The organism is Pseudomonas sp. 31-12 (genome assembly GCF_003151075.1).
GTDB lineage: Bacteria > Pseudomonadota > Gammaproteobacteria > Pseudomonadales > Pseudomonadaceae > Aquipseudomonas.
Genome location: NZ_CP029482.1, coordinates 4515346 through 4571132 on the forward strand (window position 1 = coordinate 4515346; position 55787 = coordinate 4571132).

Annotated in this window: 60 protein-coding genes, 2 tRNA genes and 1 pseudogene (2 of these 63 only partly in view); 20 read left to right on the forward strand and 43 right to left on the reverse strand. The window is 58.8% G+C overall.

Annotation, left to right across the window (positions count from 1 at the left end):
* From DJ564_RS21340 to DJ564_RS21400, 13 genes are all read right to left on the reverse strand, one after another.
* A protein-coding gene (locus tag DJ564_RS21340; protein ID WP_109633096.1) for a 3-hydroxybutyryl-CoA dehydrogenase crosses the window boundary here: on the reverse strand, positions 1-757 show its 5' portion. It extends 242 nt beyond the left edge of the window; only the first 757 of its 999 coding nucleotides appear in the window; its start codon is at positions 755-757; its stop codon lies beyond the left edge, outside the window.
* Positions 754-1860: an NAD/NADP-dependent octopine/nopaline dehydrogenase family protein gene (locus DJ564_RS21345; RefSeq protein WP_109633098.1), complete on the reverse strand. Its 1107-nt coding sequence runs from the start codon at positions 1858-1860 to the stop codon at positions 754-756. Before DJ564_RS21345 ends, DJ564_RS21340 begins: the two co-directional genes overlap by 4 nt.
* A 122-nt stretch (positions 1861-1982) precedes the next feature.
* Complete coding sequence (locus DJ564_RS21350; protein WP_109633100.1) at positions 1983-3164, reverse strand: alpha-hydroxy acid oxidase; 1182 nt, start codon at positions 3162-3164, stop codon at positions 1983-1985.
* Positions 3165-3303: 139 nt separating this feature from the next.
* Complete coding sequence (locus DJ564_RS21355) at positions 3304-4581, reverse strand: OprD family porin (protein WP_109633102.1); 1278 nt, start codon at positions 4579-4581, stop codon at positions 3304-3306.
* A 227-nt stretch (positions 4582-4808) separates the two neighbouring features.
* Positions 4809-5309, reverse strand: a complete 501-nt coding sequence (locus tag DJ564_RS21360) for a flavin reductase (protein WP_109633104.1) — start codon at positions 5307-5309, stop codon at positions 4809-4811.
* 19 nt (positions 5310-5328) lie between these two features.
* A complete protein-coding gene (locus tag DJ564_RS21365) occupies positions 5329-6288 on the reverse strand; it encodes a PDR/VanB family oxidoreductase (RefSeq protein WP_109633106.1) in 960 nt (319 codons plus the stop codon).
* Between the two features lie 79 nt (positions 6289-6367).
* Positions 6368-7108, reverse strand: a complete 741-nt coding sequence (locus tag DJ564_RS21370) for an SDR family NAD(P)-dependent oxidoreductase (RefSeq protein ID WP_109633107.1) — start codon at positions 7106-7108, stop codon at positions 6368-6370.
* A gap of 10 nt (positions 7109-7118) precedes the next feature.
* On the reverse strand, positions 7119-7598 hold the full coding sequence (locus DJ564_RS21375) for an aromatic-ring-hydroxylating dioxygenase subunit beta (RefSeq protein WP_109633109.1): 480 nt from the start codon (positions 7596-7598) through the stop codon (positions 7119-7121).
* Between the two features lie 15 nt (positions 7599-7613).
* Positions 7614-8888 (reverse strand): Rieske 2Fe-2S domain-containing protein, encoded by a 1275-nt coding sequence (locus tag DJ564_RS21380; RefSeq protein ID WP_109633111.1) that lies wholly within the window; start codon positions 8886-8888, stop codon positions 7614-7616.
* A gap of 53 nt (positions 8889-8941) precedes the next feature.
* Positions 8942-9475, reverse strand: a complete 534-nt coding sequence (locus DJ564_RS21385; RefSeq protein WP_109633112.1) for a nuclear transport factor 2 family protein — start codon at positions 9473-9475, stop codon at positions 8942-8944.
* A 16-nt stretch (positions 9476-9491) separates the two neighbouring features.
* Positions 9492-9851 carry an IacB protein gene (locus DJ564_RS21390; RefSeq protein ID WP_084317862.1) on the reverse strand — a complete coding sequence of 120 codons (360 nt, stop codon included), beginning with the start codon at positions 9849-9851 and terminating at the stop codon, positions 9492-9494.
* 26 nt (positions 9852-9877) lie between these two features.
* Positions 9878-11050 (reverse strand): acyl-CoA dehydrogenase family protein, encoded by a 1173-nt coding sequence (locus DJ564_RS21395; protein ID WP_109633114.1) that lies wholly within the window; start codon positions 11048-11050, stop codon positions 9878-9880.
* 26 nt (positions 11051-11076) lie between these two features.
* On the reverse strand, positions 11077-12189 hold the full coding sequence (locus tag DJ564_RS21400) for an amidase (protein ID WP_109633116.1): 1113 nt from the start codon (positions 12187-12189) through the stop codon (positions 11077-11079).
* Between the two features lie 790 nt (positions 12190-12979).
* Between DJ564_RS21400 and DJ564_RS21405 the strand changes: the two genes are divergently transcribed.
* The 7 genes from DJ564_RS21405 to DJ564_RS21435 all read left to right on the forward strand — a co-directional run bounded on the left by DJ564_RS21405 (position 12980) and on the right by DJ564_RS21435 (position 21303).
* Complete coding sequence (locus DJ564_RS21405) at positions 12980-14131, forward strand: ABC transporter substrate-binding protein (protein WP_109633118.1); 1152 nt, start codon at positions 12980-12982, stop codon at positions 14129-14131.
* 107 nt (positions 14132-14238) lie between these two features.
* Positions 14239-15276 carry a branched-chain amino acid ABC transporter permease gene (locus DJ564_RS21410; RefSeq protein WP_109633119.1) on the forward strand — a complete coding sequence of 346 codons (1038 nt, stop codon included), beginning with the start codon at positions 14239-14241 and terminating at the stop codon, positions 15274-15276.
* Entirely contained in the window at positions 15273-17075 is a 1803-nt protein-coding gene (locus tag DJ564_RS21415; RefSeq protein ID WP_109633121.1) for an ATP-binding cassette domain-containing protein, read from the forward strand. Before DJ564_RS21410 ends, DJ564_RS21415 begins: the two co-directional genes overlap by 4 nt.
* Positions 17072-17866, forward strand: coding sequence for an ABC transporter ATP-binding protein (locus DJ564_RS21420; protein ID WP_178082315.1), 795 nt, complete (start codon positions 17072-17074; stop codon positions 17864-17866). Before DJ564_RS21415 ends, DJ564_RS21420 begins: the two co-directional genes overlap by 4 nt.
* A 75-nt stretch (positions 17867-17941) precedes the next feature.
* Entirely contained in the window at positions 17942-18928 is a 987-nt protein-coding gene (locus DJ564_RS21425) for a ketopantoate reductase family protein (protein ID WP_109633125.1), read from the forward strand.
* 23 nt (positions 18929-18951) lie between these two features.
* Complete coding sequence (locus DJ564_RS21430) at positions 18952-19716, forward strand: class II aldolase/adducin family protein (RefSeq protein WP_178082316.1); 765 nt, start codon at positions 18952-18954, stop codon at positions 19714-19716.
* Positions 19717-19731: 15 nt separating this feature from the next.
* Complete coding sequence (locus tag DJ564_RS21435; protein ID WP_256597445.1) at positions 19732-21303, forward strand: methyl-accepting chemotaxis protein; 1572 nt, start codon at positions 19732-19734, stop codon at positions 21301-21303.
* A gap of 18 nt (positions 21304-21321) precedes the next feature.
* Here DJ564_RS21435 and DJ564_RS21440 read toward each other — a convergent pair whose 3' ends face one another.
* Positions 21322-22302: an AraC family transcriptional regulator gene (locus DJ564_RS21440; protein ID WP_109633127.1), complete on the reverse strand. Its 981-nt coding sequence runs from the start codon at positions 22300-22302 to the stop codon at positions 21322-21324.
* Between DJ564_RS21440 and DJ564_RS32085 the strand changes: the two genes are divergently transcribed.
* The 4 genes and pseudogenes from DJ564_RS32085 to DJ564_RS21455 all read left to right on the forward strand — a co-directional run.
* Positions 22288-22521 (forward strand): hypothetical protein, encoded by a 234-nt coding sequence (locus DJ564_RS32085; protein WP_162556230.1) that lies wholly within the window; start codon positions 22288-22290, stop codon positions 22519-22521. The genes DJ564_RS21440 and DJ564_RS32085 overlap by 15 nt on opposite strands.
* A gap of 106 nt (positions 22522-22627) precedes the next feature.
* Positions 22628-23971, forward strand: coding sequence for an MFS transporter (locus DJ564_RS21445; RefSeq protein WP_218277763.1), 1344 nt, complete (start codon positions 22628-22630; stop codon positions 23969-23971).
* Positions 23972-24081: 110 nt separating this feature from the next.
* Entirely contained in the window at positions 24082-24558 is a 477-nt protein-coding gene (locus DJ564_RS21450; RefSeq protein ID WP_109633129.1) for a MarR family winged helix-turn-helix transcriptional regulator, read from the forward strand.
* Positions 24559-24668: 110 nt separating this feature from the next.
* Positions 24669-25152: pseudogene (locus tag DJ564_RS21455) on the forward strand (OprD family outer membrane porin); the annotation flags it as partial.
* A gap of 166 nt (positions 25153-25318) precedes the next feature.
* Here DJ564_RS21455 and DJ564_RS21460 read toward each other — a convergent pair.
* The 9 genes from DJ564_RS21460 to thrS form a co-directional block, all read right to left on the reverse strand.
* A tRNA-Pro gene (locus DJ564_RS21460) sits at positions 25319-25395 on the reverse strand.
* Between the two features lie 89 nt (positions 25396-25484).
* Positions 25485-25841: a MerR family transcriptional regulator gene (locus DJ564_RS21465; RefSeq protein WP_003179985.1), complete on the reverse strand. Its 357-nt coding sequence runs from the start codon at positions 25839-25841 to the stop codon at positions 25485-25487.
* Positions 25822-26124 (reverse strand): integration host factor subunit alpha, encoded by a 303-nt coding sequence (gene ihfA / locus DJ564_RS21470; RefSeq protein WP_002553164.1) that lies wholly within the window; start codon positions 26122-26124, stop codon positions 25822-25824. The genes DJ564_RS21465 and ihfA overlap by 20 nt, the downstream gene beginning before the upstream one ends.
* Positions 26125-26127: 3 nt before the next feature.
* On the reverse strand, positions 26128-28509 hold the full coding sequence (pheT, locus tag DJ564_RS21475; protein WP_109633130.1) for a phenylalanine--tRNA ligase subunit beta: 2382 nt from the start codon (positions 28507-28509) through the stop codon (positions 26128-26130).
* A 26-nt stretch (positions 28510-28535) separates the two neighbouring features.
* Positions 28536-29552, reverse strand: coding sequence for a phenylalanine--tRNA ligase subunit alpha (pheS, locus tag DJ564_RS21480; RefSeq protein ID WP_109633133.1), 1017 nt, complete (start codon positions 29550-29552; stop codon positions 28536-28538).
* 109 nt (positions 29553-29661) lie between these two features.
* On the reverse strand, positions 29662-30018 hold the full coding sequence (rplT, locus tag DJ564_RS21485; protein WP_007905879.1) for a 50S ribosomal protein L20: 357 nt from the start codon (positions 30016-30018) through the stop codon (positions 29662-29664).
* 28 nt (positions 30019-30046) lie between these two features.
* Positions 30047-30241 (reverse strand): 50S ribosomal protein L35, encoded by a 195-nt coding sequence (rpmI, locus tag DJ564_RS21490; protein ID WP_002553160.1) that lies wholly within the window; start codon positions 30239-30241, stop codon positions 30047-30049.
* Between the two features lie 60 nt (positions 30242-30301).
* A complete protein-coding gene (gene infC, locus DJ564_RS21495) occupies positions 30302-30853 on the reverse strand; it encodes a translation initiation factor IF-3 (protein ID WP_169857083.1) in 552 nt (183 codons plus the stop codon).
* Positions 30853-32775 carry a threonine--tRNA ligase gene (gene thrS, locus DJ564_RS21500; protein WP_010455934.1) on the reverse strand — a complete coding sequence of 641 codons (1923 nt, stop codon included), beginning with the start codon at positions 32773-32775 and terminating at the stop codon, positions 30853-30855. Before thrS ends, infC begins: the two co-directional genes overlap by 1 nt.
* Before the next feature lie 373 nt (positions 32776-33148).
* Here thrS and DJ564_RS21505 point away from each other — a divergent pair, with 373 nt between their 5' ends.
* Together DJ564_RS21505 and DJ564_RS21510 are read left to right on the forward strand one after the other, a co-directional pair.
* Complete coding sequence (locus tag DJ564_RS21505) at positions 33149-33451, forward strand: hypothetical protein (protein WP_109633134.1); 303 nt, start codon at positions 33149-33151, stop codon at positions 33449-33451.
* 290 nt (positions 33452-33741) lie between these two features.
* A complete protein-coding gene (locus DJ564_RS21510; protein ID WP_007905882.1) occupies positions 33742-33954 on the forward strand; it encodes a cold-shock protein in 213 nt (70 codons plus the stop codon).
* Between the two features lie 72 nt (positions 33955-34026).
* Here the strand turns inward: DJ564_RS21510 and DJ564_RS21515 are convergent, their stop codons facing one another.
* Both DJ564_RS21515 and DJ564_RS21520 read right to left on the reverse strand, forming a co-directional pair.
* The gene (locus DJ564_RS21515) at positions 34027-34347 is read right to left on the reverse strand and encodes an I78 family peptidase inhibitor (protein ID WP_109633136.1); all 321 of its coding nucleotides are present in this window, start codon (positions 34345-34347) and stop codon (positions 34027-34029) included.
* A gap of 167 nt (positions 34348-34514) precedes the next feature.
* Positions 34515-34820, reverse strand: a complete 306-nt coding sequence (locus DJ564_RS21520) for a hypothetical protein (protein WP_109633137.1) — start codon at positions 34818-34820, stop codon at positions 34515-34517.
* A gap of 132 nt (positions 34821-34952) precedes the next feature.
* Here DJ564_RS21520 and DJ564_RS21525 point away from each other — a divergent pair, with 132 nt between their 5' ends.
* The gene (locus DJ564_RS21525) at positions 34953-35165 is read left to right on the forward strand and encodes a hypothetical protein (RefSeq protein WP_109633139.1); all 213 of its coding nucleotides are present in this window, start codon (positions 34953-34955) and stop codon (positions 35163-35165) included.
* 32 nt (positions 35166-35197) lie between these two features.
* On the opposite strand, the gene DJ564_RS21530 is transcribed toward DJ564_RS21525, so the two are convergent.
* The 8 genes from DJ564_RS21530 to DJ564_RS21565 form a co-directional block, all read right to left on the reverse strand.
* Positions 35198-36226 (reverse strand): nucleoside hydrolase, encoded by a 1029-nt coding sequence (locus DJ564_RS21530; RefSeq protein ID WP_109633141.1) that lies wholly within the window; start codon positions 36224-36226, stop codon positions 35198-35200.
* 44 nt (positions 36227-36270) lie between these two features.
* Positions 36271-36675 carry a D-ribose pyranase gene (gene rbsD, locus DJ564_RS21535; RefSeq protein ID WP_109633142.1) on the reverse strand — a complete coding sequence of 135 codons (405 nt, stop codon included), beginning with the start codon at positions 36673-36675 and terminating at the stop codon, positions 36271-36273.
* On the reverse strand, positions 36672-37589 hold the full coding sequence (rbsK, locus tag DJ564_RS21540; RefSeq protein WP_109633144.1) for a ribokinase: 918 nt from the start codon (positions 37587-37589) through the stop codon (positions 36672-36674). The genes rbsD and rbsK overlap by 4 nt, the downstream gene beginning before the upstream one ends.
* 21 nt (positions 37590-37610) lie before the next feature.
* Positions 37611-38630, reverse strand: a complete 1020-nt coding sequence (locus DJ564_RS21545) for a LacI family DNA-binding transcriptional regulator (protein WP_109633146.1) — start codon at positions 38628-38630, stop codon at positions 37611-37613.
* Between the two features lie 3 nt (positions 38631-38633).
* Positions 38634-39611: an ABC transporter permease gene (locus DJ564_RS21550; protein WP_109633148.1), complete on the reverse strand. Its 978-nt coding sequence runs from the start codon at positions 39609-39611 to the stop codon at positions 38634-38636.
* Positions 39608-41161 (reverse strand): sugar ABC transporter ATP-binding protein, encoded by a 1554-nt coding sequence (locus DJ564_RS21555; protein ID WP_109633150.1) that lies wholly within the window; start codon positions 41159-41161, stop codon positions 39608-39610. Before DJ564_RS21555 ends, DJ564_RS21550 begins: the two co-directional genes overlap by 4 nt.
* 55 nt (positions 41162-41216) lie before the next feature.
* Positions 41217-42173 carry a sugar ABC transporter substrate-binding protein gene (locus DJ564_RS21560; protein WP_109633152.1) on the reverse strand — a complete coding sequence of 319 codons (957 nt, stop codon included), beginning with the start codon at positions 42171-42173 and terminating at the stop codon, positions 41217-41219.
* Positions 42174-42361: 188 nt separating this feature from the next.
* Entirely contained in the window at positions 42362-42799 is a 438-nt protein-coding gene (locus DJ564_RS21565) for a hypothetical protein (RefSeq protein ID WP_109633154.1), read from the reverse strand.
* A 344-nt stretch (positions 42800-43143) separates the two neighbouring features.
* Between DJ564_RS21565 and DJ564_RS21570 the strand changes: the two genes are divergently transcribed.
* The 3 genes from DJ564_RS21570 (at position 43144) to DJ564_RS21580 (ending at position 45385) form a co-directional block, all read left to right on the forward strand.
* Complete coding sequence (locus tag DJ564_RS21570) at positions 43144-44232, forward strand: asparaginase (RefSeq protein WP_109633156.1); 1089 nt, start codon at positions 43144-43146, stop codon at positions 44230-44232.
* Positions 44233-44400: 168 nt separating this feature from the next.
* On the forward strand, positions 44401-44691 hold the full coding sequence (locus DJ564_RS21575; RefSeq protein WP_109633158.1) for a DUF1654 domain-containing protein: 291 nt from the start codon (positions 44401-44403) through the stop codon (positions 44689-44691).
* A 4-nt stretch (positions 44692-44695) separates the two neighbouring features.
* The gene (locus tag DJ564_RS21580; protein ID WP_109633159.1) at positions 44696-45385 is read left to right on the forward strand and encodes an endonuclease; all 690 of its coding nucleotides are present in this window, start codon (positions 44696-44698) and stop codon (positions 45383-45385) included.
* Positions 45386-45442: 57 nt separating this feature from the next.
* Here the strand turns inward: DJ564_RS21580 and DJ564_RS21585 are convergent, their stop codons facing one another.
* Both DJ564_RS21585 and DJ564_RS21590 read right to left on the reverse strand, forming a co-directional pair.
* Positions 45443-46354 (reverse strand): siderophore-interacting protein, encoded by a 912-nt coding sequence (locus DJ564_RS21585; protein ID WP_109633161.1) that lies wholly within the window; start codon positions 46352-46354, stop codon positions 45443-45445.
* A 101-nt stretch (positions 46355-46455) separates the two neighbouring features.
* Positions 46456-46821, reverse strand: coding sequence for a penicillin-binding protein activator LpoB (locus tag DJ564_RS21590; protein ID WP_109633163.1), 366 nt, complete (start codon positions 46819-46821; stop codon positions 46456-46458).
* A gap of 250 nt (positions 46822-47071) precedes the next feature.
* Between DJ564_RS21590 and csrA the strand changes: the two genes are divergently transcribed.
* Positions 47072-47266 carry a carbon storage regulator CsrA gene (gene csrA, locus DJ564_RS21595; protein WP_007938114.1) on the forward strand — a complete coding sequence of 65 codons (195 nt, stop codon included), beginning with the start codon at positions 47072-47074 and terminating at the stop codon, positions 47264-47266.
* Between the two features lie 192 nt (positions 47267-47458).
* Here the strand turns inward: csrA and DJ564_RS21600 are convergent, their stop codons facing one another.
* Positions 47459-47914: a DUF2214 family protein gene (locus DJ564_RS21600; protein WP_109633165.1), complete on the reverse strand. Its 456-nt coding sequence runs from the start codon at positions 47912-47914 to the stop codon at positions 47459-47461.
* Positions 47915-48328: 414 nt separating this feature from the next.
* Positions 48329-48523, reverse strand: a complete 195-nt coding sequence (locus DJ564_RS21605) for a hypothetical protein (protein ID WP_010455982.1) — start codon at positions 48521-48523, stop codon at positions 48329-48331.
* 251 nt (positions 48524-48774) lie between these two features.
* Between DJ564_RS21605 and DJ564_RS21610 the strand changes: the two genes are divergently transcribed.
* Positions 48775-50280, forward strand: a complete 1506-nt coding sequence (locus DJ564_RS21610; RefSeq protein WP_371922086.1) for a methyl-accepting chemotaxis protein — start codon at positions 48775-48777, stop codon at positions 50278-50280.
* Between the two features lie 134 nt (positions 50281-50414).
* On the opposite strand, the gene DJ564_RS32205 is transcribed toward DJ564_RS21610, so the two are convergent.
* Both DJ564_RS32205 and DJ564_RS21615 read right to left on the reverse strand, forming a co-directional pair.
* The gene (locus DJ564_RS32205) at positions 50415-50591 is read right to left on the reverse strand and encodes a hypothetical protein (protein ID WP_178082317.1); all 177 of its coding nucleotides are present in this window, start codon (positions 50589-50591) and stop codon (positions 50415-50417) included.
* Positions 50592-50731: 140 nt separating this feature from the next.
* A tRNA-Val gene (locus DJ564_RS21615) sits at positions 50732-50808 on the reverse strand.
* A gap of 183 nt (positions 50809-50991) precedes the next feature.
* On the opposite strand from DJ564_RS21615, the gene DJ564_RS21620 reads away from it, so the two are divergent.
* Positions 50992-52275, forward strand: a complete 1284-nt coding sequence (locus tag DJ564_RS21620) for an FAD-binding oxidoreductase (protein ID WP_109633169.1) — start codon at positions 50992-50994, stop codon at positions 52273-52275.
* A 134-nt stretch (positions 52276-52409) separates the two neighbouring features.
* Here the strand turns inward: DJ564_RS21620 and DJ564_RS21625 are convergent, their stop codons facing one another.
* The 4 genes in view from DJ564_RS21625 to DJ564_RS21640 are tightly spaced (at most 2 nt apart) and all read right to left on the reverse strand, a layout consistent with a single transcriptional unit that may run on beyond the window.
* A complete protein-coding gene (locus tag DJ564_RS21625) occupies positions 52410-53381 on the reverse strand; it encodes an XdhC family protein (protein WP_109633171.1) in 972 nt (323 codons plus the stop codon).
* A 1-nt stretch (position 53382) separates the two neighbouring features.
* Positions 53383-54618 (reverse strand): cytochrome c, encoded by a 1236-nt coding sequence (locus DJ564_RS21630; RefSeq protein ID WP_109633172.1) that lies wholly within the window; start codon positions 54616-54618, stop codon positions 53383-53385.
* A gap of 2 nt (positions 54619-54620) precedes the next feature.
* Positions 54621-55160 carry a (2Fe-2S)-binding protein gene (locus DJ564_RS21635; protein ID WP_010455997.1) on the reverse strand — a complete coding sequence of 180 codons (540 nt, stop codon included), beginning with the start codon at positions 55158-55160 and terminating at the stop codon, positions 54621-54623.
* Positions 55153-55787: the end of a xanthine dehydrogenase family protein molybdopterin-binding subunit gene (locus tag DJ564_RS21640; protein WP_109633174.1), read on the reverse strand. Its footprint extends 2197 nt past the window's final position; 635 of the gene's 2832 nt are visible here — the last part of the coding sequence; the start codon falls outside the window, past its right edge; the stop codon is at positions 55153-55155. Before DJ564_RS21640 ends, DJ564_RS21635 begins: the two co-directional genes overlap by 8 nt.

A 55787-nucleotide genomic window follows, 5' to 3' on the forward strand; every position in this document is an offset into this window, starting at 1 on the left:
CGCCGCCGCCCCAGTCGATAAACTCAAGCATCCCCAGCACAGAGAAACGCAGACCGAAACCGACGCGAATCGCGGTATCGATATCCTCGGCGCTGGCCACTCCCTCCTCGACCATTCGCGCCGCTTCATTCATCGCCAGTGCCTGGATTCTCGGCACGATGTAACCGGCTGCAGGGGAGCTTTGCACGGGAACTTTGCCAATTCGCTTGAGCAATGCCATCAGGCGTTGCACCACCTGCGGGCAGGTGTCCTCGCTGCGGCTGACTTCGACTAGCGGCATCAGGAACGCCGGGTTCAGCCAATGGGCATTGACGAAGCGTTGCGGGTGCGTAACCAGTGCCGCCAACTGCGTCACCAGAAAGGTCGACGTTGTCGATGCAATCACTGTTTCATCGCCACATGCCGCACTCAGCCAAGCGAACGTCAGGGCCTTGAGTTCAAGCACTTCAGGCACTGCTTCGAACACGACAGCGGCACTGTGCAAATCGTCGCCACTGCCCTCGCGATCGCTCAAGCGTAAATGGCTCATCGCCTGTTCGACTTGCGCCGGATCGAGTGATCCCAGACGTGCAAGCGTTGCCAGTTCGCCGCGCAAGTGGCCCTCGATCTGGCGGAAGTAGCGGTCCTGCGCCACGGGCTCGCGTTGCTTGATATCGATCAGTGTCACCGGCAGTCCGGCGAACATGAACGCCAAGGCAATGCCCTCGCCCATGCGCCCTGCGCCGACGATACAGATGCGTTGCGGATCGGCGCTCATGCCTGCAATCCCTGGCTCAGACACTGCGCCATTTCGCTGCGGCTCAGTTGATCCAGCCCGAGGTTTTCCAGGGTTCGACCCTCGGCGTACAGGTCAATCCCACTAACCACCGTGGCCAGGCTCAACAGGCCCTGGGCGACCGGCGTCGGCACGCCGGCCCAGCGCCCAACCGACACCAGAAACGACAAGCCCAGTCGTGTGTCTTCAAGCATGTAGCGGTGCTTTTGCAGGTCGATGTCTTCACGCCAATCGCCGCTATCGGTCAGTTTGCCGTGAGCGCCGCGACCGTACATCCACTCATCGCCGTCAGTGGCGTAATGATCGGCCAGCGGGAAATGCGGTGCGCTATAGCCCAGTGCTTCACGAACGGCGATACGCTCGGCGTCGAGGGCATTGGTCACGCGACGAATCGAAGGCACAGTGCCCTCGTTGTGAATGTCCCAGGTCTCGAAATGCTCAAGTGGACCAGCGTTCATCAGGATCAACGGCGGATGAATGATCGGCCCGGCGTTCATCAGCGCGCCGCTGAGTGCATCCTCGATCGGTTCGACGCAGGGGTAAGCCTCGCGCAATACGGCGAACGCCGACTCGCATAAACGACTCGGAAAAACCCCGGTCGGCAGACGGGTCGCGTAGCCGCTGATCACTACCTGGTTGTCGCCATGCTTGCGCGCCAGATAGGGCAAGGTGCCGGTCTCGGCAAGCGCCACTTCGCTGTGATTCCCCACCTTCGCCATTGCCTGGGCGAACACCATGCTGCCGAACGTCCCCGGCGGCAGGAACACCACTTGCCCGTCGCGCAACAAGGTAGCCAGTTCGCTGGCAAGGGCTTGGTGGGAGGTCGACGGCAAGGCAATGACCAACAACTGAGCATCGGCCACGGCCTGTGCCAGATCGGCCGTCAAGGTCAGGGCATCCCCGACCTGCCCCAGGCTCAAGCGGCGTTCGCCACGAAAGTCGCGCACGAGCAGATGACCGAGGCCTTGCAGTTTTTCCAGCGCGGCACTGTCCCGGCGCCACAACTGCACCGCATGACCTTTTTCCGCCAACTCTATCGCTGCTGCGTAGCAACCGTGACCACCGCCGATAACACTGATATTCATGAGTGCACTCCTTTAGAAGAGCTTCGATCCTAGCAACGGCCCCGGTGAGCCACTGCCTGAAACGCGCAAGCGTCATTCCGATTCTGCAACGCAATATCCTGGTCGAGTGCGACCACAAATGCTCAAGCGCGTCGTCGCTCGAACACGCTGTCGCCGTCAAGGTGGTTGAGGTGGGTGCAGCCCATCAGGTTCATGGTCCGCGCCAGTTCTTCCGTCAATACGTCCACCGCCCGGCCAGCACCGTCTTCACCTGCCACCGCCACGCCGTAAAGGGTGGAGCGCCCCAGCAGCACGGCATCGGCCCCAAACGCGAGCGCTTTGACGATGTCGCTGCCACGCCGGATCCCGCCATCCAGCAGCAGGCTGAGCTTGCCTTTTGCCTGAGGCGCGATGGCCGCCAGTGCATCGAGGCTGCCGAGGGCACCGTCCAGTTGGCGGCCGCCGTGATTGGACACCACCACACCGTCGAGCCCCAGGGCGATGGCTCGTTCCACATCGGCCGGATGCAACACACCCTTGAGCAACAGTCGCTCGCCCCATTGATCACGCAAGCGCGCCAGCATGTCCCAGTCAAGCAAGGTGTCCATTTGCTTGCCGATAAATGCCATCGATCCCAAGGGATCGCGCTCGCTCGGCGGCAAGTAAGGTTCAAGATTGCCCATGCCAGGCAGCCCCGATGGCCACATCACCTGCTTGAGCCAACGCGGGTGACGGACCACGTCAAACTTGTTGCGCCATGTCAGCTGTCGCGGCCTGGCAAAACTGCGTCGGTCCCACTCGCGATTGCCTAGCACCATTGCATCACAGGTCAACACCAGGGTCCGGCAACCGACAGCGGCGGCTCGCCGCAACAGGCTTTTTTGTACCGCCGGATCGCGCATGGCGTACAGCTGGAACCACAGGTCGACGCCGGGCGCCGCCGCGACGAGGTCTTCAAGTGAAGTGTTGGACGCGGTACTCAGGCTGAACGGCAAACCACGTGCCGTTGCAGCCCTGGCCAAGTGAACATCGGCATTGCGATGCAGCAGGCCGTTGTAGCCCGTCGGCCCGATCAGCATCGGCACTGGCAGCACCTTGCCGAACAACGCGCGTGACGTGTCGGGAGCATGGCAGGGCACCATGGCTCTGGCGTGCAGGCCATAAGCACTGAACGCGTCGAGATTATCCTTGAGCGTCAGTTCGGCTTCCGCGCCGCCGCTAAGGTATTCCCAGACGAAGTAAGGCACGCGTCGCCGGGCCATGTCGGCCAGTTCGGCAATGCTGTGCACACGATTCAGGTCGGAACCGGTATAGAAACGACGCATAGGTCATCCTCGTAGGGCGGATAAAACCGCTGCGAAAAAAAGCCCGGAAGGAGCAATCCGGGCGAAGGAAAACCAGTGTTGAAAACCTTTGCCCGATGCGCGGGCAAACCCGGAAGCCGCGAACAGTTCCCGGGGGATTTCAGAACTTCCAGGTGTAGGTGGTGATCAGGCGGTTTTCCTGATAGTCCGCACCCGACGCACTGCCATTGCCATAGCGCGTCTTGACGTCAATGCGGCGCCATTCGAAACCCACATCTTTGAGCGGACCGCTTTGCACCACATAGCCGAGCACGATGTTGCGTTCGCTTTCGACGTTTTGGTCGAGGGCATTGTTGCCTCGATCGATGCCGGTACCGCGCATGTACCGCGTCATCAATTTCAACCCCGGTAAACCGATGCCCGCGAAGTTGTAGTCATAACGCAGTTGCCAGGAGCTTTCGTTCGGCTTGACGAACGCCACTGTCGACCAGTTCACCAGGTAAGGCTGCGGCGCATAGCCGTTGAGCGTCGGGAATGTCGACTCGCCAAGCATGCGCTGATAGCCGACACCGAACGCATGGGCACCCTTTTTCAGGGTCGTCATGACCCCGTAGGACTTGTTGTCAATGTCGCCGTATAACGCCTTGCCGTCTTCGCTGTTATTGAAGTAACGGAGGTCGGTCTTTAGGCCGTAACCGGCGCCCAGATCATGGTTATAGGTCAAGCCGAGGTAGTGTTGTTTGTAGATATCTTCCAACTGACCGAAGAAGTAAGTACCGGACAAGTTCGGCGTAAACGCATACGTGGCGCCACCAAAATTCAAGCCGTCACTGCGACGTTTAACGTTAGGCCCATTGAACAAGTACATTTTCTCGGTATTGGAAGACTCCCGGGAACTGATTTCGGTAAAACGGCCACCGGTCAGTGTCAGGTTGTCCACTTCTTTCGATTCAAGCTGTACACCGTGATAGGTGGTGATTAACTGCCGCGAGTCGTCGATGTAAGCCACCGGTAACGTTGGGCGAAGTTCACCTATCTTGAGTTCGGTTTTGTTGTAACGAACCTTCCCGGTCAGCGCCGCACGGCCATAGTCCCGGACTTGTTCGCCCTTGCTGGTGTCGTACGGAATGATGCTGTCCGGACCACGGCCACCGCCGCCATCCAGGCGATAGGCGTACTGCGCCGAAAGGTCCAGGCCAAACTGCAGCGTGCCTTCGGTGTAACCCGAGATCGCGCGAAAATCGAAGCCTTGGGTCCAACTGCCGATCCGCGATTGTGGCGCGTCATGCTGTTTGAAATCGCGGTCGATATAAAAGTTGCGCATTCCCAGACTGACTTGACTGTCGTCTACGAAGTCAGCCTGCGCAACCACAGGTGTGAAGATCCCCATCACGGCCGTAATGGTGACGCCACGGCTTACCCAGCTCTTCTGGAACATCAAGCTTTCCTTCTTTTTTACATGCACGAAGGCACGACTAGTGGGAGCAGATCAATTCAGCAAAAGTGCAACTTTGGCAGTCAATCCGCAGTATTGTTTTTATAACCACTTACTGCAAAAAAGTCGTAACGCAGCCGCTCGCCAGAACAGCGAAAACCGCTTTATAGTTATTTTAAATACTCAACGATTATGGAAAGTCTTATCGTAATCCTTGGGATGAACCCCTATCAGGAAGTTGCTTTAGAGGCATCTCCCAAGCGGTGGTAGGCGCGATTGAAATACACCAAACCCTCCTGGCTTTCGCCATTACGAATCCCCAGGACTTCACAATAGAAAATCGTGTGCGACCCGACTTCATGAGCCTGGGCGATTCGGCAGTCGAAACTGACCAGTGACTCATCGAGCAGCGGCGCACCGCTTTCCAGCGTGCTCCAGGATGCGCAGGAAAAACGCTGCTCGGTATCGAGGTTGCGGTTGGAAAACGCCCCCGACACCTCTTGATGCCCGGGGGTTAGCACGTTGACGCTCAGCACACCGTTGCTCTTGAAATGCACGTTGGAAAACGACGAGCGATTCATGCACACCAAAAGCGTCGGTGGCTGGTCGGTCACGCTGCACACCGCCGAAGCAGTAAAACCGAAACGACCCGCAGGACCATCGGTGGTGATGACCGAAACCGCGCCACCAAGCATTGCCATTGAGTTACGAAATCCAGTTGTATCGACCATGGTCTTATCCTCCGGTCTATCAGATATCCAGCACCAGTTTCTTGGACTTGGCCCGGGAACAGCACACAAGAATCTGGTCATTGGCAGATTTTTCGTCATCCGTGAGATAGACGTCGCGGTGATCCGGTTCGCCCTCGATAACGTCGCACAAGCAGGTGCCGCAAACGCCCTGCTCACAGGACACTTCAATCTTGATGCCCACGGCAGTCAGTGCATCGACGATGCTCTGACCCTCGGCAACCTGTACGGTCTTGCCGCTGCGCTGGGCGACCACTTCGAAACCGGCGCCCGAAGCGTCGACTTCGACCTGGAAATATTCACGGTGCACATGATCGTCGGCGTACCCGGCCGCCAGGGCCTGGGCGATGACCCAATCCATGAAACCGGCCGGTCCACAGACATACACGTGTACGCCGGCTTGTGGAGTGCTCAGCACTTTTGGCAGGTCGAGTTTCTGTTCGGCGGCTTCGTCGTCAAAGTGGGTGTTCAACCGCGACGCAAACGCAGCGTTACCCAGCTCCTCGAGAAAGGCGCTGCGGCTACGCGAACGACCGCAATAATGCAGTTCGAAATCGCTGTCGCGGGCGTTCAGCGCGTAGGCCATGGCCACCATCGGGGTGATGCCGATACCGCCGCCGATCAGGATCGAACGCCTGGCATCGCTGGCCAGCGGAAAGTGATTGCGCGGGAGGCTGATCTCGATTTCGCGACCTTCCTGCAGCAGTTCATGCACCGCCACCGAACCGCCACGCGAGTCGGGATCCTTGAGTACGCCCAAGCGATAGGCGCCAGCGTTTGCCGGATCACCGCACAGCGAATACTGGCGAACCAGACCGGTCTTGAGGTGGATATCGACATGCGCACCCGCCTCGAAGGCGGGCAAAGGCTGTCCCGTCGGATCACTCAGATCCAGTACGACAACACCTTCGCCCTGCTCTTCGCGTTTGCGCACGACGACTTTCAATAATTGATCGCTCATACAGGACCATCCCGATTTCGTTGTAAGGGGGCACATCTGGGCACCCCCGACTGCTATTTCAAACCGTGTAACCGTGGACTCAGCGCATGAAGATCCCGCCGTTCACGTCCCAGGTCGCCCCAGTGGTGAAGTAGGCGTCTTCGCTGGCCAGTTGCACGATCAGCTTGCCGATGAACGCGGCGTTGCCCAATTGCTTGACCGGGATCGCCTCGATCAGTTTTTCCAGGCGCTCGGGCGGCACGGCGGCGCGCACCGCCGGCGACTCGATAGGGCCCGGGGCGATGGCGTTGACCGTGACACCGGACGCCGCCAGCTCCTTGGCGAAGATCTTGGTCAAGGTAATGATGGCGCCCTTAGACGCGGCGTAATGCGCGCCGGTCGCGGTGCCGCCGTTCTGCCCGGCCAGGGAGGCCATGTTGATGATCCTCCCGTACCCCCGGGCCGCCAGATAGCTGCCGAACACTTGGCAGCCGACAAAAGTGCCGCGCTGATTGACGCTCACAACACGGTCGAACTCTTCCGGGCTGATTTGCATCACCGGTGTGGTCATGGTCATCGCGGCGTTGTTCACCACCACCTGCAATTCACCCCAATGCGCCACGACGGCCGCCAGGGCGTCTTCGAAATCGGCCTTGCTCGATACATCGAGCTTGAGCGCCAGGACCCGCTCGCCCGTGGCATCGAGTTCAGTGGCGGTGACCTGTGCCGACTCCAGTGAACGGTCGCTGATCACGACCCGATAGCCGGCGCTCAGCAGTTGCTCGGCAATGCTTTTGCCCAGCCCCTGGGCCGCGCCGGTGACCAATGCAACCTGTGTCATGGCAACGTCCTCAAAGGATGTAGCCGATACCGGCGAGGGTATCGGTGGAGTTGATCAGCTGAATCAACTTGCGCTGAATCTTGAAACTGTCACCGCTGCGCACCAGTTCAAACGTGACATCGGCGGTGTACTGCTTGAGCACATCCTTGCGGAACTCGCGCAGGTTCTGCGCACAGCGCACGGTGACAATTCCGTCTTCATCCGCCAGCACGCGAAAGCGCGACTGACTGCGCACGGTGCGCGCCCGCGGGGTGGTCGAGATCGACTCGCCGCTGGTCAAACGGGTGACACGCAACTGACGCATGTGGTGGTCGTCGTAGGCGTAGTTCAGGGTGTTCTCGAAGTCGGTTTCCAGTGGATCGATCGGGATGATATAGGTCGCGTTCTCGGTCCACAGATCGAGCCATTCGACGAAATCGCCGTGGTCGAGCATGTCCGCTTCCTGCCAGATGAAAGCGCTGACTTGGTTGAGCAATTGCAGATTGTTCATGGGGTTCTCCGTCACTCAGGCCGACATCATCTTTTTCCACTGCTGGTAGCCAGCGCGCATGCCGGTCTCGGCGCTCACATCGCTCACCAGCCCGTCTTCGGATTCCTTTTCACCCGGCAAGCCGCGGTTGAGCATGATCCACAGATCGGTGCCGGCACTGGCGCCGCGCTGTACGCGCTCCCAGGCTTCGGAATCGTCCGGAGTGCCAAAACCCATCGGGCCCTGGAAGTGTTCGTGCAGGCGCAGGCGATAACGGTTGGCCACGGCCGGGCCACCGTCCATGGTGATGACGGCGTGATGGATTTCGGTTTCGTTCACCGCGATCGGTTGCAGCACCCGAAAGAACGCCATGGAACAGGCGATGTTCGGGAACAGGTTGAGGTTGAAGCCCGAACCGCCGACCGCACGCACGATGCGGCGTACCGATGCTTCGTCCTGGCCTTCGGCGCGCAACTGCGCGGCCAGATCCTCGAAACGCTCGGGGATCGGCAAGTCGAGGTTGGCTTCCAGGTCGACCAGGTCAGGAATCATCACCATCACGCTGTGGCCGTTGCCGAGGTCTTCGACATAACCCGGCCCTTCGACGAAGTCGAACAGCTCCAGAGTCTGCTCATCCACGGACGACAGGAACGACTTGTGCACCAGCGGGAAGTGATAGGCGTCGGTGGTGTTTTCCAGCTGGATCTTCCAGTTACCGGGGAAGCGGAAGCGGTGCTCGCCCCCCACTTTGACCGGGTAGCCGGCGCCCTGCTTCATGAACAGGTCGATCCACTTTTTGGCCGGGCCGAGGAAATCGGCGAGGGGCTCGATGTCATCCTTGAAGGTGGCGAAGATCATGCCGTTGTATTGCTCGACACGCAGGCTGACCAAAGGCAGTTCGCCCTTGTCCAGGCAATCGGCGTAGCTTTCCGGGTGCGGCACACCACGCAGGCTGCCATCCAGGGCGTAGCTCCAGCCGTGATAAGGGCAGACAAAACTGTTGGTCTTGCCTTTCTTGTGTTCGCACACCGTTGCGCCACGATGGCGGCAGCGGTTGAGCAACACATGCACTTCTTTCTTGCGGTCGCGCACGACGATCACCGGCTGCTTGCCGATATAGGTGCTCTTGTAGCTGCCGGACTCCGGGATCTCGCTGGCGTGAGCGACCCAGATCCAGGTGCTGTAGAAAATCTTGTCCAGCTCCTGATCGAAGATCTTGTCGTCGGTGTACAGCGACGTGTGAACACGGTCATGCAGGACCAGGTCGGAAGGACTGGCGTCGAGCGTTACGGTGTTTATCAGGTTACTCACGATCACTCCTCGTCGGCATTGCTCGCCGACTCTAAGAATTCTGGGTGTTACTTTCAGGACTGGCCGGACTTACCGGGTACGGGCAGGTGCGCGGTACTGTTCCAGGTGTCTACCGGTCGACTGAACAGGTTCTCGGTCTGAAAATGCGCCATGCGCCACTGCCCCTGTTCCTGGGCGAACCGCACGGTCAGGCGGGCGCTATTGAGGTGCGAGGCACCCGAGGCAAAGGTCGAGGTCTGCAACATCACCCAACTGGCATCTGCGGTCTCACCGCTGACCCGGATCAGTTCCGAGGTCAGGAAGTGCACGTTCAGTGAAAAGTGCGCCGGTTCGACCATGTAGGTTGCGAACATCGCTTTGATCGCCTCACGCCCGTGGTAACCGCCGAAGCTGTTCTGGTACTTGGCACCCTTGCCTTCCCAGACCGCCTGCTCGGAGAACAACCCGGCCAGTTCCTCGAGCGGGGAACCCACGCCCAGCTCGTCACACAAAAACATGTAGCGATTCATGCAGGCGCGGATCGCGTTCTCGCTTTCCAGCTGCTCGAGCCGCTGTTCCAGTGCGCGCAAATGCTCTTGTGGTGACATGGCGACTTCTCTCGACTCAGCGCTGGATGATCAGTTCGCGACCGGTTCGGGCCTCGACCTTGCAATACTTCCAGAGTTTGTACGGGCCATTGCCGACATCCGTGGTGCGAAACAGATTGCAGGCGGCGTGGACGGTTTCGATGTCAGGTACATCGGCCAGCAGGTAAGTCGTCCAGGGCCAGCCGGCGGACGGGCCGACCATGCTCTGATCGTCGTCCATGTTGCCTAGCACGGTGACGCCTGGCAGGTCGGCGATGCCGTTCCACATGGCGCCGAACGCGGCCCAGACTTCCAGCGCTTCAGGACGCGGAGCATCGAAAAAATTTTGGTTGATGCCGATGCAGAACAGAACTCGCAGGGCTTTTTTATCGGTCATGGGGTTCACCAATCAGTAGGAAAAAATTACAGGTAGCCAGGCAGCGGCTTATTGCCGAAGAAGATCGCGCCGGCGTTCTGGTAGGTCATATCGCCCATGAAGGCGTGCTGGGTAATGACTTGGGTGTCGTTGACGAAACGCGACAGAGGACTGGTGCGGTACACCCCGCTCATGCCCGACAGCATTTGCGCGGTGCGCGCGACATCGGCCGCGACGCGCGTGGCGTGGGTCGAGGACAAGCGCAGCATATTGGTCTGATCGACGCTCACCGGGTCGCCGGCCAGAACGCTGGCCCAGGCATCGTCGATGGACTGGTAGAACCACGAACGTGCAGCGCGCAGCGACGCCTCGGCCTTGGCCATCTCGACCTGGGCCAACGGCCGGTCGGACAACGATGGAGCACCGGTCACGGAGATTCGGCCACTGGCCATGCCGCTCAACTCATCGAGTGCCGCGCGGGCAACGCCCAGGCCGACCACCGACAACACCTGCGTGGCGAACGACAGTGACGGGTAGCGGAAGAACGGCTCGTCAAGATTCGATGGACCGCCGCGTACAAAGGTCCACTCCTCCGGCACCACCACGCCTTCGACGACCACATCATGGCTGCCGGTGCCGACCAGGCCGACGACGTTCCAGGTTTCCTCGATTCGGACCTTTTCCCGAGGCATCACCGCCAGTCGTGGCAGGCCGAGCATCTCGCCGTTTTTCGGGCTGATGCCCACGCCTATGAGCGACGCGCCCATGCAACCGCTGGAAAATTTCCAGCGCCCGTTGACCTCCAGGCCACCTTCAACAAAGGACGCAGGCTGCGGCGGGAAGATCCCGCCGGCGAACACCACGTCAGGCGAGTCGGCATAGATTTTCTCAATGGTTTCCAGCGGCAGCGCCGCCAGGTAAACCGGGCTCATGCCAAAGCTGGCGACCCACCCGGCGGAGCCATCAGCGATCGAGATATCTTCCACCATCTGGCAAAACTCGGCCGGCGAACGCTCGTCGCCGCCGAAGCGTTTTGGCACCAGAGCCCGATAGACACCGAGCTTGCGGAACTGCTCGATAACGTCCTGCGAGATGAATTTTTGTTGGTCGAATTCTTCGTTTCGAGCACGCGCTCGAATCTCGACCAGCAGTTTCTGAAACGCTTCATTCGCCGTGATCGGCATGCGGCGCTGGTGATTCAGCTCGCTTGGCGCAGTCATGGGTTTCTCCATAGTAAGCATGACGATTACTCTTCCAGGCGCCGGACCAGTTCGCGGGCGACTGCACACAGCAGTTCGTCCGCGCCATGGGCGGCAATGAGTTGAAGGCCGACCGGCAGTCCCGAAGCGCTTTCCAGAGGAATGCTCAGAGCCGGATGACCGGAAAGGTTGAAAGCGCGTACCAGGGAGGTCATGCCCAGGGCGGCGTGAGTGTCGGCCGCATCGGCGACCGGCAACGGGAAGTCGGGCATGGTCGGCATGGCCAGAATCGGGGTGATGGTCAGGGCTGCGTCCACTTCTGCGATAAACGCGCGACGGATGATTTCAGCCTCTTCAACGGTCTCGGCCGAGGTCAGACTGGCGGCACGCAGACGGTCGGCGACATCGCTGCCAACCCGACCGGTTTGCAGAAGATGACCACATGCTGCCCAGGTTTCGGCGTTGATGATCACCATCCCGGCACCATACGCGGCGGCCATGCCAGGCAGCGTTTGCTCAAGCAACTTGAAGCGCGAACGGCCCAGCGCCTGGTTCACCACCAAGTGGATCTGTTCGTTGGCCTCTACCGCGACTACACCGATAGCAAGATGCTCAGGCACCGGAACGGAAGTGAACGTGGGATCAATGATGTGCATCGCTTCAATCAAGTGATCGATATCCAGTGCCAGAGGGCCTACGCAATCGAGGGTACTGCGCGCAGGCATCACACCCTGACGGCTGATACGACCGAAGGTTGGCTTGAGACCGAATACACCACAGCACGCTGCTGGAATCCGTACCGAACCGCCGGTATCGGTACCCAGCGCGAAGTCGCAAAGGCCTGCCGCCACCGCAGCTGCCGAACCACTGGAAGAGCCACCCGGTATATAGCCCGGATAGCGCGGATTGGACGCCGTGCCGGTCCATGCGTTGAGGCCGGTGGTGCCGAATGCCAATTCATGCAGGCTGGTTTTACCGGTGATCCGGCAGCCCGCATCCAGAACAGACTGAACCACGTGTGCATGTTCGCCGGCCGCCGGCGCATCGGCCAGTGCGCTGCTTGAAGCGCGGGTCGGATAGCCGGCGATATCAATGGTGTCTTTCACCATGACCGAAAGGCCATTCCCTCCCAAGGCTAAATCCTCAACAACGATCGACATGCTCTTTACCTGCTCGTTATGTGTCACCAGAACGGATGACCTCGGCACACGGGCCGGGGAAAACGCTTAAATCTAAAATCGTAATATTTACGTGAAATGTCAATTGAATTTTACCAAATAAAACAGTGTGTATTTTCGGTGCATATTTTCCCTTTTCGCACCAGCAGCGTGCAGTTTGGTAACACTGCCGCAAAAACATCAAATCCTGAATATTTTGAATTTTTATCTTATAAATCAGTTAATTACTTATTTTTTACGAGCAGAAGCCATCGAACCATTTAGAAAAATGTTGAGCATGGACCTCTCTGAAAAACCAAACAGGAAAAAATAAATCAGCCCAAAAATGGCAGCATAAAACGTCGTAACAAATCGCTATTTTTTAGTTTTTTTATAAGCTTATTTTTTGGTCGTTTGAGGGATTCCTTGACACAGATCAAAGCCTTGTTGGGCATGGCGTGCATCGGGTTTTTCCCGCCCTTCACATCCCCTACCTCGAGTCCTTCGGATCACCTCGACTGAACCGCCTCGAAGCGTTCGCATCAGGCATCGCAGTAACGGCTTTCTGCCATGCACCGAAAAAATTCTGGCATGCAATCTGCTTTTGCTCTCTTCGCCTTCGACCGATCACTCATGGTCGACCGACACCCTGATGGCTCGGTAACAGAGCATGGGTGTCGCCGCAGTTCGATAACTAAAACAGGGCCGTACCTTGGGCCGTACTCACACCACGTCGTGGTCGGGGCGGCTGGCCATTAGCCTTTTGCAGCGTTGCAACTCTTCGGAGAAAGTCATGCTTTTCAGAAAAGCCGTGTCCACGTTGTTGTTGAGTGCCGCCTGCGCCGCCGCTGCGCAGGCGGATGTGAAAATCGGTGTCATTACCTCCTCCACCGGACCGATCGCACTGGTCGGGCTACCACAGAAAAACACCGTACCGTTGCTGCCGACCCAGGCCGGCGACCAGGTGGTGAAATACATTTCTCTGGATGATGCGAGCGACCCGACCGCTACGGTGAAGGCGCTGAAAAAACTGATCGACGAAGAAAATGTCGATGCCATCATTGGCCCGAGCGGTTCGCCCAACGCCATGGGCGTGATCCAGTTCGTCGCCGAGGCAGGCGTGCCATTGCTGGCACCGGTCGGCACCGCCGCCGTGGTGTTGCCAATGACCGAGCAGAAGAAATGGGTATTCAAGACCACGCAGAACGATGACCTGATCGCCAAGGCGCTGTTCGAACACATGGCCAAAAAAGGCGTGAAGACCCTCGGCTTCATCGGCACCGGCGACCCTTATGGCGAAAACTGGGCCAAGGTCATGGCTGGCCTGGCAGCGCAGCAGAACATCAAGGTCGTGGCCAATGAGCGCTTCCAGCGCCAGGACACTTCGGTCACCGGGCAGAGCCTGAAAATTCTCGCCACCCGCCCCGATGCGGTGCTGGTCGCAGCGCCTGGCAGCTCGGCGGTGATGCCGCAGACCACCCTGTTCGATCAGGGCTATCGCGGCCAGGTCTACCAGACCCACGGAGCGGCGCTGCAAGACTTCCTCAAGCTGGGCGGCAAGAAGGTCGAAGGCACCATTCTGGCGGCCAGCCTGATGCTGGTACTCGATGAAATCCCGGACAGCCATCCTTCGAAGAAAATCGCCAGCGACTACACCACGGCTTACGAAAAGCTCAACGGCAGCAAACCGGCGACTTTCGGTGGGAACACCTTCGATGCCGGTCTGCTGCTACAGCAGGCGATCCCGATTGCAGCCAAAAAAGCAGCACCGGGCACTCCTGAATTTCGTGCTGCCCTGCGTGATGCGCTTGAGCAAAGCCACGAACTGGCCGGCACCCAAGGCGTTTACAACATGACGCCACAGGATCACAGCGGTTTCGACGAGCGCGGGCGCGAATTGATCGTGGTGAAAAACGGCAACTGGATGCTGTTGCACGACAACTGATCGAAACCCGGGCGCACAGCCCGTTGCGCGCCCTGCCCGCTTGACGGCGAGTCGACCCGCGCCGGCAAGCGGGCCTGATATTCAATCTGTAGAAAAGAGCTCTCATTATGAATTTCCAGATAGCCATGCTGCTGGGCCAGGACGGTATGACCAACGGCGCGATCTATGCGCTGTTGGCCCTGTCGATCCTCCTGGTGTTCACCGTGACCCGGATCCTGCTGATTCCCCAGGGTGAATTCGTGACCTACGGCGCCTTGACCATGGCCACTTTGCAAAGTGGTCACCCGACTGCACTGGTCTGGCTGCTGCTCGGCCTGACGCTGATCGATTGTGCGCTCGATGTAGGGGGCGCGGCGCGCTCAAGCCAGGCCTTTCGGTTCCCCGTGCGCATTCTCTTCAAGCTTGGCTATGCAGGTCTGCTGGCGGTGTTGATCAACACCTTGCCGTTGGCCGAATTGCCGATGGCGGTCCAGGCCTTGCTGACGCTGGCGTTGGTGGTTCCGCTGGGGCCGCAAATCTACCGCCTGGTGTTCCAGCCGATCGCCTCGGCCAGCTCACTGGTCTTGCTGATTGTGTCGATCGCCGTGCACGTCAGCATGGTCGGCATCGCCCTCTTGCTGTTCGGTCCCGAAGGTGCCCGCACCCGACCGTTCTCCGAAGCCGGCCTGGAGCTGGGCCCGGTCACCTTCAACAGCCAGACGCTCTGGGTGCTGGCCGTGTCCCTGGGGCTGATCGTCGGACTGTATCTGTTCTTCGAGCGCACGCTCTATGGCAAAGCCCTGCGTGCCACCGCGGTTAACCGCATGGGTGCCAGGCTGATGGGGATCTCGCCGACCCTCGCGGGCAAGTCGACCTTCCTGCTTGCGGCGCTGATTGGCACGCTGTCGGGGATCCTGATCGCCCCGATCACCACGCTGTATTTCGATTCTGGTTTTGTAATCAGCCTCAAAGGCTTTGTCGGCGCGATCATCGGCGGGCTGGTGAGCTATCCGGTCGCCGCGCTCGGTGCCCTGGCGGTGGGCCTGATCGAAGCATTCTCGATGTTCTGGGCCAGTACCTACAAAGAGATCATCGTGTTCACGCTGATTATTCCGTTCCTGCTTTGGCGTTCGTTCACCAGTCGTCATGTGGAGGAAGAAGAATGAATTCGCGCTATCTGTTGCTTGCCCTGTTGCTGGTGGTGGGCGTTGCGCCGCTGCTGTTGCCGCCGTACTACGTCACCCTGCTCAATTACATCGGCATGTACGCCATGGTCGTATTGGGGTTGGTACTGCTCACGGGTGTCGGCGGCATGACCAGTTTCGGTCAGGCCGCGTTCGTCGGGCTGGGCGCCTACACCTCAGCCTACCTGACCACCACTGAACAACTGCCGGCATGGCTGGCCTGGGCCGGGACGTCACCGTGGCTGACGCTGCTGGTGGGCGTGGTGCTCACCGCCTCAGTGGCACTGATTCTCGGCGCCCTGACACTCAAGTTGTCAGGGCATTACCTGCCGCTGGGAACGATTGCCTGGGGCCTTTCGTTGTACTACCTGTTCGGCACCCTGGAATCCCTGGGCGGCCATACCGGTGTCGGCGGCTTGCCATCGATTTCCTTGTTCGGCCTGAAGCTGGATAAGGGAGAGAATATTTTCTACCTGATCTGGGCCCTGCTGTTGCTGGCGATCGTCATCACGCAGAACCTCCTGAATTCTCGCGAAGGCCGCGCCATTCGCGCACTCAAGGGAGGTCAGGTAATGGCCGAGTCGATGGGGGTCAACACCTTCCGCTCAAAGATGGTGATCTTCGTCATCTCTGCAGTGTTCGCGGCCATTTCCGGCTGGCTCTATGCGCACACCCAACGCTTCGTCAACCCGACGCCGTTCGGCCTGAACATGGGCATTGATTACCTGTTCATGGCACTGATCGGTGGTGTCGGCAGCGTGTGGGGCGCCCTGCTCGGCGCGGGCATCCTGACCCTGCTCAAGCAATGGCTGCAGGACTGGTTGCCACACTTGATGGGTAACACCGGCAACTACGAAATCATCGTGTTCGGCATCTTGATCGTGGTGCTTATGCAGCGCGCACCGGGGGGGCTGTGGCCCTTGCTGACGCGCCTGATACCGGCCCGGTTCAGGGTCCGCGCCAAGGTCCGGAATGTCGACGCCCAAGCTGCACCCCTGCCCCGCCGGCAACTGCCCAAACATGGCGAACTGATCCTTGAAGCGCGCAATGTGACCAAGCGCTTTGGCGGACTGGTGGCCAACAACGACATGAGCCTGGAAATCCGTTCAGGTGAAATCCTCGCGCTGATCGGTCCTAACGGTGCCGGCAAAAGCACCATGTTCAACCAGCTCTCCGGCGTCGATACACCGAGCAGCGGCGAAGTGCTGTTCATGGGGCAAAAAATCAACGGCCTGAACTCGCGGCAAGTGGCGCGCATGGGCATGAGTCGCACCTTTCAGCACGTGAAACTGCTGGGCAACATGAGCGTGCTGGAGAACGTCGCCATTGGCGCGCATTTGCGTGGCCAGCAAGGCGTGCTGTCGGCGGCTCTGCACTTGGATCGTCGCGAGGAAGCCGAACTGCTCGGCGAAGCCAGACGTCAGCTGGAGCGCGTAGGCCTGGGCGATTACTTGTATGAAGAGGCCGGGAGCCTGGCACTCGGCCAACAGCGGATTCTGGAAATCGCCCGCGCCTTGTGCGCCGATCCGTGCCTGCTGCTGCTCGACGAACCCGCCGCCGGTTTGCGCCTGAAAGAAAAGGAAGCCCTTGGCATCCTGCTCAGCCGCCTGCGCAGCGAAGGCATGGCGATTCTGCTGGTCGAGCACGACATGGACTTCGTCATGGGCCTGGTCGATCGCGTGGTGGTCATGGAGTTCGGTCAGCGGATCGCCCAGGGCCTGCCCGAAGACGTACAGAAGGATCCAGCCGTGCTGGAAGCCTATCTGGGAGGAGTTGAATGATGAACATGCAAGTGGAACCGCACCTCGCACCGCGCAACCAGGTCGACGACGCCGTGCTGGAGATCAAAGGCTTGAGCGTGGCTTACGGCAAGGTCGAAGCGCTGAGCGACGCCAGCCTGACCGTCGGCAAGGGTCAGATTGTGACGGTGATCGGCCCCAACGGCGCCGGCAAAACCACCCTGCTCTCGGCCATCATGGGCGTGCTTGGCTCCCGGGGTCAGGTGCATTTCGACGGCAGCCTGGAAACCTTGCCGGAAGTGGAAGTGATGGTCTCGCGGGGCCTGGGCCTGGTGCCGGAAAAACGCGAATTGTTCACCAGCATGAGCGTGGCCGACAACTTGCTGCTCGGCGCTTTTCAACGCCATCGCCGGGGCGACCGTCGCTACAGCGAAACGCTTGGCGAAATCTACGAACTGTTCCCACGCCTGTGGGAACGCCGCGAGCAATTGGCGGCGACGTTGTCCGGCGGTGAACGGCAGATGCTCGCCGTGGGCCGGGCGCTGATGGCCAAGCCCAAGCTGCTGATGCTCGACGAGCCAAGCCTGGGTCTGGCGCCGCTGATTACCCGGGAGATCTTCCGCATCATTACGGCGCTGCGGGAGCAAGGGGTATCGATCCTGCTGGTCGAGCAGAACGCGCGTGCCGCCCTGCGGGTGGCCGATTACGCCTATGTGCTGGAAACCGGCCAGATCGCCATGCAGGGCCCGGCGCAGCAACTGGCTGATGACCCCCGCGTGATCGAAGCCTATCTCGGGCTGGCCAGCAAGCATCAGGAAATGCTCGCCAACTGACCACCGCCCTGCCCCGGCGCCCGTAACGGCGCCGGGTCCGGCCTTCCCAGGCTTTTCTGAACATCCGGAGTCACGATGAACGCTTCCCCCTTGCGCATCGGCATCGCCGGCGCCGGTGCCATCGGCTGCACCCTGGCGGCCCGTCTTGCGGGTAACGGCCATACGGTCAACGTACTGGCCCGAGGTGAAACCCTGACCGCCATCCGCCGCGACGGCATCCACTTGTCCGATCTGGACGGTCAACATCATGTACGAGTTGAGGCCAGCGACGATGCTGGCAGCCTAGGCGAGCAAGACCTGATATTCCTCTGCACCAAGGCACAAGCCCTGGCCAGCCTGCTGCCGCAACTGCAACCGATGATCGGCGCCGAGACGGTGGTGATCCCGGTGATCAACGGCGTGCCATGGTGGTACTTCCACGGTGAAGGTGGACGCTACGACGGGCAACGGGTGAACGCGGTTGATCCGCAGTCGACGCTCAACCAGGCCCTGGACCTGCGCCACGTGATCGGCTGCGTGGTGTTCATCACCGCGCACTGCCCGGCCAATGCCGTGGCTGAATCGAACACCCCGCACCTGATGATTTTCGGTGAGCCTGACAACCGCCTCAGCCCCCGCCTGGAGCGTGTGCGCGCATTGATCGAAAGTGTCGGTATCGAAGCACGAGCCACCGACCACATCCGCGACAATCTGTGGACCAAGATCATCGCCAACCTCACCTCCAACCCGCTCTCAGTGATTACCGGCGCGACGCTTGATCAGCTTTACAGCCTTCCGGAGTTACGCGACCTGGTCAGCAGTTGCCTGCACGAAGCCTTGCTGACGGCCGCCGCGTACGGCGCGCGCGTGAGCATCGATCCACGGACCTTTCTCGAACTCGGCGCCGGCATGGGCGCCGTGCGCACCTCAATGCTGCAGGACTATGAGAAAGGCCGCCCTCTGGAGTTGGCCGCCATCGGCGACGCTGTGCTGGAGTTGGCCGATGGCATGGCGATCCCAATGCCCGTTACTCGACACCTCATTGCCCTGGCACGCTTTCGTGGCGAACAGGCCCGCCACTGAATCACTACGACAAGGACTCAGACATGGACCATACCCCAATGACAAACCCGCACGCGTACAGCGACGAAGAATGGGCACTGCGCGTGCAACTTGCGCACTGCTACCACCTGGTGGATTTCTTCGGCTGGAGCGAGACGATCTTCAACCATATTTCCGCACGCCTTCCCGGCCCGGCACACCATTATCTGGTCAACCCGTTCGGCCTCAATTACACCGAAGTGACGCCGCAGAACCTGCTCAAGGTCGACCTGCACGGCAAGAAGCTCGAGGACTCACTCTACGACGGCAACCCCGCCGGTTTCGCCCTGCACAGCGCGGTGCACGGTGCCCGTTCGGACATTCAGTGCCTGATCCATACGCACACCACGCCGATTTCGGCCATCGTCATGAAGAAGGCCGGTTTTGCCCATAACGACTTTTACGGTGCACAACTCTTCGGACGGATCGGCTACCACACCTTCGAAGGCATCACGCTGTTCGATGACGAAAAAGCGCGGATGATCGACAGCCTTGGCGACAAGCACATCCTGGTGCTGCGCAACCACGGCATTGCCGTCGGCGAAAGCAGCATTGCCAAGGCGTTCTTCCTGCTGTGGACGGTGCAGCGCGCCGCTGAAATTCAGTGCCAGGCCGGCGCTCTGGGCGGTGAGGACAATCCGCTGCCTGAAGCGATCAGCCAGAAATGTGCCGAACTCACGGCCATGCTCATTCGGGACAGCGGCTTCGCTGTGAAATTTTTCGACGCCATGGTTCGCAAAATGCGCGCCGAACGCGGCCAATGCTGGTAATCGCGGGAGCGTTCAGTGGCTAAGTCAAAGGAATACACGCCGCCGCCCATCGTTGCGGCGCAGCCGGAAATACCGATCTCGCGCCTGGATACTCGCGGCCATCTGATGGCCTGCAACGATGCCTATGTGGCGCTCAGCGGTTACGCCCGTGAGGAGCTGCTCAACCAGCCGCACGAACTGATCAATCATCCGCTGATGCCCAAGCGAGTCATTGATCGCATGTGGGAGACCTTGCGCAGCGGTGTGCCCTGGACAGCGCCCATGATGGGACGCGATAAACAGGGCACGACGTTCTGGTGCAATCTCTATGTGGTGCCACTGCTTGAGGGCGGTCAGCTGAATGCACTGGGTACTGCGTATCACCCGATGGACGCCGCTCAAAGCCTGAGAGCGGAAAAACTCTATCGACGCTTGAATGACGGCCACGGTCCGCTGACTTTTGCCCGGCGCGTGCAGGAACATTCCAGCACTCAGGGCATCGCCTGGCTGCTGGGGCTTGGTGTCACGGGCGCGATGGTCGTCGGACGGATCGACCTGGCACCGGGCCTGCTGGTGCTCGGCGGAGTACTCGCCGCGGGCTGGCAATGGCGAGCCAGACAACATGCGGACGTCCGCCGGATCATGGCCCGGCACGAGCAGGTCTACAGCGACGCGTTGCTGGCCCCGCTCCAGGAAGGCATCGCCAGCGTCGCCAGCCGTTTTGACATGGCCCTCTACAGCCAGAACACGCGAATGCGCACCGTCATGGCGCGTATCCGGATCAACGGCGAGACCGTGCGTCAACGCGCGCAAGAATCGTCGACACTGGTGCAGACCCAATCCGGGCACCTGCAACGGCAACTTGAAGAAGCCGAGCAGTCCGCCGCGGCCATCCATCAAATGAGTGCCACGATCCAGGAGCTGTCGCGAAACCTGCAACACGCGGCAGAGGCCACCCAAGCCGTCGACCGCTTGGCTCGCGATGGTGACCGGATGTCCGGGCAAAGCCAGCGTTCGATGACCGGACTGTGCACCTTGGTCGAGGAAATTGGCCAGGCAGTCAGCCGCCTCGCGGAATCGATCGAATCAATCAGCGGTGTCGCGCATGTGATTCGCAGCATCGCCGAACAGACCAATTTGCTGGCACTGAACGCGGCCATCGAAGCGGCCCGCGCCGGCGAGACCGGACGCGGTTTCGCGGTGGTCGCCGATGAGGTACGCAGCCTCGCGACCCGCACCCGTGAATCCACGGAGCAAATCCAGCGCTCGATCGAGCAGTTGCGTGACGGCAGCGCCCTCGCCCTCGCCACCGCGCAACGCGGCGAATCGGCCGCGCGGGAATCACGCGAAGACGTATCGCAGGTCCAAACCGCATTGCGGCGCATCTGCGAGGAAGTCGGACAGATCTCCGGCATGAGTTTGCAAATGGCCTCGGCCATCGAACAGCAAGGTCAAGTCGCCCAAGAGATCAATGGGCAGATTTCCCAGATCGTAAACCTGGCGCAAACCAGCAGCGACCAGTCCCGACGCAATACCCAGATCGGCGAGGAGCTGCATCAACTGGCCAACTCCCAACTCGATCTGGCCCAGCGTTTTCTACAGGGCTGAGCAATTCATTCTCATGCATCAGGCCTGACGTCGCAGGGTCTCGGAAGGCAGGCAGCCGTACTGCTTGCGGTACTGCATGGCGAAATGACCGAAGCTGGCGACCCCGTGACGCAACAAGATATCCGTCACGCTGTCGGCCGGTCCGGCCTGCTGCAGGGCTACGTGAACCAAGGCCAGCCGACGAGTGCGGACATAGTCGCTGGGGGTTTGCTGGAGAAACCGCGTGAAGCCATTTTGCAAGGTGCGGATCGACACGTCGCAGAACTGCGCCAGGCTCGCCAGCGCAATCGGTTCGCCCAAGTGCTGCTCGATGTAGTCACGGGCATTCTTGACGTGGTGAGGCATTGGTTGGCGCTGATTTTGCAGCAGATCGACCGAATAATTGTGCGGCAACTGGGTCAGCAGCACCGACAGCAAATAGTCCGACAGGCTCCCGCCCATGGTCGAGGTCAGCAACGTCTGGCTGGCATCGCCATAGAGCTGGCAGATGTAATCCAGGGTAGTCCGTACCATCGCCATGCCCTGATGCTCGGCGTCGACCTGAATGTCGAACACCAACGGCTGACGCAAACGCCGATTGAGCAAGACTTGCAGCTGACGCTCGAGGGCCAGTCGATCGACGCGCAAAATCAGGTTGCGGCAGTCCTTGTCGATACGGATAAAACTACGCTCCGAAGGCGAAGAAATGGTTAGCCCGTCCTTGCGCAAAATCGCGTTCTGTTTACCCAGGCTGACCATGCCGCTGCCTTCCAGGGTGACCCGAATCAGGTAGTAGTCACTGATATCGCCGGCGTCGATTTCCACCGGTGCACCGTAGTGCAAATCGAACAACGCCGAGCTGCCGAAAAACACGCCGTACAGCTGCGATTGCAGGGCGCCGCCCTGCTGCATTTTCATCTGGTGGGGCCACAGGTAATGACTGACCCGATCCTTGACCTCGCCAAACCCGCCGGAACTCAGAAGGCAATGATGACGGAGCGAAGAGTGTTGATCGAACATGCTGAAGCACCTCCAGAAAATGACACCGTTGCCCGCAGGCACATCGATAATTTAGTGGAAATGGAAAGCAATTTTCACGCCACGCAAACGCTTTCTGCGCGCCCGGAACAGCCTCTGCGTCTGGTGCATAGAGTCAAGGCAAACAAGGGCTTAAAAAGGTCCTGCAGCACACACATGTCAAGCCATTGGCAACCTGGAACCGCACAACAAAACCAATAAACGCACCAGGGCAAGGCGCTCGGGTAACGACGGCGTCACCAATACACCCAACTGCGAACCGCTGCCGCCGACTGACTGATTGCCAACCCTGAAGGGGCCAAACAGCATGACCAGCAAAACACCGACCGAGGTCACCCGCAAAAGCTATGCCTACGAATGGTATGTCGTTGCCGTTTGCATGCTGGCCTATATTTTTTCGTTCATCGATCGTCAGATCCTGGCGTTGATGATCGAACCGATCAAACACGACATGCAGTTATCCGACACCCAGTTCAGCCTGCTGCACGGCCTGGCTTTCTCCCTGTTCTATGCCTTCATGGGCATGCCCATCGCGCTGCTGGCGGACAAATTTTCCCGCCCGAAAATCATCGCCATCGGCATTGCGTTCTGGAGCCTGGCGACGGCCCTGTGCGGGGTGAGCAAAAGCTTCCTTCAGATGTTTATGGCCCGCATCGGTGTCGGGATTGGTGAGGCGGCCCTGTCGCCGGCCACCTACTCGATGCTCAGCGATATGTTCCCCCGGGAAAAACTCGGGCGCGCCGTGGCGATCTACTCGATCGGCTCGTTCATCGGTGGCGGCGTGGCCTTTCTGATTGGCGGCTACGTCATCGATTTGCTGAAGAACCTCGACAGTGTCGCCGTACCACTGCTAGGCGAAATGCGGCCATGGCAGGTGACGTTTTTTCTGGTGGGACTGCCGGGCATTCTCGTTGCCCTGCTGATTGCCCTGACCATTCGCGACCCGGCTCGCAAGGGCTTGAAACTGGACGCCGAGGGCAAGGTCCATGCGCCCAGTATGAAACAGGCGTTCAAGTTCCTTGCAGTGCACCGCAAGACCTTTTTCTGCCATTACCTGGGGTTTTCGTTTTACGCGATGACGCTGTTCTGCATGCTTAGCTGGACCCCGGCCTTCTATATGCGCAAATTCGGCCTAGCCCCCAGCGATACCGGCTACATGCTTGGGATCGTGGTGCTGCTAGCCAATACCAGCGGCGTATTTTGTGGAGGTTGGCTGATCGACTGGCTAGCGAAAAAAGGCTACAGCGATGCGCCGATCCGCGCTGGAGTCATCGGGGCAATTGGCATGGCCTTGCCCGCCATCGCGTTCACCCAGGTCAGCGAACTGTGGATGTCCGTGGCGTTGCTGGCACCGGCGATGTTCTTTGCTTCGTTCCCAATGCCGGCGTCAACCGCAGCCATGCAGATCCTGCCACCCAATCAGATGCGAGCGCAGATCAGCGCGCTGTTCCTGCTGATTTCCAATCTGATCGGCCTGGGTCTTGGTACCACGCTGGTCGCGCTGCTCACCGACAGGCTATTCCAAAATCCGGCCATGGTCGGCTCATCGATTTCCCTACTCAATGCCTTCGCAGTCGCACTCACTCTGCTCTTGCTGATCAAGGGTTGCCGACACTTCCGTGAGAGCCTCAAACACGAAGGCCTGGCCTGACGTCCTTACCTGAGGCACGCTATGGCGTGTCTGCTGGTTTTTTGCCGCGGGTGGCGCGACAATGGCGCCCGCTATCAAACCCGCTCACCTGAAAGACTACGCCAACCTTTATGACCACCCCGAAAAAGCGCCTGAGCCGATACAACCCCGCCAGCGAAGACTTCAAGAAGGAAGAGTTCCCCTTCTACTGGCTGGCTCGCCTGCACGGCCGCTACTCCATGGCCATGGAGAAAGCGCTGAAAAAAATCGATATGGACATACCGCGCTGGCGGATTCTGTTCATCCTCAAGGAAAATGGCGAGTCGAGCATTTCGGAAATCTCCATCCATGCCATCGCGAAGCTCTCGACCATCACCAAAATTGTCTATCGCATGAAAGCCGACGGCCTGATAGAGACCAACACCAGCGCCAGCGACGGGCGCGTGACTCAGGTCTCACTCACCGATGTCGGCCGCCATACCATTGAAGAAATCCAGCACGGCACCAGCGATATCTTCCGCACCAGTTTCAAAGGCCTGACCGAGGCCCAGATCACCAAACTGAACGGAACACTTGAAAAAATATTCAATAACCTGCCGGAAGACTGAGCTGTAAAAACCCACGCGGTGGGCACTGGCGACAGTTTGCATGCCTTGAATAGCAGCCGTGTACAGCAGAAATCCGATAGCTGACCCCTTTACATGCAATCGCGCAGTGCGTGGATTACAGAGCGACCAAAGACCTGACCTTGTAGCACTACTACGGCAACCTGCAGGACTTTTACAAACAGAGCTTTCAGGGTCTCAAATACGATTGGCAGGTCGGCCCCGGCACACTGCGTACCGGCCTGCGACACTTCGACAACTGCTCCGATGGCGCCAACGGTCATGACCCGGATTTCTACACCTTCCACTACTACGGCGACGGCGTCACCAAAGGCAAGGTCGACAGTCGCCTGAGCAGCGCGCAATTTCACCTACCTGCTGAACGGCCACACCTTCGCCGCCGGCCTGCAGCAGGTCAGTGGCGACAGCGATGCGGTCTGGTTGAACCAGGGTGACGGTCCGGCGGCCTATTTCATGACGGAGTCGATGATCGGCAAGTTCCAGCGCGCCGGGGAAACCATTTGGCAGGTTCGCCATGGCTATGACTTTGCGAAAGTCGGGATTCCCCGCCTGAGTTTCCTGGGCATGTACGAAAGCTTCGATCCAGCTCACTTATCAAGCCGGACCAAAGCCCTGCCCGGAACAAACACCGACCTTGGAATCAGCTGAGGCGCCCACCAAGAGCCAGTCGTTTTGTAGGGGTAAAAACGACCAAAAATAAAAAAGGGTCGCGAGATAAAATCTCGCAACCCTTTGAATTATATGGTCGGGACGGAGTGATTCGAACACTCGACCCCTAGCACCCCATGCTAGTGCGCTACCGGACTGCGCTACGCCCCGACTAGGCGTGAAACTCATCCTTCATCTCGAAGAACGCTCAAGAATATATCGCAAGCTTTTGAAAACTGGAAGTATTCAAACGCAGGAAATTATTTCTTGAGGACAACCAGCACATCTTCCAACTCGGCAATCATCTGCCGAATCATCTGTTTGTATTGGGTGGTGTCGTCTTTGGCTTCGTCACCGGACAAACGCAGACGCGCGCCGCCGATGGTGAACCCTTGATCGTAAAGAAGCGCGCGAATCTGCCGGATCATCAGCACGTCTTGTCGCTGATAATACCGGCGGTTTCCGCGGCGTTTGACGGGGTTGAGTTGAGGAAACTCCTGCTCCCAATAGCGCAGCACGTGCGGTTTTACGGCACACAGCTCGCTGACTTCACCAATGGTGAAGTAGCGTTTGCCTGGGATGACGGGTAGCTCGTCGTTATGACTTGGTTCCAGCATAAGCCTCAACTCGGGCCTTCAACTTCTGCCCTGGACGAAAGGTGACCACACGGCGAGCCGTGATCGGGATTTCTTCACCCGTTTTCGGATTGCGGCCAGGCCGCTGGCGTTTGTCCCGAAGGTCGAAATTGCCGAAACCGGACAATTTGACTTGTTCGTTGTCTTCAAGAGCGTGCCTGATTTCTTCAAAAAACAGTTCGACCAATTCCTTGGCCTCCCGTTTATTCAGGCCCAGCTCTTCATACAGACGTTCCGCCATCTCAGCTTTCGTCAGAGCCCCCATACGTCACTTCCTTAACGTGGCGTTCAACCTTTGTTCGAGCGAGGTGAGGATGTTTTGCGTCGTGGTATTCACCTCATCGTCATTAAGAGTGCGCGATGGATGCTGCCAGGTCAAGCCGACTGCAAGGCTTTTTCTATCAGGATCAATGCCTTTACCCTGATACACGTCAAATAGCCTGAGGTCTGTGAGCCATTCGCCTGCATTTTCACGGATTACGTCCAGTACGGCACTGGCCGCAACGTCCGTGGCCGCAATCAGCGCCAGGTCACGACGCACTTCAGGAAAGCGCGACAACTCCTGGAATTTAGGCATTTTTCCCAATGCCACTTCGGCCAGAACCAGCTCGAAGACGAACACCGGACGGTCGAGACCGAGGGTTTTCGACAATTCAGGGTGGATAGCGCCGACGAAACCGACCAGGCGACCCTCACGTTCGATGCGCGCGGTTTGACCCGGGTGCAACGCAGGGTGTTTGCCCGGCACGAACGTGAACGAATCCAGTGCACCGGCAAAGCCCAGCACCGCTTCCACGTCGGCTTTGACGTCGAAGAAATCCACGACATCGCGGCCCTGCGCCCAGCCTTCCGGCAGACGGCTACCGCAAACAACACCCGCAATCATCGGCTCTTGCTTCAGACCATCCAGCTGCCCCACGAAACGCAGGCCGCTTTCGAACAGACGGACGCGATCCTGCTGACGGTTCAGGTTGTGCTGAAGCGCCTTGACCAGACCGGGCCACAGAGACGAGCGCATGGCCGCCATGTCGTTCGAGATCGGGTTGGCCAGAAGCAGCGGCTCGACACCCGGATTAAACAACTCGAATTGTTTCGGATCGATGAAGCTGTAGGTGATCGCTTCCTGATAACCACGTGCTACCAGCAGGCGACGCAGTTCAGGCAGATCGCTACGCGCTTCGGCCTTGGCTTGTGGTGCAAGGCGAGCTTGCGGGTAACGAACCGGCAGACGGTTGTAGCCGTACAGACGGGCCAGCTCTTCGATCAGGTCGACTTCCAGGCTGATGTCGAAACGGTGGCTTGGCACTTCAACGCGCCACTGCCCTGCCCCATCGGCAGAAATCGTCAGGCCCAGGCCGCTGAGCAGACGCTCGACTTCGGCCGACTCCATCTCCATGCCCAGCATCTGAGTGATGCGCTGCGCACGCAGGGTGACCGGAGCAATCTTCGGCAGGTGCTGTTCGCTGACGGTTTCGATGATCGGGCCAGCTTCGCCGCCAGTGATTTCCAGCAGCAGGCCAGTGGCGCGCTCCATGGCTTCACGGGCCAGTTGCCAATCGACGCCACGCTCGTAGCGGTGCGAGGCATCGGTATGCAGGCCGTAGGAACGGGCCTTGCCAGCGACGGCGATTTGATCGAAGAACGCGCTTTCCAGGAATACGTCGCGCGTGGTCGCGGTGTTGACGCCGCTGTGCTCGCCACCCATGACGCCGGCAATTGCCAACGCGCGGGTGTGGTCGGCAATCACCAGCGTATCGCTACGCAGGCTGACTTCCTGACCATCGAGCAGCACCAGCTTCTCGCCTTCTTCGGCCATGCGCACACGGATGCCGCCATTGATTTCGGCGAGATCGAAGGCGTGCAGCGGCTGACCCAGTTCCAGCATCACGTAGTTGGTGATGTCGACGGCCGCATCGATGCTGCGCACGTCGCCACGACGCAAACGCTCGACCATCCACAGCGGCGTAGGCTTGGACAAGTCGACGTTACGGATCACACGACCCAGGTAACGCGGGCAAGCGGCAGGCGCCAGCACTTCGATCGAGCGCACTTCGTCGTGCACGGCTGGCACGGCAGGCACCACCGGACGGGTGACTTCAGCGGCATACAGCGCGCCAACTTCACGGGCCAGACCGGCCAGGGACAGGCAGTCGCCGCGGTTCGGGGTCAGGTCGACCTCGATGCTGGCGTCGTCCAGGCTCAGGTACTCACGAATGTCCAGACCGACCGGCGCATCCGCCGGCAATTCCATCAGGCCGTCGTTGCCTTCGCCGACTTGCAGCTCGGCTTGCGAGCACAGCATGCCGTTGGACTCAACGCCACGCAGCTTGGCTTTCTTGATCTTGAAGTCGCCCGGCAGTTCGGCACCGATCATGGCGAACGGGATCTTCAGGCCCGGGCGCACGTTTGGTGCACCGCACACAACCTGAAAGGTCTCCGAGCCATTGCTGACCTGGCAAACACGCAACTTGTCAGCGTCCGGGTGCTGCTCAGTGCTCAGCACCTCGCCCACGACCACGCCACTGAATTCACCGGCGGCCAGCGTAACGCTATCGACCTCAAGACCGGCCATCGACAGACGAGCAACCAGCTCGTCGCGACTTACCTGCGGGCTTACCCAGCCGCGCAGCCATTGTTCACTGAATTTCATCCTGCTCTCCTAAGAATTCGTTACGACTAGCGAAATTGCGCGAGGAACCGCAAGTCGTTGTCGAAGAACAGACGCAAGTCGTTCACGCCGTAACGCAGCATGGCCAGACGCTCAACGCCCATGCCGAAGGCAAAGCCCGAAAACTCTTCCGGGTCGATCCCGGACATGCGCAGCACGTTCGGGTGAACCATGCCGCAGCCCATCACTTCCAGCCAGCCAGTCTGCTTGCAGACGCGACAGCCTTTACCACTGCACATCACGCATTCCATGTCGACTTCAGCGGACGGCTCGGTGAACGGGAAGTACGAAGGACGGAAACGCACGGCCAGTTCTTTTTCGAAGAACACGCGCAGGAACTCTTCGATCGTCCCTTTCAGGTCGGCGAAGTTGATATCGCGGTCGACCAGCAGGCCTTCGACCTGGTGGAACATCGGCGAGTGGGTGATATCGGAGTCGCTACGGTACACACGGCCTGGGCAGACGATGCGGATCGGCGGCTGTTTCGATTCCATGGTGCGGACCTGTACCGGCGAGGTATGGGTGCGCAGCAACATGTTGGCATTGAAATAGAAGGTGTCATGCATCGACCGGGCCGGGTGATGGCCTGGGATGTTGAGCGCTTCGAAGTTGTGGTAATCGTCTTCGACCTCAGGGCCTTCGGCGATGCCGTAGCCAATGTGGGTGAAGAACTGTTCGATACGTTCCAGAGTACGCGTAACCGGATGCAGACCACCCGAGGTCTGGCCGCGGCCAGGCAGGGTCACGTCAATGGACTCGGCAGACAGTTTGGCGGCCAGGTCGGCCTCTTCAAACAGTGCCTTGCGGGCATTGAGAACCTCTGTGACACGCTCCTTGGCAACGTTGATCAGGGCGCCGACTTGCGGACGCTCTTCTACCGGCAAATTCCCCAGGGTCTTCATCACCTGAGTCAATTCACCCTTCTTGCCAAGGTAGTGAACCCGGATTTGCTCCAGGGCATTGATATCTTCAGCGCTTTGCACAGCCTCTAGTGCTTGAGAGACGAGCGCATCCAGGTTTTCCATGTACAGACTCCAGATACAAAATAGGGGAAGAGCTTGAAGGCTCTTCCCCTATTTATGACGTTTAACACCTGGCCCCACAGAGGTGAGGCCGGGTGACTGTCGGGGGTACTTAAGCCAAGGTGGCTTTAGCTTTCTCGACAATCGCAGCAAACGCCGCTTTTTCGTTCACTGCCAGATCAGCCAGAACCTTACGGTCGATCTCGATGGACGCTTTTTTCAGGCCGGCGATGAAACGGCTGTAGGACAGACCGTTGATACGTGCACCAGCGTTGATACGAGCGATCCACAGAGCGCGGAACTGACGTTTTTTCTGACGACGGTCACGGTAGGCGTATTGGCCTGCCTTGATTACCGCTTGCTTGGCAACACGGAATACGCGCGAGCGAGCGCCGTAGTAGCCTTTAGCAAGTTTCAGAATTTTTTTGTGACGTTTACGGGCAATGACGCCACGCTTTACACGAGCCATGAGTTACTTCCTCTATTCTTGACTAAAATTAACGAAGGCGCAGCATGCGCTCGACTTTTGCCACGTCAGACGGATGCAGCAAGCTGCTACCGCGCAGTTGACGCTTACGCTTGGTCGACATTTTAGTCAGGATGTGGCTCTTGAAAGCGTGCTTGTGCTTGATACCGTTAGCAGTTTTCAGAAACCGCTTAGCAGCACCACTTTTCGTTTTCATTTTTGGCATGTTCGGATACTCCGCATTCAGTTGATAAACATAATCAGAAGGCCTGCCGTGCCCTGATGATTACTTCTTCTTTTTCGGGGCGATGACCATGATCAGCTGGCGTCCTTCCATCTTAGGATGCTGTTCGACCGAACCGTACTCGAGCAAGTCACCTTCAACTCGCTTGAGGAGTTCCATCCCCAGCTCCTGGTGGGCCATCTCACGGCCGCGGAATCGCAAGGATACCTTGGCCCTGTCCCCATCACTCAGGAAACGTACCAGGTTGCGCAGTTTTACCTGGTAATCCCCTTCCTCCGTCCCTGGACGAAACTTGATTTCTTTAACCTGAATCTGCTTCTGGTTTTTCTTGGCCGCGGCAATCTGCTTCTTCTTCTCGAAGATCGATTTGCCGTAGTCCATCAGTTTGCAAACAGGGGGTACTGCATCGGCGGAAATTTCCACCAAATCCAGTTTGGCCTCTTCAGCCTTAAGAAGCGCGTCTTCAATTGACACAATCCCAAGCTGTTCACCTTCAGCCCCAATTAACCGAACCTCGCGTGCCGAGATATTCTCGTTGATCGGGGCTTTCGGTGCAGCTCGTTTATCTTGTCTCATTTCACGCTTAATAGTAATTACTCCGAATCTGGGCGACCACGCCGGGAAACCGCTTGCGCGAGAAACTCAGCGAACTGGGCGACGGGCATCGAGCCCAGGTCAGCACCTTCACGAGTACGCACAGCGACAGTCTGCATCTCGACTTCCCGATCTCCGATAACCAAGAGATAAGGAACCTTGAGCAAAGTATGCTCGCGGATTTTAAAGCCGATCTTTTCATTTCTCAAGTCAGACTTGGCACGAAATCCGCTTTCATTGAGGGTTTTTTCAACCTCGGCGGCAAAATCGGCCTGTTTGTCAGTGATATTCATGATCACTGCCTGGGTCGGAGCCAGCCACGCAGGGAATGCACCCTCGTAGTGCTCGATCAGGATTCCGACGAAACGTTCGAAGGATCCGAGGATCGCCCGGTGCAACATCACCGGGTGCTTGCGACTGTTGTCTTCGGAGACGTATTCGGCTCCCAGACGGACAGGCAGGTTAAAATCGAGCTGAAGGGTACCACACTGCCAGACACGGCCGAGGCAATCTTTCAGCGAGAATTCGATCTTCGGACCATAGAATGCACCCTCGCCCGGCTGCAGATCATACGGCAAGCCAGCGCTATCAAGGGCTGCAGCCAATGCAGCTTCGGCGCGATCCCACAATTCGTCGGAACCCACGCGTTTTTCCGGACGAGTGGACAGCTTCATTTCGACGTCTTTAAAGCCGAAGTCGGCGTAAACGTCCATGGTCAGCTTGATGAATGCGGCGGATTCGGCTTGCATCTGCTCTTCAGTGCAGAAGATGTGGGCGTCATCCTGAGTGAACGCACGCACGCGCATGATGCCGTGCAGCGCACCCGATGGCTCGTTACGGTGGCAAGCACCGAATTCGGCCAGACGCATCGGCAACTCGCGGTAGCTCTTCAGGCCCTGATTGAACACTTGCACGTGGCAAGGGCAGTTCATTGGCTTGATTGCGTAGTCGCGGTTTTCCGACTGCGTGGTGAACATGTTGTCGGCGTAGTTGGCCCAGTGCCCGGATTTCTCCCACAGACTGCGGTCAACGACTTGCGGAGTCTTGATCTCCAGATAGCCGTTGTCGCGCTGAACCTTGCGCATGTACTGCTCGAGCACCTGATACAAAGTCCAGCCGTTCGGGTGCCAGAACACCATGCCCGGCGACTCTTCCTGGGTATGGAACAGGCCCAGGCGCTTGCCGATCTTGCGGTGATCGCGCTTTTCAGCTTCTTCGATGCGCTGGATGTAAGCCGCCAGCTGCTTCTTGTCCGCCCATGCGGTGCCGTAAACGCGCTGCAATTGCTCGTTCTTGGCATCGCCACGCCAGTAGGCGCCGGACAGCTTGGTCAGCTTGAAGGATTTCAGGAAGCGCGTGTTCGGCACGTGCGGGCCGCGGCACATGTCGACGTATTCTTCGTGATAGTACAGGCCCATGGCCTGTTCGTTCGGCATGTCCTCGACCAGGCGCAGCTTGTAGTCTTCGCCACGGGCCTTGAACACTTCGATCACTTCGGCGCGCGGAGTGACTTTCTTGATCACGTCGTAATCTTTTTCGATCAGCTGCTGCATGCGCTGTTCGATCGCGGCCAGGTCGTCCGGAGTAAATGGACGCTCGAAGGCGATGTCGTAATAGAAGCCTTCGTCGATGACCGGACCGATGACCATCTTGGCCGTCGGGTACAGTTGCTTGACCGCGTGGCCAACCAGGTGGGCGCAAGAGTGGCGAATGATCTCCAGCCCCTCTTCATCCTTTGGCGTAATGATTTGCAGCGTGGAATCGCTGTCGATGATGTCGCTGGCGTCGACCAGCTTGCCATTGACCTTGCCGGCAACGGTGGCTTTGGCCAGGCCAGCACCAATGGATGCGGCGACCTCGGCTACGGAAACCGGGTGATCGAATGAACGTTGACTGCCGTCGGGAAGAGTAATAGTTGGCATGGCGCCTCCTCTCCTAGTGGTGACCCCTACCAAAGGTCACGTGGGTTGGGATGAGCCAGTACAAGATCCGATCCAGGCCATTCAATGACGAACGCCTGCCTTACAGCGGCAGGAGCCTTGCGGCCAACCGGAAAACCGAACCAGAGTGACTGGGATTCAAATCAGGGTTATTCGCGCATCTGCCGCCACCGGGACTGAAGGTCATCCGGAGCCTGCAAACGCCCGAGCGAGGCATGCTAGCACAGATGAACGGTCGTCGATGCAACGAGGCTTTATGCCGGGGCAAATCATGCAATTTATGCCAGAGTGCTGAACTTGAACCCTGCTTTACCCCTCTAGATAACAAGACATTGACCCACAAGGAGCATCCAGCATGCGTCTGAATCGTTTGTTCGCAGTCGTCGCCCCCATCGTTCTGCTGCTGCCACTGGCCGCCCACGCCGATTGGCCCAAGGGCGAGCGCGATAAATACATGGCTCAATGCACACAGGCTGCAACCCCGCAGATCGGTGCTGCCGCAGCGAAGGCTCACTGCGCTTGCGGTGCTGATGCGATCAAATCGTATCCGGCCGGCGATATCCAGGCGCTGATGGACAACAAGGCCAGCCCGGATTTGCAACAGAAAGCACTCGGCCAGATAGCCAAATGCAAGGCCGATACACCGGCGAAAAAGTGACAAAAAAGTCCTTTTGACTCAGCTTATCGCTGATAAAAAGTGCTGCATTTGAGCTTTTTCGTACAATTTATGCAGGATTTACAGGTTTTTTTATCGTCTTTACTTTCGGCTGAAAGCCTTGTAAAACGGGGCTTTCAGCTACATCAAGCAGCAAACGGAACGCGACTGTAGGGCAAACAGCACGTCCGGGGGGCTCCCAAAGCGAACATTTCGACTATGATACCCCGGTGTGCCCAGTTGGCCTGAGCAGCACAGCACTACTGAAAATATATGTTTCTTGGAGATACACCATGTCTAATCGCCAAACCGGCACCGTTAAATGGTTCAACGATGAAAAAGGCTTCGGCTTCATCACTCCTCAAGGTGGCGGTGACGACCTGTTCGTACACTTCAAAGCTATCGAAAGCGACGGTTTCAAAAGCCTGAAAGAAGGCCAGACCGTTTCCTTCGTGGCTGAGAAAGGCCAAAAGGGTATGCAAGCTGCACAAGTCCGCGCTGAGTAATTTTCAGCCGCACTAAAAAAACCCCGTCCATGTGACGGGGTTTTTTATGGGCGAAGCAAAAGCCCGAAACGATCAGCCGCAGTTGACGCGGGTGACCACCCGGCTGTCATCGGTATTCAGGTTCAGGCGATCGGAGCGGTATTCCAGCGTCACCATATCGTTAGGCAACAGGAAACGTGCGTTCTGTGCACCTGCGCGGGTACGCGCCTGCTCCAGCAATGCGGGCGAAGCCGGTTTGCCAATGGCGAATTCGGCAGCCTTTGCCTCACAACGGCTGTGACCTGTGTCAGTCGTCGCTACAGGGTCTGCCGCCGACTCGGAGGACGTGCTGCTGCAACCAGCCAACACAGTGACGGCGAACAAAGTACCCAATGACGCGAGCTTCCAAGGCATGAAGCCTCCTTTTTTCCAATAGTTAAACTGAGATCTTGCGACCGCCAATCCGGCATTTGGTTTCAGGGCGAGTGACATCACTCTGCCCTCAAGCCGCACAAGCGGCGAGTTTGCCTGAGCATCGCCCTGCCGTTCATCACTCAATCGTGACTGAATATGAACGGCCCTCAATAGACGTCGATGTAATCATACGGCGGGTTTGGCCAGTTCTCTTTCAGCGCATTGAAGATCTGCATGACCCAGACCTCATCGCTGGCCGCGACCAATCCTACATAGCCGGAGCCCTTGGCCCACGTCTCCAGGCGAAACAATAGTCCGTTGATATCGGTGCCGCCCACAACGCCAGATGAAATGTAGGCAATGCCGGCCTTGGTCACCCGCAGTTGCGTGTGTTCGTCATCACTGGCAGAAGCCAGCAACTGGCGCACCGCCTCGAGGGTCAAGCCGTCGGGCGTGTTCAAATCGATCTGCACAGCGCGGTCCTTGAAAATCCGTCAAAGACCAAGTGTCGCATAGCCCTCCTCTCATGCCTAAGTCGGAGTGCCAAACGCCGCGCAAAATGGTTAACTCGACACTCAGACTTTCCCGACTTCACGAGCGCCATCATGTCCACCATAAGCATCGACGCCAACATCACAGTAAAGTGGCCGCAGGGTCACAGCTCTTACAGCCCGGGCAGCCCGGAAGAGTTCGCAATCATCGGCATCGATCTGTTGGTCAAGGAACTGGGAACCGAAGCGGCCAATAAATTCATCGCGCAGATATTCGAGAAATACCCCGCCGACTATATGGGCCTGACAGAGAACGAGCGGGCGTAAAACCCGCAGGCTGGCACCTGCGGGTGCATGGCTTACTTCAGGCGAGCCAGACGCTGGGTCAGCAGATCAAAGAAACCCTGAGCGTCGCCGCTTTCCACCCAGAACGCGTTCTTCGGCGCTTTCAGGCCGTCATACCAGTCGACGATAGTTTGACCGAAGGTCGGGCCTTCGCGGCTATCCACTACCACGTTGACCGAGCGACCGGTGAACAACTCAGGCTTGAGCAGGTAGGCGATGACGGTGGCGTCATGCACCGGGCCACCCGCAATACCGTAGTGCTCCATGTCGCCTTTGACGTACTCATTGAGAATGTCGCCCACCAGCTTACTGGCATTGTTGTTGATCGCCGCGATCTGCTTCAGGCGCGCGTCACTGGTGAGAATTTTGTGGGTCACGTCCAGCGGCAGATACGTCAGCTTCACGCCGCTTTTGAGTACCACTTCCGCAGCCTGCGGGTCTGCAAACAGGTTGAACTCGGCCACCGGGGTGATGTTGCCGCCGTTGAAATGCGCGCCACCCATGATCACCACTTCCTTGATGCCCTGAACGATTTCAGGTTCCTGGATCAGCGCCAGGGCCAGGTTGGTCTGTGGACCCAGCATGGCGATGGTGATGCTGTGGGGCTTGGCGGCCTTCAAGGTATCGATCAGGTAATTGACCGCATTACCTTCGGCCAGGCCTTTCTTCGGCTCGTGCACGGTGACGCCCGACAGCCCTTCCTTGCCATGGATGTTCTCGGCATAGATCGGCGTGCGCATCAACGGTTTCGGTGCGCCCGCATAGACCGGCACCTCCTCGCGCCCTGCCCACTCGCGAGCCAATCGTGCGTTTCGCGAAGTCTTGTCCAGACGCACGTTGCCGGCGACGGTGGTCAGCGCACGAATGTTCAACTCTTCCGGCGATGCCAACGCGAACAGCAAGGCGACTACGTCATCGGCACCGGGATCGGTATCGATGATCAAGTCGATCTTTTCCGCCGCCTGGGCGCTCGTTGCAGTAATCAGGGACAAAAGCAGCAGACTCCGGAGCAGGTGGTGCAGTTTCTGAGCATAGCGGTGCATATCGCACTCCTTGTGCGTGGGGGAACAAATCTGAGTACAGGGCGTTAGAACGTCACTCCCGATACCAGCACGATGTTGCAGTACGGCGCACATTCGCCTGTACGAACAATCGCTCGCGCCTGTCGGCTGAGGACTTTGAATTGGTCATGACTGAGCAACTCACGCTGGCCCAGCGCGCCTTTGGCATTCAGCTCATCCAGCGAGCTCAAGGCAGGTGGTTGTTTGTCCAGAATCTCCTGCGCCAGCACATGGCGCTCAACCTGCATTTCGCTGAGCACAACCTTCAAGGTGCTGACAAAATCAGGAATGCCCTGGGTCAGGGCCAGGTCGATCAGTTCGACGCCCGGCGGAACCGGCAGACCGGCATCGCCGATCACGACCATGTCGCCGTGCCCCAGGGAAGCGATCAGCCGCGACAGTGCAACGTTGAGCAAAGGTGTCTTTTTCATGGTGCTTTGAACGCCTGTACATCGGACAAGGTGGGAATCGAAGGTTGCGCACCGGCACGGGTGACCGACAGCGCCGCAGCGACCTGACCAAAACGGATCGCTTCTGCTTCGGTTTTGCCGGACGCCAGCGCGGCGGCGAAACCACCGACGAAGGTGTCGCCAGCCGCCGTGGTATCAACAGCCTTCACCTTCGGCGCAGGGAAATGCTCGAAGCCTGCGCCGTTGGCGAACATCGATCCTTGAGCACCCAGAGTAATGATGACCTTCCCGGCGCCCAATGCGATCAAGCGGGTCGCGGCAGTTTCGGCGGTTTCAAGGGAGTCCACCGGCAACCCGCTGAGGGCCGAGGCTTCGCTTTCATTGGGGATCAGGTAATCGATCGACGCATACCAATCCGCCGGTAACGGGCGACTGGCCGGGGCCGGGTTGAGGATGACGATTTTGCCCAGCTCACGGCCGCGCTTGAGGGCATGACCCACCGTGGCATCCGGCACTTCCAGCTGACAAATGATCACGTCCGCCGCCTGCAACACGGCATCGAACTGGTCGATCACCTGTGGCGTCAACGCACCGTTGGCACCGGCGACGATCACGATTGCGTTCTGACTGTTGTCATCGACCACAATCAAGGCCACGCCGCTCGAGCCTTCAACAGTACTGACGGCCTGGCAGTCGATCTGCTCGGCCAACAGCGCCCCGCGCAGTTCTTCGCCATAAGCATCGCTGCCGACACAACCGACCATCGACACCTGCGCCCCCAGGCGCGCCGCGGCGACTGCCTGGTTCGCGCCCTTGCCGCCGGACACCGTGGCAAACGACTCGCCGATCAGCGTCTCACCGCCACGGGGCAACCGTGGAGCCCGGGTCACCAGGTCCATGTTCAGGCTGCCTATCACCACTACTTTTGCTGGCATACATCACTCGTCAATTCGGTTTCAGCGGTATTCGTCGAACACACCGGCGAGCGGCGCAGTCGATTCTCGCAGGACAATACTGGGCGTCACGATTCGTTGATCGGTGGCCATGTGGGGTGTTGCGATCCGTCGTAGCAGAACCTCGGCCGCCATCTCACCCAGCTGCAGGATCGACTGGCCCACGGTGGTCAGCGCCGGATAGACATAACGGCTCATCTGGATATCGTCGAAGCCGATCACCGACAGTTCGGTCGGCACACGCACGTTGCGTTCAGCCGCCGCTCGCAGCACGCCGATGCCGATCATGTCGTTGCCGGCGAAGATCGCGCTGGGCGGGTTCTTTTCCAACAGAATCGCGGCGGCGTTGTAACCGCCCGTGCTGGTGAAGTCACTTTCCAGCATGCGCTCGCGATGCACTTCCACGCCCGCCTCTTTCAAGGCACGGCAATAACCGGCCAGACGCATCTGCGCCACGCTGGTACCGGCCGGTCCGCCAATGGTGGCGATGTCCCGGTGGCCAAGTTCGAGCAGATGCCGGGTGGCCAGATAAGCGCCGTATTCGTGATCGATACGCACCAGGTCGGCGTTCACACCTTCCAGACCGCGGTCGACGATCACCATCGGCGTGCGCACCCCAGCAAGACCTTCTGCCAGCCCCGCGTCACCACCGGCCGAGGCAACGATCAGCCCGTCGATACGCTTTTCCAGCAACACGCGCAGGTAACTGCGCTGTTTGTCCGGGTTGTCGTCGGAGTTGCAGAGGATCACGCAATAGCCGTTGCGCTCGCAGTAATCCTCGATGCCGCGCGCCAGTTCGGCGAAGTACGGGTTGAGGCTGTTAGGCACCAGCAACCCGATGGTCGCCGTGGTCTTGGCTTTCAATGAACGGGCCACGGCGCTCGGCACGTAGTCCAGGGTCTTGATCGCCGCCTCGACCTTGATCCGCACCTCTTCGCTGACCGGCCGGGTCTTGTTCACCACGTGGGAAACCGTGGTGTAGGAAATCCCCGCGAGTGCCGCTACATCCTTGATCGTTGCCATGACTCAGGTCCGCCGGCTTGCGCGCTGACTGCGATAAGTATCCAGCACCACCGCCACCACGATCACTGCGCCGGTGATGATGCGTTTGGTCGGCTCGGTCGCGCCGATCTGCGCCAGGCCCGCCGCCAGTACGGAGATGATCAGAACCCCGAAGAACGTGCTGATCACCGAACCACGGCCGCCCATCAGGCTGGTTCCGCCGATCACCACGGCGGCAATCACTTGCAGCTCCAGGCCGGAGCCCGCATTCGGGTCTGCCGCTTCCAGACGGGAAATCTGGAACAGCGCGGCAATACCGGCCAGCAACCCCATCAGACTGAAAACCAGGATCTTGTAGGGTTTTGGATTGATCCCTGCCAGACGCACCGCTTCTTCGTTGGTGCCGATGCCGATCAGGTAGCGACCGAACACAGTGCGGGTCAGCACGGCCTGGGCGATGATGATGATCAGCAAGGCAATGATGAAGGACGGCGAGATGCCAAAGGCAATCGGGTTGGACAGCCAGGCGAAGGCATCACCGATGTAAGCCGTACGCGAACCGGTCATCTGATACGCCACGCCGCGGGCCATTTCCAGCACGCCGAGGGACACGATGAACGACGGAATTCGCCACGCCACGGTGATCGATCCGGTGATGGTCCCGGCCAATGCCGCAATCGCCATTCCGAGCAGCGCTGCCGGCAGGACGCTCCAGCCCCAGCCGAGAATCGCCACGCTGACGGCCGACGCCGCGAGCGCCAGGACCGAGCCGACCGACAGGTCGATACCGCCGATGATCAGCACGAACGTCATGCCGACCGCCAACACCATTAGATCGGGAATCTGGTTGGCCAGGGTGCTGAAGGTGTCGTAAGACAGGAAGTGGCTGCTCAATACCGAGAACAGCGCGATCATCGCCAGCAAGGCACCGGCCAGGCCCAGATAGGTACCCAAGCCGTAGAAATTGCCACTACGTTTGCCGGCAGGAGATGCAGTTTTCATGAAAGATCCCTAGGCGCTGCTTCGTTGAGCAACGCATCACGTTTTTGGTAGCCGGCGAACGCGGCGGCAAGCAAATCATCCTGGGTCCAGCTGTCGCGCTCGAAGGTCTCGATCAGGCGTCCCGCCGACAACACACCGATCCGGTCGCAGATCAGCATCAGTTCACGCAGGTCGCTGGATACCACCACCAGCGCCTTGCCCTGTCGGGTCAGCTCACCGAGCAGTGCATAGATGTCGAACTTGGCGCCGACATCGATGCCCCGGGTCGGCTCATCGAACAGCATCACCGAACAGTCACGCTCCAGCCAACGACCGATCACGACCTTCTGCTGGTTGCCACCCGACAGCTCGGAGACCAGTTGCGTCGGGCTCGAACTGCGGATGCGCATGGCATCGATCTGACGCTGGGCCAGGGACATTTCGTCAGCGTTGTTGACGATGCCGCCGCTGGAAATCACCGGCATGTTGCCCAGCGCGATGTTAGCGCTGATTGACTGCGTCAGTAGCAGGCCTTCGCCTTTGCGGTCCTCGGTGATCAGGGCGATGCCGTGACCGACCGCATCGGCCGGCGAACGAATGCTCACCACCTTGGCCGGCGAACCCAGTGCGACGGTGCCACTGTCCGCGGTGTCGGCACCGAAGATCAGACGCAGCAACTCGGTGCGCCCTGCCCCGATCAATCCGGAAATCCCGTAAATCTCGCCGGCGCGGACTTCGAAGGACACATCGCGAACCTTGTCGGAGCGGGTCAGGCCTTTGACCGTCAACGCGGAAGCGCCAATCTTGCGCGGCCCCAGATCGATGTGTTCGCCGAGTTCGCGGCCGACCATCAAAGTGACCAGTTGCTCGCTGTTGTAATTGGCCATCGGCTCGACGCAAACCAGGTTGCCGTCGCGCAATACCGCAATGCGCTGGGCGACCCGTGCCAGTTCTTCGAGGCGGTGGGAAATGTAGATGATCGACACGCCGCGCGCTTGCAGGCGGGTGATCTGTTCGAACAGCATCTCGACTTCACGCGCGGTCAACATGGCCGTCGGCTCGTCGAGGATCAGCACATGGCAATCGCCGATCAGGTTGCGCGCGATCTCGACCATTTGTTGATGGCCGATGCCGAGTTCGCCGACCAGGGTGTCCGGGTCGATCGCATCGAGCCCGACCTGGGCCATGGCCTCGATCGCGGCTTTGCGCAGTTGCTTGCGACTGATCCAGCCGCCATTGCTCGGCAGATTGTCGAGAAACAGGTTTTCCGCCACCGACAGGGTCGGCAACAGATTAAGTTCTTGCATGACCATGCGGATGCCCAGGTCTTCAGCCTGGGAGCGGCTGCCGGGGCGGTAGTCCTGCCCCTGGAACTGCATGTGGCCTGTGGTCGGCGTGACCAGTCCGCCAATGATTTTCGACAGCGTGCTTTTGCCAGCGCCATTCTCGCCGGTCAGCGCCAGCACTTCACCGCGCATCAGCGTCAGGTCAATGCCGGTCAGGACAGGTTGGGCGTAGGTCTTGCCGATGCCGCTGACCGAGAGGACAGCGTTCGGGGCGGAAACTGACATAAAACTCTCCATGCGCTCGCCCGGACGGGCGAGCACCGTTGTGTCGCCAGAAGGCTTACTTGGTAACCAGCTCTACCGGAGTTTCGATCACGCCGTTGGCGCCGCTGTCGACCTTCTCGCCCTTGATGATTTTCAGCGCTGTCTCGATACCGAACACGGCTTGCCTGGCGGCAAACTGGTCAGCGGTAGCCAGGACCCGGCCGTCTTTCAACATTGGCTTGATGGCGTTGATGTTGTCGTAACCAACCACTTGCACCTTGCCGGCCTTGCCTGCCGCACGCACGGCGGAAACGGCACCGACGGCCATGCTGTCGTTACCGGCCAGCAGCGCTTTGACTTCCGGGTATTCGCTGAGGATCGAGGCAGCAACCTTGTTGCCCTTGTCGATCTCCCAGTCACCGGATTGCAACGAGACAACCTTGATCTGCGCCGCTTCCATCGCGTCTTTGAAGCCTGCGGTGCGGGCCTGGGCGTTGGTGGTGGTGGACACACCCTCGATGATGCCGACTTCGTCACCGGCCTTCAGTTGCTTGGCCAGGTACTCGCCAACCAGACGCGCACCTTTGCGGTTATCCGGGCCTACGAACGGGACGTTGATGTTCTTGCTTTTGACCACGCCCGGGTCCAGCTGGTTATCGATGTTGATCACGGTGATACCGGCATCGATGGCTTTCTTGATCACCGGAACCATGGCCTTGGAGTCGGCCGGCGCGATGACCAGCGCATTGACCTTGGCCAGAATCATTTGCTCGACGATACGCGTCTGCCCAGCGGTATCCGTTTCGTCCTTGATGCCGTTGGAGATCAGTTCGAAATCGCCGGAATGGTCTTTTTGATAAGCCTTGGCGCCATCTTCCATGGTCAGGAAGAACTCGTTGGCCAGGGATTTCATGACCAGCGCGACTTTGGGCTTTTCAGGAGTCTCGGCGAAAGCCGAAGAGACAGGCAGCGCAGCGGATGCAGCGGCCAGCATAGCGACAGCAAGAAGACGTCCAGCGAATGGCAGCTTCATGGGTTCACTCCGATCTTATGATTATTGTGAGCAACGCTTGCGCTGGCGTAAGCTTCATTGCGTCCGTCAATGGACCGAGCCATCAAGAACGGCGCGCAAACGTTTGCGTAGACCGAACTATGCGAACCCTGCCGGGATTTGTCAACGACCTGTTTTGTGTCTCTGTTGGCAAAAACCAACCCTGCCCATCACGCGGTCGTGCTGACCAGCGCGCCAGTGCTGGAGTCCTTGGCCAGTTCTTTCACCAGATTGCCCGTCACCTGGGCCAACGCGCCATTGGTATCGGCGATCTGCCCCTGGATCGACATGACAGCGGTGGCTTTGGCTTCCTCGGTTGGATAAGTCGCTGCCTGAGCGGCCGCCAATTGCTGCTGTTGTTCGCGCAATTGCTGTTGCAGTTCCTGCATGCGCTTGAGCAGCATCTGCACCGCAATACTTTGGCTGCTTTTGGTCTCGGATTTGCTTTCGCTCTGAGCAGCACCACCGGTTCTGACCTGATTCTCTTCTTTTCCCGTCAGTTGAGTCGACGCTTCTTCAGTCGCTTCGCTCAAGGCATTGATCGTTGACGGAGTCTTGCCACCGATGGTGATTGCGCTCGCATTTGGAAAACCGACAGAAAAAGACATGTGAACTCCCGAAAAAAATCCTTGAAGGGGCATCGACCTGTGCGCGAGTTTCTTTAGCACTGATTTTCTTTCTGGCAAGGCGATGTGTTCACCAGAGGTCGTAGGCCTTTTCGGAGAGCCGAACGCGAATCCTCAACTTATTCGGAAACCCGGACACGAGGCCGTTTAACGCCGGTAGCCAAATAGATAAATATTGATATAAATCATCATGTTAAAAGTTTTTCTCTTTCAACGTAGGGCTGGTACAGATCCTGCTCTTCACCTACACCCCAGGCGTTCAGATCTGCCTGGGGCGTATCTAGATGAACTTGCATCAGCACCGTCTCACTACTAGAGAGAAAATAATGAAATCTGCCTTCAACACCTTTATTCCGGGCGCTTTGGCCCTCCTGCTGCTCCTGCCTACCGCTCTTCAGGCAAAAGAAGCCGAAACCCAACAGAAACTGGCCAACGTGGTGATCCTCGCTACCGGCGGCACCATTGCCGGCGCTGGCGCGAGCGCGGCTAACAGCGCCACCTACCAAGCGGCAAAAGTCGGTATCGAGCAGCTGATCGCCGGGGTTCCGGAGCTCAGCCAACTGGCCAACGTTCGCGGCGAACAGGTCATGCAGATCGCCTCGGAAAGCATCACCAACGACAACCTGCTGCAATTGGGTCGTCGCGTCGCCGAACTGGCCGACAGCAAAGACGTCGATGGCATCGTGATCACCCACGGCACCGACACCCTGGAAGAAACCGCCTACTTCCTGAACCTGGTGGAAAAAACCGACAAGCCAATCATCGTCGTCGGCTCCATGCGCCCAGGCACCGCAATGTCGGCTGATGGCATGCTGAACCTGTATAACGCCGTCGCCGTCGCCAGCAGCAAAGACGCTCGCGGCAAAGGCGTGCTGGTGACCATGAACGATGAGATCCAGTCGGGTCGCGACGTCAGCAAAATGATCAACATCAAGACCGAGGCGTTTAAAAGTGCCTGGGGCCCGCTCGGCATGGTCGTTGAAGGCAAATCCTACTGGTTCCGCCTGCCGGCCAAGCGTCACACCATGGATTCGGAATTCGACATCAAAACCATCAAGAGCCTGCCTGACGTCGAAATCGCCTATTCCTACGGCAACGTCAGCGATACGGCCTACAAGGCACTGGCTCAGTCCGGCGCCAAAGCGATCATCCATGCCGGCACCGGCAACGGTTCGGTCTCTTCGCGTGTAGTCCCTGCCCTGCAGGCCCTGCGCAAGGACGGCGTGCAAATCATTCGTTCGTCCCACGTCAATGCCGGCGGTTTCGTCCTGCGTAACGCCGAACAACCTGACGACAAGTACGATTGGGTCGTGGCACATGACTTGAACCCGCAAAAAGCCCGCATCCTGGCGATGGTCGCGCTGACCAAGACCAATGACAGCAAAGAGCTGCAGCGGATGTTCTGGGAATACTGATTCGCCCTCGCCCGACCGACTCCGGTCGGGCACTGCATTCACCACTCGCCAGCCTTGGCGAGTGGTTCACCCCCCTCCGATATCCCGATAAAAAATTTCCCTTCGTCCTACACCAAACGGAAAAAACTGCTGTCAGAGGATTTTCTTGAATTTTAAGCAGTTGCGAAAATGCCTACAGTTAAATACTGTATGCACGTACAGCTTAATAAGGATAATTCCGTGGCCACCACCTCTGCTTCTCCTGACGCCTATCAACGCATGGGCATTCGCGTTCAGAAAATCATCAATTCCCCCACCGCACAGAAAGCCAAAGCCGCACTGATCTTCCGTCTGCCGGACGAACCCGTGGATGAGTGGGAGCAATTGCTCGAAGAGATCGATGAGAACGACAACGTCACCCTCGCCTATCGCGACGATGGCGGCGTGCAGATTTTCTGGATTGTGCCGAAGGAAGATTGAGTCAATGAGTGTCCGCTGGTTTGCTTTGCTGTTTCTGTTCATCACCCTCGGCGCCCAGGCTGGCGCCCCACGCACCTTCAACGAAGCCAAGAAAGTCGCCTGGAAGCTATACGCGCCGCAATCCACCGAGTTCTATTGCGGCTGCAAATACACCGGTAACAAGGTCAATCTCGCAGCGTGCGGGTATGTGCCGCGCAAGAACGCCAAGCGCGCCGCCCGCATCGAGTGGGAGCACATTGTGCCGGCATGGCAGATCGGCCATCAACGTCAGTGCTGGCAAGAAGGTGGACGCAAGAACTGCACACGCTACGATCCGACCTATCAAAAGGCCGAGGCTGACCTGCACAACCTGGTGCCGAGCATCGGCGAGGTGAACGGCGATCGCAGTAATTTCAGTTTCGGTTGGCTGCCGGTGCAATCGGGTCAATATGGCTCGTGCCTGACCCAGGTGGACTTCAAGGCGAAGAAGGTCATGCCCCGCCCGTCCATTCGCGGCATGATCGCCCGGACGTATTTCTACATGAGCAAACAGTACGGTTTGCGCCTGTCGAAACAGGATCGCCAACTGTACGACGCGTGGAACAAGACCTATCCGGTCGAAGCCTGGGAACGTCAGCGCAACCAGAGCGTGGCGTGCGTGATGGGTCGCGGCAACGAGTTTGTCGGGCCCGTGGACATGAAAGCCTGCGGCTGATCGACCGCTGAAAATCAAGAAGGCCTCGGGTGGAAATACCCGAGGCCTTTTTCGTTTCTATCCGCCGCTTTTGTTGTAGCGCCAGTAGCCCATCAAATTGAGTGACTCCCGGGCAATGCCGCGCTCCTTGATCAAGTGCTTGCGCAGGCTCATAACGGCCACCGTTTCGCCGGCGATCCAGCCGTAAAAACCGTCACCAGTCGAGTCAAAGGTTTCCCAGAGGATCTCTTCGTTGACATCGACTTCCGTCAGCTCCACTGCTTCATGAGCCTGCGAAGAAGTGACCGGCAGCTCCGCCCGACGGACCGCTTCAACCATCAGCGACCCTGCCGCTTTACCGCTGGAATAATCCCGGACCAGCCACTGCACCGACAGCCCCGGCCATTCAGGAACCGACAATGCGTCTTCTGCGCTGTCCACCTCGAAAAATGCCTGTGTCATCGGCGGCTCGGCCAAGACGGCCATCTCGTCAAGAATGCCGAGCGCGGCGGGCAATGCAGTGGCATCGGCCACCAGCAACAAGTGCTTGAGCCTGTGAGGCGGCTTCCATTCGAAACCACCGGCGTCTTGCGCTGAAAACTGGCGATCAGGTGCGACGATCTGGATAGGCTCGCCCGCTACCGCACGTATTGCCCAACGGGAGGCGGGACCGGTTTCACCGTGCAAGACGAAGTCGATGTCCACTTCGCCTTGCTCGGCCCGCAAATGGCGAATGGTGTATGTGCGCATCGCCGGACGCTGGTCGGCCGGCATTGAACGGTAGCGCGCATACCAATGCTGGTCATGAGCCAGCCTGGCTGGCGATCCATCCTCGGCTGGAAAGAACAGCTTTACCCGTTGATCCGGCGCCCAGGTGGCCATTTCTGTGACCATCGGACCGGCCAGGGTCACGCGCATCAAATGCGGGCTGAGGGTCTTTTTGTGCGCCAGGACCGCGTCGAAGATTTTGTAAGGGGTGGCGGAGGCCATGGAGAGCTCCTTCTGGGAATCGACAGTGACTACGCTTAAAGACGAGTCAATGTGGATCCCCTTTAAGGGGCTTCGACAGAAGGCTTGCGTGAAAAGGGCTGTTACTGGGCTACAGGACGCTCAAGCACCAGCAATTCGATGTTCTGCTTCTTCGCCCGGGTAATCGCTGCAGCGACCTCGGCCTGCTTGGCTTCGGCTTCGGCTTTCGAATTGAATGGACCGAGCAGAATCCGGGTCTTGCCGTTTTCCTTGACGACGCTGGACATAAAACTGTGTTCGATCAGCCAGCCGCTCAGGTCGCTGACAGCTTGTGGCGTTTCGCCTCGCACTTCGAGATCCCATTGCGGACCGGTGGCCGCCGCCGGTGCGGAAACGACTGCCGGCTTCGGCTTTTGAGCGTCAACGCCTTTACCTTGATCGCACCCAACCAACGCCAGTACTGCGATTACCAAGACCATTTTGCGCACAACGTGTCCCTCTGAATGCTGAAAGCGACGATTTTACCATTCATGAATACTTCCCGAGTGCCGCAAAATGGGCGCAAAACAACGAGAATGATGGTTGCGGCCTCTGTATAGTTACGCCTTGGGAATTAATGCAGCATCTGCGCGTCAGAAAGAGGCACCCAAACCGTGAGACTTCGCACTAATCTATACATACCACCGACCTCTGCACTGTTCGAATCAGGTGCCCTACAAAGCAATCAAGGAGAAGACCATGCTGATACTCACCCGCAAAGTCGGTGAAAGCATAAATATCGGTGACGACATTACGATCACCATTCTGGGCGTGAGCGGCCAGCAAGTCCGCATCGGCATCAACGCGCCGAAAGACGTCGCAGTGCATCGCGAAGAAATCTACCAACGCATTCAGGCTGGCCTGACCGCCCCGGACAAGCCACAAACTCCCTGAATCCTGTTGCAGTCAGTAGCCAGCCCGTTCAGCCCTGAACAACGGCTGGCTAAAGATTCAAGCCTCGTGTCGCCATACGTTCATCCGTTCGCCCCTTCCTGCCAAAACCGTGAGCCGATATTAACGGCACGCCCCCTGCCCTGACTGTCAGACGTTTCGGATTAATCCCGAGGAAGAACGCGATCGGACTCGTTAACCAAACGTCACACCGCGCGCCATGCCCGTGGCAGCCACGACCATCAGCAGCACCAGCAACCCCTCGACATGACTGATCCGTGCAAACAGCTTCGCACGCCCGGTATTGATCGGCGCGCCACGGCTCAGCGCGATCCGCCATTTGATCAGCGTGATCATTGGCGCGACCTCAAGCAGCAGGATCAGAACGAAGAGCGTCATCTTGAGATGGAACAAGGGTTGGTGAAGGTAGTAGTCAGTCCCTTTTTCATACCCGCCGAAGGCCCGCATCCCACCGGTGACCAAGAGCAGGACGGCAGAGATGCCCCACAGGTTATCGGCCATCAACACGCGACGAGCCTCCCGCGCTCCGGCAGCCAGTTGGCGAAATGCCGTGCCCCGCGTCAGTACCGCCCAGAACCCCAAGGCAAAAGCCAGCAGGTGAATTGCCGCAAGCGACCAATGAACCAGCATCGATAGACTCCCATCAGACTGAGTTTGAGTTTGGCCAGTCAGTAGTAGTCTAAAAAAAAGGAATGCACTTGAGTTGGAGACGGTGTTTTCGGGGTAGAGGAGGAACAGCGGGAGCCGCACAAGGGACGCTTAAACGTCGGGGGACAAATGTCAGGCAAAAAAAAATCCCAAGCAGCTGATGGAAGCTTGGGACTTAAAAATGCATAAACCGTGGTGGTGAACGCGAAGCAATCTTACCTAAAACCGACACTTGTAACAATATATTTTGGGGACCGTTCGGTTAATAAATTTTCTAAGTGATTCAATATCCACACTATTTTTGTGGGTCTTGATCAAACCCGCAAAGACCAGTGTCGCAACTGACATTTTTTCAGAGCGCCAAACAGAGAACCCAGCACGAAGGCTGGGCTCTGGTTATTTTCTGTTTTCCATCATCTTGTCGGCGAGCGCCTTGGCTCTTTCGATCAACAGGTTCTGCCTGTCCTCGTGAGTAGCCCCTCCTACAACCGGGGCCGTCAGGTTGCTTTCCGCAATCAACGCAGCGCAGAAGTATTGATCCCAAACAGCCTTGCCCTCAGACGCCTGTTTGTTCATTTGGTCGGCGATCATATGCGGCTCCTTTTGGTGAGGTAGCACCGCTATCTTACGCCTGAATCGCCAACAATCTCAGCAACTGAATACCAACGCGAATACGCCGACACATAAACTTTCCGACGCACGACAGGTTCATTTCCAAGGACTCGTTAACCTTTTGCAAATTTGTGCCGATGTCTCTGGTTCAGGGCATAGGAGCAACACAGATGAGAAATAATCAACCCGTTACACAACGCGAGGTTGCCCTTGGACCTCAACAGAAACTCATCTCGACAACGGACTCGCGAGGGGTCATTACTTACTGCAACGACGCCTTCGTAGAAATCAGCGGTTTCAACAAGTCAGATCTGATAGGCGCGCCTCAAAACATCGTTCGTCATCCTGACGTACCGTCCGCCATATTTGCCCATATGTGGAGTGCCCTCAAACAAGGCAAACCTTGGATGGGCATCGTCAAGAACCGCTCCAGGAACGGCGACCACTACTGGGTCAACGCCTACGTCACACCCGTTTTTGAAGGTAGCCAAGTCGTTGGTTATGAGTCGGTCCGGGTAAAACCGAGCATCGAACAAATCCGCCGGGCCGAGGCCCTCTATAAACGAATCAGCCTGGGTAAGTCGGCAGTACCCGGCAGCGACAAATGGCAACCCGCCTTAATGGACTGGCTACCGTTCCTGGCCATAGGTTTAGTGGGTACTTTGGGCGGTGTTTTCCTCAGTCCTCCCTTGGCAACATTGGTAGCTGTAGGGGTATCGGCTCCAATGGGCCTGATTGCTTCGCGCCGGCAAAAGCGCGGTGCGCTGCACCTGCTGGAAATGGCAGAGGCTTCCACTTCCGACCAACTGATTGCGCAAATGTATAGCGACGAGCGAGGTCATCAGGCGCGTCTTGAAACGGCCTTCGTGAGCCAGGCGTCACGTCTCAAGACTTGCCTGACACGCTTACAAGACACGGCAGAGCAACTCACCGGTCTGGCCGGGAGATCTGACGCCCTTGCCTCAGACAGCTCCCGTGGACTTGATCGCCAACGAATCGAGACCGAACAGGTATCGGCCGCCGTCAATCAGATGGCAGCAACTACCCAGGAAGTCGCAAGCCACGTCCAGCGCACCGCCGACGCCACCCAGGAAGCCAACGTGCTGACAGGCCGTGGACGCGACGTCGCCCGCGACACCCGCGAAGCCATTCAGCGCCTCTCCAATGTAGTCGGCGAGACAGGCCAGACCGTCGCGCAACTGGCTAAAGACAGTAACGAAATCGGGACGGTTGTCGATGTGATCAAAGGCATTGCCGATCAAACCAACCTGTTGGCACTCAATGCCGCAATTGAAGCTGCACGCGCAGGAGAAATGGGTCGAGGTTTCGCGGTCGTAGCGGACGAAGTGCGCCAATTGGCGCAACGCACAACTGAGTCGACCACCCAGATTCACGGCCTGATTTCCAAGTTACAGGTCTCTTCCAACAATGCCGTGAAAACGATGGAAAGCGGCCAGCGCCAGGCCGAAGAGGGAGTTGCGTGGGTGCTGGAGGCCGATAAAGCCCTGATCGGCATCAGTGAAGCCGTCGCCAACATCACTGATATGACAACCCAGATAGCGGCCGCCACTGAAGAGCAATCAGCCGTCGCAGAGGAAATCAGTCGCAACATCACCACCATCGCAACCCTCGCCGATCAGACGTCTGAGCAGGCCAGGCATTCCGCCGAGGTGACCAAGGAATTAACACAGACGGCTAAAACTCAGTATTCGCTGGTTGAGCGCTTTAACCGATAGCCCCTGTTCTTACTGATCGGGGATCAAAATAAAAAGCAGGATGATCAATCCTGCTCTTTAAGTCAGTTACCTGCTCGACGCTCAAGATCAGCTATGGCGTAGGCGCATGGGCACGCGTGCTACGGCCGAGAAGCTCACTTATTCCTTTGCATCCAGCCGATCAACATAAAAGCGAGCCCTGGAATGAGCAGCCCGGGCGCCATGTAACTGAACGTCGCTTCGTTTAATAGACCGCCCAAGCCAAAGCTGAATCCGCAGATTGCCAACGGGATGCCGGTTAGAAACATCGGATTTCGAAATGCCTTATCCATAGCATTATCTCCTTGAGAATTTCGCGGACTGAACTATACCGTCTGCCGGTGAGCGGCTGGAATTGCTAAACGCCAGACAACAAAAAAGGGCTCACCTTTCGGTGAGCCCTTCTAGACCGCCCAGCAGAGCGGATTTTGTTTGGTAGGCGCGATTGGACTCGAACCAACGACCCCCACCATGTCAAGGTGGTGCTCTAACCAACTGAGCTACGTGCCTGCTGTGAGGCGGCATTCTACGGAATTCCGGAGGGGTGTCAACACCTTTTTTCGAGCTAACCCTATGAATATGCAAAATATTTAATTTCGGGGCGGTTAAGAAGATTTTCCGGTGGCTGGCGGTCGATTTTTAACTCGGGTAGGATCGATGCACTCGTAAAATATATTAAACAGAGGCAGCCGGATGTCGAACACCCCCTACCCCGAATCCTATTACGCTGCGTCGGCCAATGCGGCTCCGCCGCGTCCGGCCCTGCAGGATGACGTAGAGACTGATGTCTGTGTGATCGGTGCCGGTTACACCGGTCTGTCCTCTGCGCTGTTTTTGCTGGAGAACGGTTTCAAGGTCACGGTACTGGAAGCCGCCAAGGTGGGTTTTGGCGCGTCGGGCCGTAATGGTGGCCAGATCGTCAATAGTTATAGCCGTGACATTGATGTGATCGAGCGCAGCGTCGGTCCCAAGCAGGCTCAGTTGCTGGGGAAAATGGCGTTCGAGGGCGGGCGGATCATTCGAGAGCGGGTCGCCAAATATAATATCCAGTGCGACTTGAAGGACGGTGGCGTGTTCGCCGCCATCACTGCCAAGCAGATGGGCCATCTGGAATCGCAGAAACGCCTGTGGGAACGTTTTGGTCATACGCAGCTTGAGTTGCTGGATCAGAAGCGCATTCGTGAAGTGGTGGCCTGCGATCAATACGTCGGCGGCATGCTCGACATGAGCGGCGGGCACATTCATCCGCTCAACCTGGCGTTGGGCGAAGCGGCGGCGGTCGAGTCGCTGGGCGGCACTATTTATGAGCAGTCGCCGGCGGTCCGCATTGAGCGCGGCGCAAATCCGGTGGTGCACACGCCACAGGGTAAGGTCAGGGCCAAGTTCATCATCGTGGCCGGCAATGCGTATCTCGGCAATCTGGTGCCGGAGCTGGCCGCCAAGTCGATGCCCTGCGGCACTCAGGTCATCACCACCGAGCCTTTGGGCGATGAATTGGCCAAGCGCTTGTTGCCGCAGGATTACTGCGTCGAGGACTGCAATTACCTGCTCGATTATTACCGCCTGACCGGCGACAAGCGCCTGGTCTTCGGGGGCGGCGTTGTCTATGGCGCGCGGGATCCCGCGAACATCGAAGCGATCATCCGGCCGAAGATGCTCAAGGCGTTCCCGCAGCTCAAGGATGTGAAGATTGATTTCGCCTGGACCGGCAATTTCTTGCTGACCCTGTCGCGTCTTCCTCAGGTCGGACGGATTGGCGACAACATCTACTATTCCCAGGGTTGCAGTGGCCACGGCGTGACATACACGCATCTGGCGGGCAAAGTGCTGGCCGAAGCGTTGCGTGGCCAGGCCGAGCGATTCGACGCGTTTGCCGATCTGCCTCACTACCCGTTCCCCGGCGGACAATTGCTGCGTACACCGTTTGCGGCATTGGGTGCGTGGTACTACGGGTTGCGGGACAAATTCGGGTACTAAGCAACACCGAAATCCTTTGTGGGAGCGAGCTTGCTCGCGAAGGCGTCGTGTCAGCAGACAATTATGTTGAATGACACACCGCTTTCGCGAGAAAGTCGAATCGTCGCACCGCCACTCCCACATTGGAATGCGGGTTAAAGCCGATCCCGCGCGATGCCGCTGCGGATTCGCAGGATGTCGGCGAGGACGGCCAGGGCGATTTCTGCCGGGGTCTTGCTGCCGAGGTTCAACCCGATGGGCGCATGAATCCGCGCCAACTCCGCGTCTCCCAACCGACCAATCCTGCGCAATCGCTCGAAGCGCTTTTGCGAGGTCTGCACGGAACCCATCACACCGATGTAAAACGCCTCGGTGCGCACGGCTTCCATCATCGCAAGGTCGTCGATCCGCGGATCGTGAGTCAAAGCCACCACCGCGGTGTCGCTGTGGCAGCCGCCGTCGGCGATAAACACCGACGGCAGTTGACAACGAATCTCGACGTTTTCCAGCACGACGCCTTCCAGCACCTCGTCACGCGGATCACAGAGAATCACCTCGAACCCCAAGGCAACCGCAAACTCCGCACACGCCTGCGCGACGCTGGAATACCCCGCCAACAACAAGCGCTGAGCCGCACCGATCCGCACGCGCACCCGGTCAATCTCACGCTCGATACGCACGCCCTGCTCACGATCAGTAAACAGACTGCGCGCACCGCTCGACAGATCAACCTCGCGGATCAGCCGACGCTGGCCCAGCAACGCCGACTCCAGCTCCCGCAGATGAGCCTGAACCTCGCACTCGGGTTCCAATTTTTCCACCAGCACATCGAGAACGCCGCCGCAGGGCAGACTCACGCGCGAACGTGGATCGTCGCCTTCGCCATAACGAACCACGTTGACCGCATCAACAAACGCGCCCTCGGCGACGCGCTCGAGAAAGTCTTCCTCGACGCAGCCGCCAGACAGCGAGCCGATCCATTGCCCGTCGGTGTTCACCGCCAGCAACGAGCCCGGCGCGCGCGGCGCCGAGCCATACGTGGCGAGCACCGTGCACAGCCAGATGCGCTGGCCAGCCGTCGACCATTCCAGCGCCCGTCGCACGACTTGCAGATCGAGATGCTGCATGTCAGTGGGCCTTGTGCTCGAGCGGCGGTGCATCGGCCCGTAACGTCTGCACATCGCTCACCGCCAGATCACCCGATTGACCACCCCAGCCCTGACGCAGGTAGTTCAGCAGATCGGTGAGTTGCTCATGGCTGAGCTTCTCGGCGAACCCCGGCATCGGTTGCATGTGTTCGAACCCGGCGAATTTCTGCTCACCAATGCCGTCGTCGATCACCCGCACCAGGTTGCGCGGATCGTCCAGGCGCAACGTGGTGTTGCCGCGCATAGCCACGGCGATGTGTGGCTTGCCTTCGCCGCCGACCGCGTGGCATCCGGCGCAGACGTTCAGGTAATCCTGACGACCGCGCTGGGCGCTGGCGCTGAGTTTGTCCAACGGCACGTCCGTCAGCACTTTCGCCGCCGGCGGTTGATCGCCGAGCAGGAAGGTCGCCATCGCCGCCAGGTCCGGGTCATTGAGGCCTTGGGTGCTGTTGTGGAACACCGGGAACATCTCGTTGAACATCGTGCCCTGGGCGCTCATGCCGTGTTTGAGGAACGAGCTCAGGTCCTGATGATTCCAGCCGCGCGCGGCCAGGTCATTGGCCAGCAGACTTGGCGCCAGGTAGCCGTTGAGCAGGCCGCCGGTCATGCGTTTGTCCTGCTGCATCGCGCCGGGCAAACCGCGCGGGGTGTGACACTCGCCGCAGTGACCGAGCACGTCGACCATGTACTGGCCGCGTTTCCAGGCTTCGCTTTTACCTTCAGCCGGTTCCAGTTTCACGTCCTTGCCGTAGAGCATGTTCCAGCCCATCAAGCCCAGGCGCACGTTAAACGGGAAGCTCAGGCTCGTGACCGGTGCTGCACGTTCGATCGGCTCGACGGTTTTCAGGTACGCGTGAATCGCGTCGGAATCTGCGCGTGGCATCAGGTGATACGAGGTGTACGGCATCGCCGGGTACAGGTTCGCGCCGTCGCGACGCTTGCCCTCGGTGAGCGCGGCGAAGAACTCGTCATCGTTGTACAGACCGATGCCGTGCTCTTTGCTCGGGGTAATGTTGGTGCCATAGATCGTGCCGAACGGCGAGACGATCGGCAGGCCGCCCGCGTACGGCGCACCACCCGGCGCGGTGTGACAGGCCATGCAATCGGCGGCACGGGCGAGATAGGCACCGCGAACCACTTGATCATCCGCATGAGCCAGCAAGACCGGCGCAGCCAGACCAACCGCCAACGCCAGGCGGGAAAGAAGATGCTTCATGCTTAACCCTCCTTGACCAGGCCGAGATCGGTCAGCACGTTTCGGGTCGCGCTGTAGTAGCGCACATAGCCGGTGCAGCGGCAGATGTGGTGACCGAGGCTGTCCTCGATGACTTTTTCCAGCTGGCTTTTGACGATGGGCTGACGCTGCAGCTTCTCCACCAACACCGTCGCGGCATTCACAAAACCCGGTGCGCAGTAGCTGCACTGGAAGGCGAATTCATCGACGAAGCGCTGCTGGATAGGATTGAGTTCGGTGACCTGGCCCTGCTCGTCGCGGGTCGCGTGGCCTTCAATGGTCCGCACCTTTTTGCCTTCGAAATAGTGCGCGCCGGTGATGCAGGTGCGCACTTCTTCGCTGGTGCCGTCCGGATTGTCGACGATCACCACGCAGGCGTGGCAGATGCCCTGACCGCAGCCGAGACGCGAGCCGGTGAGGTTTTTGTATTCGTGCAGGTAGTCGATCATCGGCAGGTCATCAGGGATGTCCACCGGGCCGACGGATTGACCGTTGAGGGTCAGTTGAAGCGGACGGTTAGCCATTGAGGGCCTCCTGGATGCGTGCGGAAGTGATAGGCAGGTCGCGGACCCGTTTACCGATGGCGTGCGCCACGGCGTTACCGATGGCGCCGACCACCGGGATCATCACCACTTCGGCGATGCCCTTGGACGGATCGCTCGGCGACAGCGGCGGCAGGATCTCGGCCGTCTGCTTCCAGACCGCAACGTGGCGCGCCATCGGCAAGCGGTAGCGGTTGAAATTCCAATCGCCCTCCCCCGGCCCGCCTTCGTACAGCGGCATCTCCTCCATCAACGCATGACCGATGCCCATGGCAATCCCGCCTTCGAGCTGGCCCTTGACCAGTTCTTCCACCAGCACACGACCGCACTCGACCCACGAATGATGGTTGAGCACCTGAACCTCGGCCGACCCCTTGTTCACTTTCAATTCCACCAGGGTCGCGACCGGGCTGTAATAGGTCACCGCCGCGTTGTTCAACTGAGTGTCCGGGTAATGGATGTTCTGGCGGTCGAGCAGGTGGAAACCGGCGCTGTTCATCTGCGCCTTTTTCACGCTCGGAGCGCCATCACCGTACTTCACCGCCAGACCGTCGAGCGGCAGACGTTCACGCACGCCATCGATGCTGAACTCGGCCTCGGCCCAGCTCC

Bases quoted from the DNA above. Each gene is read 5' to 3' on its own strand.
- DJ564_RS21445 (WP_218277763.1), top strand. From the start codon at position 22,628: ATGACCAGCAAAACACCGACCGAGGTCACCCGCAAAAGCTATGCCTAC.
- DJ564_RS21425 (WP_109633125.1), top strand. From the start codon at position 17,942: ATGAACGCTTCCCCCTTGCGCATCGGCATCGCCGGCGCCGGTGCCATC.
- DJ564_RS21600 (WP_109633165.1), bottom strand. From the start codon at position 47,914: ATGCTGGTTCATTGGTCGCTTGCGGCAATTCACCTGCTGGCTTTTGCC.
- DJ564_RS21375 (WP_109633109.1), bottom strand. From the start codon at position 7,598: ATGAACAATCTGCAATTGCTCAACCAAGTCAGCGCTTTCATCTGGCAG.
- DJ564_RS21355 (WP_109633102.1), bottom strand. From the start codon at position 4,581: ATGTTCCAGAAGAGCTGGGTAAGCCGTGGCGTCACCATTACGGCCGTG.
- DJ564_RS21405 (WP_109633118.1), top strand. From the start codon at position 12,980: ATGCTTTTCAGAAAAGCCGTGTCCACGTTGTTGTTGAGTGCCGCCTGC.
- DJ564_RS21530 (WP_109633141.1), bottom strand. From the start codon at position 36,226: ATGCACCGCTATGCTCAGAAACTGCACCACCTGCTCCGGAGTCTGCTG.
- DJ564_RS21365 (WP_109633106.1), bottom strand. From the start codon at position 6,288: ATGAGCGATCAATTATTGAAAGTCGTCGTGCGCAAACGCGAAGAGCAG.
- rbsD (WP_109633142.1), bottom strand. From the start codon at position 36,675: ATGAAAAAGACACCTTTGCTCAACGTTGCACTGTCGCGGCTGATCGCT.
- thrS (WP_010455934.1), bottom strand. From the start codon at position 32,775: ATGCCAACTATTACTCTTCCCGACGGCAGTCAACGTTCATTCGATCAC.
- DJ564_RS32205 (WP_178082317.1), bottom strand. From the start codon at position 50,591: ATGGATAAGGCATTTCGAAATCCGATGTTTCTAACCGGCATCCCGTTG.
- DJ564_RS21395 (WP_109633114.1), bottom strand. From the start codon at position 11,050: ATGACTGCGCCAAGCGAGCTGAATCACCAGCGCCGCATGCCGATCACG.
- DJ564_RS21465 (WP_003179985.1), bottom strand. From the start codon at position 25,841: ATGCTGGAACCAAGTCATAACGACGAGCTACCCGTCATCCCAGGCAAA.
- DJ564_RS21430 (WP_178082316.1), top strand. From the start codon at position 18,952: ATGGACCATACCCCAATGACAAACCCGCACGCGTACAGCGACGAAGAA.
- pheS (WP_109633133.1), bottom strand. From the start codon at position 29,552: ATGGAAAACCTGGATGCGCTCGTCTCTCAAGCACTAGAGGCTGTGCAA.
- rplT (WP_007905879.1), bottom strand. From the start codon at position 30,018: ATGGCTCGTGTAAAGCGTGGCGTCATTGCCCGTAAACGTCACAAAAAA.
- DJ564_RS21580 (WP_109633159.1), top strand. From the start codon at position 44,696: ATGAGTGTCCGCTGGTTTGCTTTGCTGTTTCTGTTCATCACCCTCGGC.
- DJ564_RS21525 (WP_109633139.1), top strand. From the start codon at position 34,953: ATGTCCACCATAAGCATCGACGCCAACATCACAGTAAAGTGGCCGCAG.
- DJ564_RS21390 (WP_084317862.1), bottom strand. From the start codon at position 9,851: ATGACCGATAAAAAAGCCCTGCGAGTTCTGTTCTGCATCGGCATCAAC.
- DJ564_RS21630 (WP_109633172.1), bottom strand. From the start codon at position 54,618: ATGAAGCATCTTCTTTCCCGCCTGGCGTTGGCGGTTGGTCTGGCTGCG.
- DJ564_RS21555 (WP_109633150.1), bottom strand. From the start codon at position 41,161: ATGTCAGTTTCCGCCCCGAACGCTGTCCTCTCGGTCAGCGGCATCGGC.
- DJ564_RS21510 (WP_007905882.1), top strand. From the start codon at position 33,742: ATGTCTAATCGCCAAACCGGCACCGTTAAATGGTTCAACGATGAAAAA.
- pheT (WP_109633130.1), bottom strand. From the start codon at position 28,509: ATGAAATTCAGTGAACAATGGCTGCGCGGCTGGGTAAGCCCGCAGGTA.
- csrA (WP_007938114.1), top strand. From the start codon at position 47,072: ATGCTGATACTCACCCGCAAAGTCGGTGAAAGCATAAATATCGGTGAC.
- DJ564_RS21505 (WP_109633134.1), top strand. From the start codon at position 33,149: ATGCGTCTGAATCGTTTGTTCGCAGTCGTCGCCCCCATCGTTCTGCTG.
- DJ564_RS21385 (WP_109633112.1), bottom strand. From the start codon at position 9,475: ATGTCACCACAAGAGCATTTGCGCGCACTGGAACAGCGGCTCGAGCAG.
- DJ564_RS21360 (WP_109633104.1), bottom strand. From the start codon at position 5,309: ATGGTCGATACAACTGGATTTCGTAACTCAATGGCAATGCTTGGTGGC.
- DJ564_RS21575 (WP_109633158.1), top strand. From the start codon at position 44,401: ATGCCTACAGTTAAATACTGTATGCACGTACAGCTTAATAAGGATAAT.
- DJ564_RS21560 (WP_109633152.1), bottom strand. From the start codon at position 42,173: ATGAAGCTGCCATTCGCTGGACGTCTTCTTGCTGTCGCTATGCTGGCC.
- DJ564_RS21345 (WP_109633098.1), bottom strand. From the start codon at position 1,860: ATGAATATCAGTGTTATCGGCGGTGGTCACGGTTGCTACGCAGCAGCG.
- DJ564_RS21370 (WP_109633107.1), bottom strand. From the start codon at position 7,108: ATGACACAGGTTGCATTGGTCACCGGCGCGGCCCAGGGGCTGGGCAAA.
- DJ564_RS21585 (WP_109633161.1), bottom strand. From the start codon at position 46,354: ATGGCCTCCGCCACCCCTTACAAAATCTTCGACGCGGTCCTGGCGCAC.
- DJ564_RS21440 (WP_109633127.1), bottom strand. From the start codon at position 22,302: ATGTTCGATCAACACTCTTCGCTCCGTCATCATTGCCTTCTGAGTTCC.
- DJ564_RS21550 (WP_109633148.1), bottom strand. From the start codon at position 39,611: ATGAAAACTGCATCTCCTGCCGGCAAACGTAGTGGCAATTTCTACGGC.
- DJ564_RS21515 (WP_109633136.1), bottom strand. From the start codon at position 34,347: ATGCCTTGGAAGCTCGCGTCATTGGGTACTTTGTTCGCCGTCACTGTG.
- DJ564_RS21565 (WP_109633154.1), bottom strand. From the start codon at position 42,799: ATGTCTTTTTCTGTCGGTTTTCCAAATGCGAGCGCAATCACCATCGGT.
- DJ564_RS21450 (WP_109633129.1), top strand. From the start codon at position 24,082: ATGACCACCCCGAAAAAGCGCCTGAGCCGATACAACCCCGCCAGCGAA.
- DJ564_RS21625 (WP_109633171.1), bottom strand. From the start codon at position 53,381: ATGCAGCATCTCGATCTGCAAGTCGTGCGACGGGCGCTGGAATGGTCG.
- rpmI (WP_002553160.1), bottom strand. From the start codon at position 30,241: ATGCCAAAAATGAAAACGAAAAGTGGTGCTGCTAAGCGGTTTCTGAAA.
- DJ564_RS21410 (WP_109633119.1), top strand. From the start codon at position 14,239: ATGAATTTCCAGATAGCCATGCTGCTGGGCCAGGACGGTATGACCAAC.
- rbsK (WP_109633144.1), bottom strand. From the start codon at position 37,589: ATGCCAGCAAAAGTAGTGGTGATAGGCAGCCTGAACATGGACCTGGTG.
- DJ564_RS21635 (WP_010455997.1), bottom strand. From the start codon at position 55,160: ATGGCTAACCGTCCGCTTCAACTGACCCTCAACGGTCAATCCGTCGGC.
- DJ564_RS21350 (WP_109633100.1), bottom strand. From the start codon at position 3,164: ATGCGTCGTTTCTATACCGGTTCCGACCTGAATCGTGTGCACAGCATT.
- DJ564_RS21570 (WP_109633156.1), top strand. From the start codon at position 43,144: ATGAAATCTGCCTTCAACACCTTTATTCCGGGCGCTTTGGCCCTCCTG.
- DJ564_RS21545 (WP_109633146.1), bottom strand. From the start codon at position 38,630: ATGGCAACGATCAAGGATGTAGCGGCACTCGCGGGGATTTCCTACACC.
- DJ564_RS21415 (WP_109633121.1), top strand. From the start codon at position 15,273: ATGAATTCGCGCTATCTGTTGCTTGCCCTGTTGCTGGTGGTGGGCGTT.
- DJ564_RS21400 (WP_109633116.1), bottom strand. From the start codon at position 12,189: ATGTCGATCGTTGTTGAGGATTTAGCCTTGGGAGGGAATGGCCTTTCG.
- DJ564_RS21620 (WP_109633169.1), top strand. From the start codon at position 50,992: ATGTCGAACACCCCCTACCCCGAATCCTATTACGCTGCGTCGGCCAAT.
- DJ564_RS21605 (WP_010455982.1), bottom strand. From the start codon at position 48,523: ATGATCGCCGACCAAATGAACAAACAGGCGTCTGAGGGCAAGGCTGTT.
- ihfA (WP_002553164.1), bottom strand. From the start codon at position 26,124: ATGGGGGCTCTGACGAAAGCTGAGATGGCGGAACGTCTGTATGAAGAG.
- DJ564_RS21420 (WP_178082315.1), top strand. From the start codon at position 17,072: ATGATGAACATGCAAGTGGAACCGCACCTCGCACCGCGCAACCAGGTC.